Below are 56,040 nucleotides of genomic sequence, written 5' to 3'. Positions count from 1 at the left end.
GAAACGCGACGTCGCGTTTCGATAAGAACGTATCACACTGCTACGGTGACGCCCATGTCCGAAGAGAACGCCCACCGCCGTCCGCCCTCCACCGCCCGCCGCACCGGGGGACGGGTGCGGAGCCAGGACGCGCATGCCGCGGTGCTCACCGCCGCCGTCGCCCTCCTGGAGGAGGTCGGCTACCAGGGCGTCACGATCGAGGGCGTGGCCAGGCGCGCGAACGTCGCGAAGAGCACCATCTACCGCTGGTGGAAGTCCAAGCCCACCCTCGTCATGGACGCCTACCGGCAGACCGTCGAACAGCGCGTGCCCGTACCGGACACCGGCACCCTCGCCGAAGACCTCACGGTGTTCGTCGCCGACCTCTACCGGATCAGTGAACACCCCGTACGGATCGCGGCACTTCGCGGCCTGATGGCTGAGGCACAGCTCGATCCGGCCTTCGCGCAGCCCTTCGGCCAATGGGTGGAAAGCCGCCGCGCCGTCGTGCGCGGGCTGCTGGCGAAGGGCATCGGCCGCGGCGAACTGCCCGCCGGCACCGAGGCGGACTACGCGATCGACCAGGTCTTCGGACCGTTCTGGTACCGCCTGCTCGTCGGCCACGCTCCGCTCGATCCGGCCGACGCACCCGCCCATGTCGCCCGGCTCCTCCATGGATGGCACAGCACGAACTGAGGAGGACGCCGATGCGCGGCTCGACCGCGAGCCGTGGGCCGTGGGCCGTGGGCCGTGGGCCGTTCCTACCGTCAACAGTGGCGTTCCCGCCCGGTTGAAAGCCTCTTCCGGTCCGTCGTGTTCAGGGCCGTTGCGCGGCGGGAACGCACCTGCCTAGAGTCGCGGTCATGGTGATCGAGGCCGTGCTCTTCGACAGTTCCGGGACCCTGCTGAGAATCGAGTCGGCGGAACGGCGGCTCCGCGCCGTACTGGACGGACACGACATCAAGGCCGACGACGACACGATACGGATGCACGCACGGCGTCTGGACGCGAGCGGTGGCCTGCCGGGCGGAACGCGGCCGCAGTCGATCCCCGATCACCTGAAGGAAGTCTGGCCGCTCCGCGACGAGAACGCCGAGACGCACCGGGCGGCCTTCACCGGGCTGGCACGGGAGGCCGCGCTGCCGTGGCCGCAGCTCTACGACTCGCTGTACGAGCGGTCCTTCGTGCCGGATGCCTGGCAGCCCTACCCGGACGCGGCGGACGTGCTCGCCGGACTGCGCGAGCAGGGGGTGAAGACGGCCCTCGTCACGAATGTCGGCTTTGACTGGCGGCCCATCTACCGGGCGCACGGGCTGGACGACTTCCTCGACGCCTACGTCCAGTCGTACGAGCTCGGTGTCACGAAGCCCGATCCGCGCATCTTCCAGGCCGCCTGCGACGCGCTCGGCGTCGCGCCGGAGCGGGCCCTGATGGTCGGCGACGAACGGACGGCCGACGGTGGTGCGGAGGCCATCGGCTGCCGCTATCTCCCGGTGGACCCGCTCCCGGTCCACCAGCGTCCCGCCGCACTGCGTCCGGTGCTGGAGATGGTCGGCTGATCAGGAGCCCCGGTCGAGCTGCTCACGCAGCACCCCGACCGCCGTGGGGGCGTCCTGTCGATCGGTTGAGGTCGGCCGACGGCTCGCGTGCGAGGATGGGCAACCATGATCGATACTGGCTCGTTGCGCAACGAGGACCGTGCCGCCTGGGAAGTACTGGCGCGCGGCTACAAGGCTTTCTACCGCACCGAGGTGCCCGACGAGGGGTACGAGGAGACCTGGCGGCAGCTCCGAAGCGGCACGGAGTTCCACGGCATCGGCGCCTGGTCGGACGGGAAGCTGGTCGGCATCGCCCACTACCTGTTCCATGCGACGTTCTGGACGGGGAACAGCTGCTACCTCCAAGATCTCTTCGTCGACGAGGCGGCGCGAGGGCAGGGGGCGGCACGGACGCTGATCGAAGAAGTGGCCCGCGCCTCACGGGAAAGAGGGGCCTCCCGCCTGTACTGGACCACCCAGGAGAGCAACACCACCGCCCGAGCGCTGTATGACAAGGTCGCCGTCCACAAGGGGTTCCTGCGCTACGACTACCCCCTGTCCTGAGCAGCGTCCGATCCGTCTTCACGGCGGTGTGGGTGGCCTTTCCGTTTCGATCCGCCAGATCCGTACGGCTTCTCCGGTCAGTTCACCGCTCGGAGGTCGCTGACCAGGTGTTTGACGCCATAGCCCTGCGCCCCGCCGGGCCCGGGTGCACTGAGCGTCAATTTCTGCCGCGCGGAGCGTTCAGCCCGATCTTCGATTTCGGCCTAGGTTCGATGACGCCGGAGCAGCAGGAATCTTCGGCACCGGCGGGCGAAACGGGTCCGCTTCGCGCCGACGCCCCTTGATCGGCGGTGCGGCTGCAACAGGCAAACAGGCGGGCGGAGGAAGCAGGTGAACCCGTGGGGTCGAGTGTGACGGCGGGCGTGGTGTCGGCGGGAGGCTGGAGCTGGGCGGGCGCCGCGAGGGCGGCCGTTCCCCGTGCGAAGACGGTGTCCGGGCCCCGGCACGCCAACGGACGAGCCGGGACCCGTCTCATGCCGTGAACGGGGACGCGACCGCGCCTCGCCACAAGCTCCGGATCGGGTGAGTGCGGGCGGAGTCCAGGCGTCGTGCGCTCCGCGCGGCAGGAGCAACGCCCAACCGTGGCCCCGGCCTTGCGCCGGGGCCAGGGTGACAGCCGGTGCCCGTTCAGGCTATGAGCAGGCGAAGGCCGAGATCCGCCGCGTCGAGGTCGGCGAGGTCGCTGTTGCGCTCGGCCCACCGGCCGGAGTCGAGGTCGTCGCTGAGGCTTCGCACCGCCCGCTGCTCGGCCTTCGGCCCGACCCTCGTCCACACCGACATCGCACGGCGCACGTGATCCTCCAGATAGGCCCCCGGTCGGCGCCAGTACGCTTCGAACAGGCCGTCGGCGCAGTCCCACGGGACGGGTACCGGCTCCGCGCGGGCGCCGATCGCGTCGGCCATCTCGGCAAGCGAGGGAAATCCCGCGAGGACGTCGGCGAACTCGGGCAGGTAGTCGCGGGTGAGCCAGAACCGGTCCCGCCAGCCCGGCTCGTCGGTGTCGAAGGTGAGCACCACGACGCGTCGGGCCACGCGCCGCATCTCGCGCAGCCCCGCCACCGGGTCGCCCCAGTGGTGAACGGTGGAGACGGCCATCGCGACGTCGAACGACCGGTCGTCGAACGGCAGGCTCTCCGCGGCTGCGGCCACGCACGGCGCCGAGCCGACAGGCCGCTGCCCCCGCATGACCGCCGACGGCTCCACCGCGGTCACCTCGCGGTCGACCGGCTCGTAGGAGCCGGTGCCGGCCCCGACGTTCAGCACCGTCCGCGCGTCCCCCAGCGCGTCCCAGATCCGCGCGGCGATCCGGGGTTCGGTACGCCGCGTCGCGGTGTACGCGCCGCCGATCACCTCGTACAACCGCGCCCCGAGCATCTCCAGTTGCTCCTCCGGCGTCACCGTCAGTCCCTTGGCCCGTGCTTCGAGTTCCCTGTCGATGGCAGCCACCGTGGCATCGGCGCGATCACGCCGCTCCAGCCACAGGCCGCGCAGTCGGCGCAGGTGGGCGACCACGTCGGTCGACGGGTCGCCGACCAGTTCCGCGACTTCCCGCAGACCGAAGCCCAGCCGTCGGTAGGCCAGCACCTCCCGGAGCCGTTCCACGTCGTCCGCCGAGTAGGCCCGGTACCCGGCCGAGGTCCGCGCCGACGGACGCACGAGCCCGATCTCGTCATAGTGGTGCAGCGTGCGGACGCTCACGCCGGCCAGCTCGGCCACGCGTCCCACGGTCCAGTGATCTTCCACGGCACCGACTATGCGGCCTGACGCCACGTGAGGGTCAAGAGCGGCAGCCCCGGGTCACGGTGCCGCGGAGAGGCGCTACTCGTCCCGGGTGTCGCTCTGCCGTGACGCCATCTCGATACCGCGCACCCTGCGGAGCCAGCTGACGAACAACCGGAGCGCGATTCCACAGCCGGCGCACCAGCCCCATCCCTCAGTGGCAAGGGCGTGGAAACCGTCCTGGTGCTGGATGTACACGACCTGCGCGCCCACGCCCAGCGCGATGAAGCCGTTCGTGCGCGACTCGGCCGACAGCAGCCAGTCCACAGGCACCCACAGAGGAGAACCGACATCACTCAGCCGCATGCGAAGTGCCGCCCAAAGGAAGCCGAGGGCATAGCTCATCCTGCGGCGTGCCGAGAGGACGGTGCCGCCTTCGGGATCACCGGCGAGGACCGCTGACCACTCCTCTCGGAGGTGTGCCCGCCGAGTTCCGGCGACGAAGGAAGCGAAGTCCACGGTCCGGCGGGCGGCCCTGCCGCTCGGGGGAGCCGTCCTCCTGGAGGCCGGAGATCCCGCCTCCTCCACCTGTGATCCATGGCGCAGAGCGACGACCAGCAGGCCGATCGCGGAGGCCGCCACCGCGAGCACCGTTGCCCCGCCGAACAACCAGCCGGCGTTGAGCAGGGTCCGGGCGAAGGCGGGCTCGGGATCGATCGTCGTCAGCACGTAGCCCACGAGCAGGAAGATCGCTGCGGACGTGCCGAACAGCACCGGCAGCAGAACTGCCAGAACAGCCGCCCGTCCAGCACCAGGGGGCTCTTCGCGCCGTACCTCCGCGGTGTTCACGCGCCGCGCCCTTCGGTCGCCGCGTACCCGAAGAACCGGGGCTTCTTCTCCCTGGCCCGGTGGGCCGCGCCCCGGCCGACAGCCGTGAGTTCGTAGTAGTACCGTTTCGGCCGCCCAGGGTGCTCGCCCGTCTCCTCGTACCGGGTGACCCACCCCGCGGCGGCCAGCCGCTCAAGGATCGGATACACGGTCCCGGAGCCGAGATCGGCTTCCTCGCAGATCTTCAGCCCCCATGCGGGGTCGTCAGCAGTGGACGTCAGCAGCACCTTCATGACTTCAAGTGTCGTGCGCGTCAGTCGAATTGAGGCCATATCACGAGTGAAGCACCGCACCCACCATATGTCGAGTACGACATTCAAGGGGATCCGCCCGCCGGGGACGGGAGCGTCGACTCACGTCACGACGCGCCGCGGGCGGCGAAAAGTACAGCGATCGGATCGATAAGTGACATGACGTCAGAATCCGGCGTGCGTACGCTGGTTGGATCGCACGAGCATCCCTCTCGCGCCACGGAACCCAAGCGGCCTCAAGCATCCCCCGGGAGCCCCCAGTGAGAAGTGCAGGAATTCCGCTATGCGCTCTGCTCGTCACGGGAGCCGTCGGCCTCTCCCCGACCACCGCTTCGTCCACCCCGTCGGCGTCATCGGCCGCCCGGAGCGCGTTCGCACTGTCCAGCGCCGCGTTCGCCGACGGCGGTGTCATCCCCAAGGTCCACGAGTGCACCAGCGGCGGGGGGAACGACCCCGCCAAGCGGAACGAATCCACTCCCCTGAACTGGTCGGGCGCCCCGACCGCCGCCAAGAGCTACGCGATCGTCATGCGCGACCTCGACAACTCCAACCTCATCCACTGGGTCATCTACGACATCCCGGCGAGCACCGCCTCGCTCCCCCAGAACGTCGACCATCAGTACCGTCCCTCGACCCCGGCGGGAGCCAGACAGGTCTACTACCGCGGCAGCGCGAGCCTCTTCGGCTACCAGGGACCGTGCTCACCCTCGACGGTGAACACCTACGAGTTCGTCGTGCACGCGCTCAACCGGACGTCGCTGACCAGCCTCAGTTCCAGTTCATCGACCCAGACCGCCGCCAGGGCGATCGCCGCCGCGACGATCGGTTCGGCCAGGATCACCGGCGAGTCGTAGCGTCGCCGCGCCCGAACAGGTGAGGCTGAATCCTTTCCTCCCGATTTCGGGGGTACGAGCCCTCACGTGTTCGGGAAGGGTGTCAACGTGCTGCCACTGGCACCGCGTTGAAAGGTCGAGATGACAAGCAACATTCCACGACGCCGCCGAGGCGTGCTCCTCGTACTTGCCGGAGCCGTCGCCCTCATCCTCCCGTGCGCCACAGCATCAGCCGTGCCCGGCGCCCCATCCGTCGGCGCTCCGGCGGCGCTGCGGCCCCCGCCGCCGGACATCCCGCCGCCCGTCTGCGAGCCGCGCTCCCAGATCGCTCCTCAGCTCGCGTGGAGCTACGACAGGACGAGGTCGATCCTGCACATCCCCACGCGGAAGAGGCACTCGGTCCACTACTTCTTCCTCAACTGGTCCCCCACCGAATGGGGGGACATCCCGCGCGAGGTCAGCTGCGGTGTGATCGAGCAGCTCTGACCAGAACCGGGCGGTCCGTCAGGCCCGGTGGTTGAGGCGGCCACGGCCGCGACCAACGGCTCCCCGGGGCGGTACGGGCCCACGGGCTCCCGGGGAGCCGTCCGGCCGGGGGCCGCAGGCTGACGACATGGTCCTGTCGCGACTCCACGCGGAGCCTCAGCCGAAGATCGCGGCGGGTTCGCCGGTGAACCAGGTGTTGTCGATACGGAGGCGGCGGATGACCCAGCGGTCCTCCTCGCGAACCAGGTCCACGTCGTAGGGGTTCTTGAGCAGCGCGTACGTGGAGTGGTCCGCGGTGAGCAGGTGCTGGGCCTCCACCAGGGCGGTGAGCCGAGCGGTGTCGCCTTCGATCGCGATGCGCGGGTTGGTGACCTGGTGAGTGGTGTCCACCCGGCCCGCGAACAGGTCCAGGATGGTGGTGACGATGGTGTCGCGCCCGGACATCAGCGGCGGCTCGGCACCCCACTTGGCGGCCGCGGGACGGAAGTCCACCTCGGCGTCGGCGGCGAAGGCCGAGGCGAACAGGTCCTTGTCCTTGAGGTCCTGGCCCAGAGCGAAGCGGTAGAGCGCGTCGGTGATCTCGGCACGGTCCCTGAGTTCCGAGACGACCGCGGCGGTGTCGTGCGCGGGGGCGGTCAGGGCGCGATCGCGGGTGACGTACATGATGTTCTCCTGTGCGGGTCGGGCGGTTCTCCAACACCTCTGATCCTGCTGCGGACCGCACGGGGCATCAACGCGCGCTTGCGCAACGATCGTGGGACTTCGATTAACGATGAAGGGTGCGGGGATGCTGGAGCGACACGAACTGGAGGCGTTCCTCACGCTCGCCGACGAACTGCACTTCGGCCGCACCGCCGAGCGGTTGCGGGTGTCCACGGCCCGGATCAGCCAGACCATCGCCAAACTGGAACGCCGCCTGGGCGTACCGCTGTTCAACCGCACGAGCCGCCGGGTGGAGCTCACTCCGGTCGGGAGACAGCTGTGTGAGGAGATACGGCCCGCCTGGGACCTGATCGCTGACGCGGTCGCACGGGCCGTCGATGCCGGACGTGGCCTGACCGGGATGCTGCGGGTCGCCTTCAGCGGCCCCGCGGCGAGCCAGCTCCTGGTCGGGGCCACCCAGGAGTTCCGCGGCAGGCACCCCGACTGCGAGGTCCAGATGCGTGAGGCGCGCCTGCCGGACGTCGTGCCGTGGCTTCACAGCGGTGAAGTGGACCTCGCGCTGACCTGTCATCCGATGTCCGAGGAGGGCGTTGTCACGGGGCCGGTCCTGGTACGGGAGGCGCGCATGCTCGCCGTACCGGCGGGGCACCCTTTCGCCCGCCGTACGACCGTCTCCGCCGAAGACCTCACACGGGTACGCCTGCTGGCCCCCGAGTCGGTGCCGCAATCCCCGCACGACGGTCGTACTCAGCGCCGCGCCTCCCCAGGCGGAACGGTCGCGCCCGGCCCGTCGGCCATGACGTTCAACGAGATACTGACCCTCGTCGGTGCCGGAGAGGGCGTCTTCGTCGTCGGCGCCCACGCGAAGCGCTACCACGCCCGGCCCGACGTCGTCTACGTGCCCGTCGCGGACGCCGCGCCGATCGAATGGGGGCTGGTGTGGCTCGCCGACAGTGCCACCGCCCGCGTCCGCGCCTTCAGTGAGGCCGCACTCAGCGTGGTCCAGGGGCTCGTACCGTCCCCCTGATGGCACCCGATGACGCCCCGATGGTGGCGCGGCCCTGCGGTGGGCACGTGGAACGGCTCCGCGAGGACGACGGGAGCCTCACGACAGGCCCTGGTTTCGCGGAATCATCACGTGGCGAGCGCGGCCTGCTCCCCCAGGTGCGCGGCTGCCGTGCGCCAGGCGGTGGTGACGGCTACCCGGGCCCGTTCGGTCCCGGCGGCCCGGTCACCGGTGAGTGCCAGCGGCGCGCCCACGTGGACGTGCAGGCGCGGGCGGCGCAAGGGAGCGGTGCCCAGTCCCCCGATCTGCTTGAGGACACTGCCGGATGTGATCCGGCGTGCGCCTGCCTGCCCGACGGGTACGACGGGGGCCCCGCTGCGCTCGACGAGCCGGGCGAGGCCGCTGCGGAAGGGCCCGGGGGTGCGCTCCGCCACGTCCCGACGGCGCGGCAGGCCGCCCTCGGCGTAGATGAGGACCAGACGGCCCCGCTCCAGCGCCTCGGCGGCGGCGTGCAACGCGGCCGCGGCACGCCTCTCTCCGCGTACGACGGGAATGTGGCCCTCGCGGGCGAGCGCCCGGCCGAGCAACGGAACGCGCCACAGTCCCGCGGCCGCCATGACGACGGGCTCGACACCGAGACGGCGCAGCGCGGCGACGACGACGGCAGGGTCGGCGAGCGAGGTGTGGTTCGCCACGATCAGGCTGCCCGGGGCCAGCTCGGCATGCGGGTCGGTGGTCACCGCGAGGCGACCGAAGACAGGCACCACGGTGTCGGCGATACGGCTGAGCATGCGAGGTCTCCCGGTTTCGACGTGTAGATCTTCATCGTCGGTGTGTTCGCTTCCCGGGGGACGGGCGATCGTACTCATCTTCGACACTGGTCGGCTGAGTACGGTCGTCGGTGGGCGGGCCACCCGTGTGTACGGACACCGCGGTGACGTGGCCTTGAAGGTCCGCTGCCCGTTTCGGCACGACGCTTGCGCGAATGGAGTAGACAGGAACGTTCATCCACGTCCGTATTCCCCGGCAGTCGCGCGTGGCGAGCCCGAGCGGCAGGTGTGCAGGATGTATGTAGACGACATGAATGATCCGTGGAATGTGGAACTCCTTGAGCCCGCCGACATCGAATCTCCCGAGCGGGCCGACGAACCTTTCGGCACCCCTGCTCCGCCCCCGGGTGAGTTCGTGGCCGCTCGGAACGAGACGGCACCGCGTTCCGGTGCGGACGGTCCGATCGTCACCGTCCGCGAGGGCGGAGAGGGCGAAGGAGATCCGGATGCCTGCCCCGTCGCGCGCCGCTGAGCACGAGCGGTCACGCGCGGTGAAGCGGACGGGCCACGGTGCGGGCGCGTTCGGCGGCCTCGGCCGCGTGGCGTTGCCTGGGGAAGCGCGCGAGGCCCTGGAGGAGCTGGGTGAGGGCCTGCTCGACCTGGCTGGAACGCAGGTGGGGGTAGTGGTCGAGGAAGAGGTGCACGTGCGCGCAGGCCGCTTCCAGGTGCCCCAGCTCCAACAGTGCCTCGGCGAGCTGGGCCTGGGTGAGGGCGTAGGACTTGCGTTCGGCGGGGGTCCGGTGGTCCGCGGCGGCCTTCAGGGCGGCAAGCGCCTGGGCCGGTTCGCCCAGGACGTGGAGGGTCTGGGCGCGCTGGTAGTCGAGTGCCGCTCTGGGGTAGGCGCTGAAGGGTCCTGGCGGACTGGTGGCGGCTCCGTTGTGGCGTTCGGCCGCGGCGAGGTCCGCCAAGGCGGCGCGCGGCTGCCGGGTTCGCGCGTGGGTGAGGGCGCGCTGCGCGTAGAGGAACGCGTTGGTGGCCGGGTCGTTCACGGGCCGGGCGATGTCGACCGCGGTCTCGGCCAGGTGCAGGGCGTGCTGGGGGTGACCGAGGCGCAGGGCTTGGGTGCTCATGGCGCGCAGGGTGATGGCGTACAGGCGGCGGTCGGGCACCTGGTGCGCCAGGGCGAGGGCAGTGCGGAAGTAGCGCTGCGCCAGCCCGGGATGCCCGGCGTCGGCGGTCATGTCGGCGAGCAGATGGGTGAGTTGGGCGGTTCCGGTGACCGTCTGGCGGCGGGCTTCCGGTGAGGCGGGGGCCGCGATGAGGCGGCTGGCGTGATCGGCGAGATAGGCGGCGAGGGCGGTGCGTACGGGGGCTCCGCCGTGCTGCTGGGCGAGGGCCGCGAAGGTGTGGGTCATCGCTTGCAGTGCCGCCGCGTCGGCGGCTTCGGTGTGCCGCGGCGACCGTTCACGGGGCGGGGCCGCGGGCGACCAGGTCAGGGCGGGAACGGCGGCCAGGCCGTAGACGGAACGCTGCAGGAAGGCGCGCCGCTCGGGGTCGGCGTCGGCGCCGCACAGTGCGAGGAGATGACGCACCGGTTCTCCCTTGGCCCAGGGCGTGAGTGGTGGGGGTGTGCCGTCTTTCCGGGGTGGAGCGAGCCCGGTGTCCTCGGGAGTGACGAGGCGGGCGATGCGGTCGCTCAGCGCTTGGGCCGCCAGATCGGGCACGGGGGCCCGGGGCCGGGAGCCGGCCAGCCAGTGCGCCACGGTGGTGCGGTCGTAGCGTAATGCCACTCCCTGGACCGCGCCTAGGGCGTTGACGGCCCGAGCGAGGTCGGCGGGCCGCCAGCGGGCCTGGGAGAGGAGTACGGCCAACTGGTGGTTGGGGGCACGACGCGACATCACGTCCTCCCTGCTCACGGGACACGGCGCGTTTTCACGAGCGTACAAGCGTTCACGCATTCACGGGATGCCCTTCCCGGCCCTCTTCCCGGCGCGATCGCCAGGGTGCGAGATGGAGGTGAACTCCTCGTCGTGCACCGCGCGTTCCACTGGAGGGCTCCATGACGCTCACGCTGCCCGGCGCCTTGGGGACAGGTCCGGGCGCCGACCTGTTGGCCGAAGCCCGGTGTCTGGTGGAGCCGGGCCTGCGTGCCTGCGGAGAGCGGCTGCCCGCGCAGGCCCGCCGCTGGGCCGGATACCACCTGGGCCTGCTCGACGCCCATGGCCGTCCGGTCGCGGCCGCGACGGGCAAGGCGGTGCGTCCGGCGCTGGCGGTGTCCTGCGCGCGGGCGGTGGGCGGCACCGGGCGGGAGGCGGCGGGCGCCGCCGTGGCCGTGGAACTCGCGCACGCCTTCTCCCTGGTGCACGACGACATCATCGACCGGGACGAGGTGCGCAGGCACCGTCCCGCGGTGTGGAAGGCGTTCGGTGTTCCCGCGGCCGTTCTGACCGGGGACGTACTGCTGGCCCTGGCCCACCAGGTACTGGCCGATGCCCCCGGGCCCGCGAAGGGCCGGGCGTTGTCCCGGCTGAGCCGGTCGGTGATCGAACTGGTCGAAGGGGAGGCCCTCGACGTGTCCTTCGAGTCCCGCTCCGACGTCACCCAGGACGAGTACGCGGTGATGGCCACGGGCAAGACGGGCGCGCTGATGGGCTGCGCCTGTGCCCTGGGAGCGCTGGCCGCCGGCGCCGGGGAGGCGCGTGCCTCTCATCTGGCGTCCTTCGGGCGGCACTTGGGGGTGGCATTTCAGATCGCCGACGATCTGCTCGACATCTTCGGCACGCCGAGGAGCACGGGCAAGACTGCCGGAAGCGACCTCGTGACGCGCAAGAAGACGCTCCCGGTACTGGCGGCGCTGGCCTCCGCCTCTCCGGCTGCCAGGCGGCTCGCCGCGCTGTACGCGTCTCCTTCCCCACCGACCGAGGAACAGGTTCGGCAGGCCGCGGTGTGGGTGGCCGAGGCAGGGGGCCGCGAGGCCGCCCGGAAGGCTGCGGAGTTACAGCTGGATCTGGCGTTCGCCGCCCTGGACGACGCCGATCCGGCCCCGTCGGCCGTGCGGGAACTGACCGCACTCGCCCGGCTCCTCGTCGACCCGGCCTCCTGATGGGCGCCTCCGCCCGCACTGCGGCCGTCCGTGGTGGTCGGCACCCGCCGCCGTACAGGCGGCCGCGGCGGCCCGACCTGAGCCGGGCCCGCTTCCGCGCCGCGGGCGCACCCGCCGCCGGGCCGCACCGGATTCGGCCGGTGCCCACCCCACCGGCCGCTCAGCGGCTGGTGGCCGCCTCGTCGCCGCCTCCGCGGGCCGTACCCGCCACGGCCGCACGGGCGCGGACGCGCCCCCCAGGGAAGCGGTTCGCCCCGTTCCCGCACGAAGCCCTCCGCCCCCACAAGGAGCCCACATGAACATCGCCTCGCGGGTCCGGGCCCCCGGCGCCCTCCCCCTGCTCGGCCACACCGTTCCCCTGCTGCGGGACCCGATGGGGTTCTTGACCTCGCTGCCGCGCCACGGCGACCTCGTCGACATCAGGATCGGGCCGTTCCCGGCAACCGTGGTGTGCGACCCCCGGCTGGTCAAGGAGGCGTTCCTCGACGACCGGTCCTTCGACAAGGGCGGCCCCCTCTACGACCGCGGCCGTGAATCCCTCGGCAACGGGCTGGTCAGCTGCACGCACGACGACCACCGCCGCCAGCGCAAACTGACCCAGCCCGCCTTCCACGGCTCCCGGTTCGCGGGCTACGGAACCGTGATGACCGAGCAGATCGAGGAGGTCGTCGGCGCCTGGCGCGAGGACGAGATGGTCGACGTCTACCAGACGGCCCTGACCATTTCGGCACGCAGCCTGGTCAAGGCACTGTTCGCCCGCAAGCTGCCCGAACAGGTGCTGACCGGGATGATCGACGACTCCACCATGATCCTCGCCGGGATCTTCCTCCGGATGCTCACCCCGCACGGTCTGGACCGGCTGCCCACACCGCCCAAGCGCAGGTACGACCGGGCCATCGCCCGGCTGCGGGCAGCGGTGGACGAGATCATCGCCGAGTACCGGGCCGAGGGCGTCGACCACCACGACCTGCTGTCGCTGCTGCTGGCCTCCCGCGACGACCATCTGCCCCGCGCCCGGCAGTCGTTCTCCGACACCGAGATCTGCGACCAGGTGGTCACCTTCTTCATCGCCGGGATCCAGGGCACCGCCGTCACCCTGACCTGGGCGCTCTACCAGACGGCCGCTCATCCGGTGATCGAGAAGCGCCTCCAGGCGGAGGCCGACGAGGTGCTGGGCGGCCGGATCGCCACCTATGAGGACCTGGAGAAACTGCCCGTCGCGGAGCGGATCGTCACCGAAACCCTCCGGGTCTGCCCACCGGTGTGGATGCTCACCCGGACCACCACCGCAGACACCGTCCTCGGCAACCGCACGATCAAGAAGGGGACGGTGCTCGTCCTCAGCCAGTACCTCGTCCACCACCTGCCCGCCCTGTACCCGGACCCGCACCTCTTCGACCCCGACCGCTGGGACTCTCCCCGCGACCGGCGCCCGCCGGAGACCATCCCGTTCGGCCACGGCGCCCGCAAGTGCATCGGCTCGCTGTTCGGCACCAACGAGGCGGCCATGGCCCTCGCCACCATCGCCGGGCGCTGGAGCCTCCAGCAGTTGCCCGGTGTTCCGGTCAGGCTGACTCCCAGCGTGCTGCTCACCCCCAAAGGCATCCGGATGCGCCCCAAGGCCCGGCACTGCCCCTCACCCCGCCAGGAGACGTGATGGCCGCGACGCTTCCCCTCACGCCCGGCCGGGTCCGGGCCCCAGGTGCGCTGCCGCTGCTCGGGCACGCCGTGTCCATGCTCAAGGACCCGTTCAGTTTCCTCACCCGGCTGCCCGACCACGGCGACCTCGTCGAAATCCGCATGGGCCCCTTCCCGGCGACCGTGGTCACCAGTGCGCAACTCGCCCGCCAGGTGCTGCTCGACGACAAGACCTTCGACAAGGGAGGGCCGATCTACGACCGCGGCCGCGAAGTCCTCGGCAACGGAGTGGTGACCTGCCCGCACCAGGACCACCGCCGCCTGCGCCGTCTGGCCCAGCCGGCCTTCACCCCCGCGCGCCACGAGGCGTACGCGCGGGTGATGTGCGAGCAGATCGCCCGGGTGACCGGAGCGTGGACGCCCGGGAAGCCCGTCGACGTACTGGAAGACACGATGGACATCGCCACCCGCACCGCCGTGGCCGTCCTGTTCTCCGGCCACCTCTCCTCCCCCGCACTGGCCGAGACCCTCCACGACTTCGCCACCGTCATGGAAGGCATCTACTGGCGCTCGGTCACCCCGCCGCCCCTCGACAGGCTCCCCACCCCGGGCAAGCGCCGCTACGACCGCAGCCGCGCCCGGCTGCGCGCCACCATCGACGGCGTCATCCAGGACTACCGGCGCACGGGACGGGACCACCACGACCTGCTGTCGCTGCTGCTGGCCACCAGCGGCGAGACCCTCAGCGACCGCGAACTCAACGACGCCGCGGTGACCTTCTTCGTCGCGGCCACCGACACCACCGCCATCACCGTCTCCTGGGCCCTGCACCGCATCTCCCTGGACCCCGAGACCGAGCAAGCGCTCCACACCGAAGTCGACGCGGTCCTCGCCGGGCGGCCCGCCCGCCACGACGACCTGGAGAAGCTCGTCGTCACCGACCGGATCGTCACCGAGACCCTGCGCCTGTACCCGCCGGTGTGGATCCTCACCCGCAAGGTCACCCGCGACACCCTGCTCGGCGGGCACCCCCTCCGGGCGGGCACCAACCTGGTGGTCAGCCCCTACGTGATCCAGCACCGCGCCGACCTGTACCCGGACCCCGAACGCTTCGACCCCGCACGGTGGGAGGGCAAGCGCTCGGTACGGGTCCGCAAGCAGGTCCAGGACGAGATCATCCCGTTCGGGGCGGGGGCCCGCAAATGCATGGGCGACGTGTTCGCGATGACCGAGGCCACCCTGGCCCTGGCCACCATCGCGTCGCGCTGGCGCATGGAAGCCACCGACCCGGCCGCCGTCCACCCCGCGCTCAGCGCCCTGCTGGGCCCGCGCGGACTCATACTGCGCGCGTTGCCGCGCACCCAAGGACTGCCATGACCTCCACCTGCGACAACGGTTTCTACATGCCGTTCCCGGAAATCGGCCCGAGCAAGGCCCTGCCCGAGGCGACCACCGCCCTGTGGGAGTGGATCGACCGCATCGGCCTCTACCCGAGCGCCGAGTCCCGCGCCCACATGGAGCGCACCCGCCCGGACCTGCTGATGGCCCTCTACTACCCGGGCGCCGGCCCCGAGCACCTGGCCCTGGTCGCCCAGTACACCGCCTTCGCCTTCGCCGTCGACGACGGCATGGACGACGGGCCCACCGGACGCGACCCCCACCGCAGCGAGCGGGCCGTACGCGAACTGATCGCGGTCATCGACGGGAAGCCCCCCGCCGATCCCGTCACCCGCGCCCTGGCCGACCTGTGGCCCCGCATCAACGCCGGACGCTCGGCCAGCTGGCAGGCGTCCTTCCGCAAGAACGTCACCGAATGGTGGTGGTCCTACTACGCCGAGGCCGTCGAGAAGTCGTGTGCCCACCGGCCCCTCCTGTGCGAGTACCACGAGCACCGCCGCAAGACCTTCGCGCTCTACATGTACCTGGACATGTGCGAGATCGTCGCCGGCGTGGACCTGCCGGAGCGGGTACGCCGACTGCTGCCGGTGCTCAACCTGCGCAACACCGTCTCCGAGCACGGCTACTTCATCAACGACCTGATCTCGTGCCCCAAGGAGGCCGCGCTGGGCTACCGGCACAACGCCGTCGGCATCGCCGAGCACGAGTACGGCCTCCCCCACCGGCAGGCCGTCGAGAAGATCACCGCGCTGGCCGACCAGCGGGCCCTCCGCACCGAGCGGCTCCTGACCACCCTGCCCGCCCACCTCGACGCCGCGGGCGTCACCCCGGCGCTCCGCGACGAGACCCTGAACATCGCCGAGAGCTACCGCGACCAATTGCGCGGCAACTTCGACTACCACGTCCACGCACAGCGCCACCACGTACGCCGCTACGTCGTCGAACAGTCCAGCACCGAAGCCGCCGTCCGCATGGCCAGCCTGTTCGCCTGAGAAGGAGAATCCGATGCAGCCCGCCGACACCGTCCGCGCCTGGGTGGACGCCAACAACGCCTACGACTTCGAGTCCCTGCACGCCCTGTACGCGCCGGACGCCGAGGTGGTCTGCGACCAGTTCGGCATCCGCCTCAACACCGAACCCGCCCGACGCGAGATGATCGCCGGGTTCGACGCGGCCCTGCCCGGCGGGACCTTCACCCCCAGCCTCATCGTCGACGGCGGCACCCACGTCGTACTCGAAGCGACGTACGAAGCCACGGTCGCCATCGACGACATGCCCGGCCTGCCCGCCAAGAGCGAGCTGTTCCGGCTGCCGATCGCAGTCGTCTTCGAAGTCCGCGAGGATCTGATCCGCCGCGAACAGACGTACTGCGACTGGCCCGCGGCCGACTGACACCGCACGGCCCGCGCCCACGTGCCGCCGCCCGCTCCGGCCGACCGGAACCCCATTGGCCGGAGCGGGCGGAAGCACACCGACGGTCAGCCGACCCTCCGCCGCAGGGCGACTCCACCGTGCTGTACGAGTGAGCCGGTCCACGGGCCTGTCGCACGCGCGATCACGGCCGCGCCGAGGGCGGCCGTCGTGGCCGCTCACCGGCCGGGCGAACATCGACGAGGTCGAAGCCGCCCTCGTGGCACACGAGATGCTGGACCCGGTCCAGAGCGGAGTCCCGGACGAATCCGGCCCACCCTTGCGTGGTCGCGTGCCGGAGAAGCCACTCGACGACGTCCATCGTCACCCCGAAATCGTCCTCGTGGACGCACGTCCGGACGGTCAGGGCCCACGGTTCGCCGCCGTCCGGGTCGGGCCTGTCCACGGCACGGACCAGCAGGGAGACATCGGCCCCGCCGAACGAGTGACTCGCCGAGCCGCCGGCGAAGGCCTGCCAGGGACCGCCCCACGACTCCCAGTCGGCCGACTTCAGCTCTGTCGGCCTCTCCTCCTGCCCAAGAAGCCATCTCAGTTCCAGGAGCGCCGGTTCGGGCAAGTCCGGTGGCAGGTCCACCGCCAGGAACAGGTCGTAGTAGTCACTCACATCGGAAACCCTAGCCCCGGGCGCCGACAGCGCTCCGCGGACCTGGCGATATCCGCAGGGCCGGGAAGCCGTCCGCGAACGTGATCGGCCCAAGCGAGTTGACGGTGTGTCAGACAGCCCAGGCGCTGGTGTTCGAGTACGACTCGTAGGAATAGCGGGTGTTGCGGCTCCATTGTTCGCCGGTGACGCGTTCGTAGGCGTGGTCCGGCGTGTACAGCAGGCTCTCGGCCCAGACGAAGTCGGCGGCGAACGCCGCGAAGACCCCCGGGTCCTGGAGAGCGCCTTCGAACGTCTCGCGGCCGGCCGCGACGACCGCGCAGCGCATGTAGAGGAAGGCGTCGCCGGACAGGTCCTGTCCGAGTTCCCTGCGATCCAGACGGTGGAGCGCCCAAGACAGCTGCTCGGCGAAGCCGACGACCACGGACACCGGGCACTGCGCAAGGTGCTCGGTCAGCGCGGCCGCGTGCTGTTCCGAGTCGGGGTCCGGCTCCGTGGGCCTGCATTCCTCGATGACCCGCCAGAAAGTGTCTTCGTTCATGCCGCCGAGCATGGCGCAGGGGTCTGACACTCCGCCTTCCGGGCCACCTCCCACGAGAGAGAGCGGACTGCTCCCGTCGGCGCCACGGGTTCAGTGCCACGAGCGAGCGCGAGCTTCCGCAAGGGAGGCCGCCGAACCTGCGCATGATGCGCGAAGACACGAAGGCCCCGTGGAGATATGGGAGTTGACCTTCATTCCATCTCCACACATACTGACGTTCAGTGCAATGTCACATTGCAACTGCATGCTGAGTGCATCAGCGATGCCGCTGAACGACGTCTCTTAACAGGGAGAACAACCCTCATGTCCCGTATTGCCCTGCTCGCCACCGCGACCGTGGGTCTGGCTCTGCTCGGCGCGGTCCCCGCCACCGCCGCGCAAGCCTCCACCACGGACACCACCGTGACGTGCAGCCCGTTCGCCCTCCGGGCGGGCCTGTCCACCAAGGTGTGCGTCGAAGTCACCGGCGACAGCGTGGAGCTGTACGGCCAGATAGCCCTCGCGGGCCCGCCCAGCCCGGGGTACCCGATCCCGGTCAAGGACCTGACCACGACCCTCACCGGCAACGTCGTCGGCGGTGCCTCCCTCGGGCACCTGGTGAAGCCGGTCCGCTTCCAGGCCACGACCACCCAGGTCCGTGGCGTCGGCGGCACCGTCCCCTGCGGCTCGACCGTCCACGCCGAGTTCACCTCGGCCGAGTTCGGCTCCCCCTCCGGCCCGGTGACCCTGGACGTTCCCGTCACCTGCTGACGGACGTCCGGCACAACGCGCAGGCTCCGCGCCCCTCACCGGGCGCGGGGCCTGCCCGCGTCCGCGGGGACCTCATCCCCAACAGCACTGTGCCGAAGCCGTGTTCATCCTTCGCACCGGGCAGGACCGCTGTCCGATGCGACGGGCCGCGGTCAGGCGCGACCCTCACGGAGGAAGTCGCGGATGAGGGCGGCCCATTGCTCGGGCTCCTCGACGAAGGGGAGGTGTCCGGTCGCGATTTCGGCGAAGCGCGCCCCGGGGATGGCTCCGGCGAGCTGCCGGTGGTGGTGCGGGGTGACGAGCTGATCGAGCGTCGTGGAGACGACCAGGGTCGGTACGGAGATCGCGGCGAGGTCGGCCCGTACGTCTACGCGGTCGATCAGCAGGTCGAGGTGGTCCAGTGTGCCGGGCGGAATGGTGGCGGCCGCGGTCTTGACGGCGCTGACGAGGTCGTCTTCGGCAACGGCGTCCAGGGCCGGTGCGCTGAGCCCGATGAGGGACAGGTAACCGGCCAGACGCTCCAGGTCGTCCGCGCGGAGCAGGTCGCGCCACAGGCGGGCCGCCAGGAGGAACCGCGGGTTCGGGTACGCGAAGCCCGCGGTCAGCACCAGGGCGGTGATGCGACCGGGGTGGCGGGAGGCCGCCCGGACGGCGACCGGGCAGCCGAGGGAGTACCCGGCGACGGCGAAGGTGTCCAGCCCCTCTTCGACTGCCGCGGCGACCAGTTCGTCGGCCAGGACGTCGAGGTCGAGCGGGACGGTGGCGCGCGCGGTGCGGCCGGTGCCGGGGTAGTCCGGGCCGACGACGGTGTGCTCCGCGGCCAGCGTGTCCATGATGGGGCCGTAGTTGGCATCGATGCCGCCGCCGGCCCCGTGGGCGAGCAGCAGACCCGGACCGCTTCCGCGCACCGTGCGGCCGAGGCTGGAGGCGGGCAGAACAGGGGACATGTTTCTCCTTCGGGTTCGAGCGGGGGTCGCGGCAGTGGTTGGTCACTGCCGGTCGGCGTGGTGGCGGGTATCAGGGAACCGGCGGTCGGCAGAGGGCGGTGCAGGTCGGCCGACAACCGCGGCAGCAGCCCGACCACGACCCACTCGGCCGTGCCCACGACGAACACGCACGCGGTGAGCACCGCCAGGGCGGCGTACGGGAGCGGTGCGGGCGGAGAGGGGGTCCCGGTCGATGAGGACGCCGTGCCGGTGGTCATGACCGGGACGCTAAAGTCTCACATCGGTGTAAGAGTCAACGCGATGAGGTGCAGGTCACATGCGCATCGGTGAGATGGTCCGCCGTACCGGAGTGAACGAACGCCTGCTGCGCTACTACGAGGAACAGGGCCTGCTGGCGCCGACGAGGCTGCCGAGCGGCTACCGGGTCTACGGCGACGCGGACGTGCACACGGTCCGGCGCATCCGCACCCTGCTCGCCGCCGGTCTGCCGACGACCACCATCGCCCGGGTCCTGCCGTGCGTCCGGGACGACGGGCCGAACCTTGCGCCCGTGTGCTCCGACCTGGTGGCGGAACTGCGCGGCGAGCGGGACCGCATCGCTCGGTCGATCAAGGATCTGCAGGCTTCGCAGGGAATGCTCGATGCGGTCATCGCCGCTGGCCCGTCCGACGCCGACCCCGGTGATGGCGGCGCCCGGACTCCCGCATCCGGCGACTCGAACAGGTCGAGTACATGAAACATACGGCGTCCGGGAAGCGGAGCCGTCGAAGGGCGCGCGCCTGTGCTCGGCGGCGTGGATGAGCTCCGCCGGCCGGAACCGGCGCGGGCGCTGACCTGAAAGAGGACACCACCGGCGCGGCCGGTTCGGCAGGGGTGTCAGGCCGTGGCCGGGGCCGCTGTGGCCAGGCTCTGGATTTCGGCGGCGACGGCTTGCGGGTCGGCGGGGAGGGTGACGTGGGCGACCTCGTCCAGTCCCGGGTGGGCGCCGACCCGTACCGCGTGCTGTGCGTGGCGCAGCAGGTCGAGGTCGTTGATGTCGTTGCCGAAGGCGTTGTAGGCGTTGACGCCCAGGGCGGCGAGGGCTTCCCACTTGGTGGTGCGGCCCGGGGCGAAGTCGATGATCGCTTCGTCGAGGTGGTGGTTGACGCTCATGCCGAGCGCGCGGCCCGCTTCGGCGAGGGCCGTCATGTCGTCGGCGGTGACGACGAGGAACTTCACGACGGCCGGCAGTTCGTCGAGTCGCACGCGGCGGGCGAGGCCGCCCTGGTCGACCCGGCCGCGGATCGGGTGGTCGTGCGGTCCGGTGTACGCGTAGTCCCAGGGGCCGTCGGCAAGGTAGCCGGCGCGGTACCGCTCTGCCTGCGCGATCAGCGCGTGGAGTTCGTCTGGGGTGAAGGCGGCGCGCGCTGTCACCTGGCCGTCGACGGATACCAGGCTGCCGTTTCCGCCGATCAGCGTGGCGGTGGGGAAGGCTCCGTCGAGGACGGGCAGGAGGTCGCGTACGGGCCGGGCCGAGGCGAAGACCAGGTGGTGGCCCGCGTCTTCGCACGCCTTGAGGGCGGTGAGGATACGGTCGTCGATGACGCGTCCGTCGAAGCAGAGCGTCCCGTCGATGTCGAACACGCTGGTCACGGCAGGGGTGATGATCATCGTCCGATGCTATCGACACGGTCGGCATGCGGCCGGGGCGCGGTGCTGAGTGTGACCGGCGCCTGTTGGCCGGTTGTTGGCGTCGCCTGACACGATGCGCGCATGACGCAGGACATACAGGCCCACGGCGAGGCGCTCGTGGCCGCCGCTCGCGCCGGGGACGCCGAGGCCGCCCGTCGGCACACCGACTTCTTCGTGACGGGCAGGCTCGTGGACGAAGGCATCCCGTACTGGGAGCGGGCCGTACAGGCCGGTGACGCCTTCTCGCACTACACCCTTGCCGGGTACCGGAAGATCCGGGGCGATCGGCGCGCCGCGGACGCGCTCTACCGCGCCGTCGCCGACCGGCACGCCGAAAGCGCCCACGGGCTCGGCGTGCTGCTCCGCGAGGACGGGAACCCGGAGGCCGCCGAATGGTTCCGGCGGGGCTGGGAGGAAGGACGCGACCTCGACTGCAAGATCGAGCTCGGCAAGCTCCTCGCGGCAGAGGGGAAGCTCGACGAGGCGTCGGAGTTCCTGATGAGCGACATCGAACCGGGCGACATCGCGGTCTCCCGCTCGGCACAGCTCTTCGATTCGATCCGCGAGCGCTTCGACCGCGTCGCGGCGGACCTCGATGCCGCCGAGGAGTACGGGGACGAGGAGGAGGCCTCCGACGCGGTGCGCCCGCTCTACGACTTGAGGCAGCACTTCCGCGACTACCCGGGCCTGCTGTCCGAGGCGGCCGTCCACTACCGCAGGGCCTCCGCGCTCAGCGCCGTCGCCCGGGTGAACCACGCCGTGCTCCTGATGGAGGTCGACGGCGAGGCGTTCCAGGACGAGGTCCGCGGCCTGCTGCTCCAGTCGCACGAGGAGGGCTACGAAGGCGCCGCGTACGTACTCGGCGTCCTGCACGAGGAGCAGGGCGACCTCGGCGGGGCCGAGCACTGGTACGGCCTCGCGGCCGCCCGCGATCACGAGTCGGCCCAGTGGAACCTCGGAGTGCTGTGCAGACGGCAGCGGCGGTACGAGGAGGCCGCGCACTGGTTCCGGGAGGTCGGCGTGGAGGACCGCGACGTCGCCAGGCAGCTCACCCGGATCGCCAGGTTCCGCGCGGACGGCGTCGGCCCCGGCAAGGACCTGCGCAGGCTGCCCGGCTTGCGGGAACGGGCCGAAGCGGGCGACGTGCACGCCTCGTACGCGTACGGGAAGATCCTCGGCGACTGGGGCGGCGCGGCCGGCCGCCACCTGGTCCGCTGGTACGAACCCGCCGCGCTGGCCGGGTACCCGCCCGCGGCGTACGACCTCGCGGAGCTGTACGGCGCGCTGCACAGGCCCGTGTTGCGCGACCGGTGGCACCGGGTGGCCGCCGAGGCGGGGCACCAGGGCGCGTGCAACCGGATGGGCCAGCTGTCCGAACAGCACCGGGACTACCAGGAGGCCGAACGCTGGTACGTGCGCGCGGCTGACCTCTGGTCGCCATTGAGCGCCATGCTGGCGGGCAAGCTGAAGGCCCAGCGCGGCGCGTACGCCGAGGCGGAGCCGTACCTGCGCAAGGCATGGGTGCAGCGCGACGACAACGAGTACAGGGTGGAGGCCGCCGGGTACTACGGACTCGTCCTGCACCGGTTGGGCCGGTTCGCTGAGGCCGTGGAGCCGTTGCGGACCGCCGCCGCGCGCTGGCAGAACCAGGTGGTCTCCCGCTACAGCGGGGAAGACCCGGACGTGCTGTCCCGGACCGTCGACCCGCAGAAGGAGCTGGAGTTGGTCGAGGCGGCGCTGGCCGTGTGACGCGCCCGGTGCACCGGGAATCCGGGAACCGGGGATGACGGGTCCTCAGGGCTCGTGCCACGGGTCCGTCCCTGGCCCGGACGGACCCGCACGTGGCGCCGTCGCGGCCGGCCCGTCGCCGGGCGTGGCGTTCGGAGCGGCGGCGCGGCATCCCGTACGGGTCGGGGAAGAGGGCCGTGCTGGACGCCGCGCCGCACTGGAATCGGGTGACCAGGGCGCCGGGCCCCGCCACCGGCGTGCTCGGGCACGTCTGCCGCGCGCTGTTCGTCAGCCGGAACCCGCGTCCGGGCAGCGCCGTCGCCCCGCTCGGCGACGGTCCGTACCGCGAGTGCCGCGTCGAGCCGCTCCAACGCATCGCCGAGCAGCACGGATTCCAGACCGTGCCCCCGCCCGGTCCCGTCGGGCAGCAGCATGTCTATGAGCGCCAGCAGGCTCTGCACGACGAGGCCCGCCTCGTCCAGGTCGGCCTCCGCGCGCTGCAGGGCGTCCTCCAGCCGGGGCGCCGGGGCGGTCCGTACCCGCGCGACCAGCGCCGCGTCGTGCAGTCGGCGCGCCCGGTCGAGCGTCTGGGCGTAGGCCCGCGCGTCGCGCACCCGGTCGCGCAGCACGGACCGGAGCAGGCCCATGGGAATGGTCTTCGCGCCTGCCCGGTACTCGCTCCAGAGAGTTCGTCCACCGCCGTATCGGGCGGAGAGGTCCCGCACGGTCAGTGTCCCGGTCAGGTTCTGAACGAACTGTGCCAGCTCGTTCGCCGCGTCCGTCGTTCCTTTCAAGGCACCCTGCGGCCTGCCCGCTCTCGCCACTTCTACCCCCGAATGTCCACCGGCATCGTCGTCGTGCACGTCGTGCGGTTGGGCTGACCTGCGTATGCGTGGGCATTGCGTACGGACGATCCGGGGCCGTGGCCACAGCGTCTCCCGCCGGGCAGGACACAATCATTGGCCGTACGACGGGTACAAGCCGTGAATCAGGCATTCCCGAGCCGGTATCAGCCGTAGACCCGAGTCGCGGAAGCGCACCAGGGGCACGCCGACAAGCCGCGCACCTCGGCCCTCCGTCGCACCGGAAAAGGTCCGGCTCCCCACGAGTCCTCCGGAGCCACAGGAGTTGTCCGCTGTCCGCACGGTGGTTGACCAGCCGCTTCTCCGGTCGCTGATTGCGGACAACTCGTCCGGTCGCGACGGTGGGTTCGGCCGCCCCGGACCGGGACGCGGCCTCACCCCGGACCACTTGCCGTTCGGCGTCGTGCCGCCGCGTGCGGATCAGCGGCCGGACGCCGACCACGGAGGACCATCTTGGTGGACACCACCTACTGGAGCAGGCGGCGTGTCATGGGCGCCATCGCGGCCACCACGGCGATGGCCGCCACGTCCAGTCTCGTCCTCAACCCCCTGGGCGCGTGGGCGGCCGAGACGCCGCCGGAAGACGGCGACGACCCGCTGGGGCTGCCCGCCACCGAGCGCGCCGAGGTCGTCAGGGCCTGGCTGACGGGCGGCAGGGGCGTGCGCGCCGCCGCCGAAGCGGCGCTGGTCGGTTCCGACGCGGACGTGCGGTACTTCCTGACCGTACGCCTTCCCGCGGAGACGGCGGTGGACAACCGCGTCTCGATCGTCACCTCGCTCGCGGCGGGCGGCAAAGGCGTGCAGCGGGCGGCCACCGCCGCGCTGGGCAGCGGCGATCCTGCGGTCGCCGCCTACCTCGACGGCGGTTTCAAGACCGCCCTGCTCGAAGACTTGCGGGTGGCCACCAGCCGGGTCATGGCCACCGGAGGCAAGGCGGTGAACCGTGCGGGCGGGAACGCCCTGAGCACGGGCACCTTCGAGTCGCTGGAGACCTTCCTGACCGGAGGGCAGTACACCGCGGCCCTGGAGGACATGCGCGTCGAGGCCTCCACGCTGATGGTGCAGGCCGGACCCGAGGTGCGGAAGTACGCTTCGCGGGCCCTGTCGGGCACCGACGCGGACGTCGAGTGGTTCCTGGACACCGGCCAGCACATCGCCCGTGCCCGGGACCAGGAGGCCACTCAGGTCCAGGAACTCGTCGCGGTCGCCCGGCGCGAGGGCCAGCTGGCCGACTCGATGACGAAACAGGCCGAGGAGGCCGCCGACCGGGCCGTGGAGGCCGCGGCGAAGGCCAAGGAGGCGGCCGAGAACGCCGCGGCCGAGGCCAGGGCGGCACAGGACGACGTGGCGGCCGCGGGGAGGGCGGCCCGCAAGGCGGGCGACGCGGCGAAGGGGGCGGCCGATTCGGCACGGGTCGCCATCGGCGCGTCCGACACCGCCGTCCAGGCCTCCCGCCGCGCCGCGTACGCCGCGGCCGCCGCGAGCCAGGCGGCCGCCACCGCGGGGTCCGCCGCCACGCGGGCGTACCGCGCCGCCATCGCCGCCTCGAAGGACGCCAGCAAAACGGGTGAGGCCAAGGAAGCCGCTGTCGGCGCCCGCAAGGCCGCCGCCGACGCGCTGAACGCCGCCGTGGCCGCCGGGCACGCGGATGAGGCCTCGCGGAAGTCGACCGCGGCCGCGGAGAGCGCCGCGTCGGCGGCCCGCAACGCCTCGGCCGCCGCGCAGGCCTCGGCCGAGGCGGCCAAGGCCGCCGGCGCGGCCAAGGCGGACGCCGCACGGGCCCAGCGCGAGGCGGGCATCGCCCGGACGAACGCGGAGATCGCCACCAACGCCGCCGGTACGGCCAGGCTGCTGGCGAGTACGGCGGCGACCGCGGCGGGCGAGGCACGCACCGCCGCGAACAGCGCGGCCGCCCATGCGGAGAAGGCCGCGGACGCCGCCGACTGGGCCGTGGCCCACGCCGGACAGGCCGCCGACCACGCCGCCAAGTCCACCGAGTTCGCCAACGGGGCCACCAGGGCGGCGGACGCCGCCACCACCGCCGTCGCCAGGGCGGTGGCGGTCGAGAAGAGCGCGCGCGAGGCCGAGTGGCAGCGCCTGGACCAGGACATGAAGCAGGCGATCGAGGAGACGCGCCTGCTGACCCGGGTGGAACAGGAGGACGACGCCGAGTACGCCAAGCAGCGCACCCAGGCGGAGCAGGTCTCCCAGGCCACGAAGGACCTCATCGCCCAGGCCGAGACCGCGCTCGGGGCGGGTGACGCGGCGGGCGCCGCCGCGCTCGGCCGCAAGGCAGCGGTCGCCCTGCTGGCCTCCGACGGCACCTGGACCCGGGCCGCCGCGCAGTTCGCCCTGGCCGGCTCGGACTTCGACGTCCACGCCTGGATCGACACGGACCGGCAGCTCGCCCAGCGGCAGGACGACCGCGACACCAGCCTCTACATCGCCACGGTCAGCGCCCCCGACGTGGCCGCCGCGGCGAGCCGCGCGCTGGCGAGCGACGCCCCGGACGCGGCGGCCGAGTTCCTCAGCCGGGGAATCGTCGAGGCCGCCGCGATGGACAACCGCGTCGTGATCGCCCGCCTCTTGGCGGACAACCCGGGACGCGCGGTGAGGCAGGCCGCGAACGACGCGTTGGACGCGGGCACCGCGCAGGCCCTGCACCAGTTCGTCAACGGCCGGTTCGGAGAGGCACAGGAGCAGGACGACGCCGTGGCGATCACGGCGCTCCTGAACACCGCGGGCCCGTACACCAGGGCCCACGCCCAGGCGGCCCTGGAGGGACCGGCGTGGCTGCGCCGCAAGTTCCTCGCCTCGGTGCAGTACAGGACCGCCCAGCTCGACCACGATTCGGCCACCCACATCGCGGCCGTGCAAGGCGCGATCGCGGCCGCCGCGAAGATCGCCCACAAGGCGCAGGAGGACGCCGCCCGCGCCCAGGAGGCGGCGGCCGGGGCCCGCGACGCCGCGGCGGAAGCGGCGCAGTGGGCCGACAGGGCCCAGCAGTCGGCCGCGCAGGCCCTCACGTCCTCGCAGCAGGCCAACGCGTTCGCGGCCGACGCGGAGAAGTCGGCGCGGGACGCCCAGGCGGCGGCCGACCAGGCCGACCGGGCGGCCGCCACCGCACGTACCGCCGCCCGGTCGGCGACCTACTCGGCCAACCGCGCCGTGGACGCGGCGGGCGCCGCGAGGTCCGCCGCCAACCGGGCGCAGGCGTCCGCCAGTAGCGCCGCCGCGTCCGCCGCGCAGGCGGGCAAGGACAAGAAGGAGGCGGCAGACGCCGCGACCGCGGCCAAGGAGATCGCGGCGGCCAGGCACAAGGCGGAATCCGAGGCGGCGAGCCGGCAGGCGGCCGCGGTGGCCGTCACGAACAGGGAGTCGGGGAAGAACCCGGCCGACACCCCTGAGAACGACGGCGTCAAGGGCGACCTTCCCTGGTGGAAGCGGAGCGCACAGTGGCTCGCGGACTTCACGAGGATGGCGGGCACCTGCCTCAGGCTGGTTTCCGTGGGTGCCACGCTGGCCGCGTTCTCCGCGGCCGCGATCACTCCGCTGTTCCCGCCCGCCGGCATCCTCGTCCCGTTCCTCCAGTCGTTCGCCCTGAGCACGGGAGTCCTGGCCACGGCGTTCTCGGGGATGAGCGCCGTATTCGCCTCCATCGGCTACGGCATCGACAGCAGCCAGTTCAGATGTGCGGTGCTCACCACCATCTCGGGCATCTACGCACCCGTCGCCCTCCCCCGCGCCGCACAAGCGGCGAAGGAGGCGGGCAAGGCAGTGGTCTCCGGAGCCCAGAAGGTCACGCAGATGGGCAAGGCGGGACTGTCGGGGATCGGCAAGAAACTGTTCGGCCGCTGAGCGGGACCCCTTCGGGAGCCGGGCACCGGGCCGCGCGCGTCCCGCCCCGGCTCTTCTTCAGCGACACCTCACAACCTCAGACGAGGAACGCGATGAACTTACCCAGAGCAATGGTCCGTACGCTGATCACGACCGTCGGCGCGGCAGCACTCGCCGCGCTGGCCTTCACGGGCGGTTCCGCGCACGGCAACGGCGACACCGCCGTGACGACCGCGGCAGGCGAAGGCCCGGGTTACGCCGTCGAGGACTTCGGCTACCCGAACGCCGACAAGATCCTCGCCGAGCAGCACATCACCCTCAAGCGCGGCGACGGACACATCCTCCTCGCCGACTGCTCGACCGGCACCGACCTGATGGAGATCTGGTCCCGTGCCAACAGCAAGATCTGCTTCCGCGTCACCGGCAACAGCGGGTACCTCACGCTGGAGATACCTTCGGTCTTCGCGGTCAAGGGCAACGCCTACAGCTCCGAGGTCGACATGGCCGTCGGAACCGAGGAGAAGACCTTCACGGTGAACAAGAACTCCTGGACTCCGGTCGGCGAGAGCGCCGACCCGCAGGGGCGCGAGTTCGTGCTCATGGAGATCAGGGCCACCAAGTGACAACCGCTCGGCCCGCACGCGGGCCGGTGACGCCCGTGGAACACCGACCGGCAGCTCTCCACTCGTGCCGTTCCGTCGAAGGAAGCGACATGCCCGCATCGAGAAGAAGCCCCCTGTCCTCCCGCAGGCCCCGCGCGGCGCGCGTCGCGGGTCTCCTGGCCATGGCCGTGACGTCCCTCGCGGTGGTCCCCGTCGCACCCGCCACCGCGGTCGCGGGCCCCGAAGCGGCCACCGCCACCCACCCCTACGCCGTGAAACTCCACCTCGGTGAAGAGGCCGACGCGCGGGCGTGCACGGGCACGCTCGTCGACCGCTACTGGGTCCTGACCGCCGCCAGCTGCTTCGCCGCCGTCCCCGGCACCCCCGTGCCCGCAGGTGCGCCGGCCCTGAACACCACCGCCACCCTCAGCGACGGCCGCACCATCAAGATCACCGAGATAGCCCCGCGCACCGACCGCGACGCCGCCCTGGTGCGCCTGGCCACACCCGTCGTCGACCTCAGGACGGCGGACCTCGCCGGCACGGTCCCGTCCGTCGGCACGGACCTCACGGCCGTCGGCCACGGCCGCACGAAGACCGAGTGGGTGCCCGACAAGCTCCACACCGGCACCTTCACCGTCGACTCCACCGACGCCACCACCCTGACCCTCACGGGCAAGGGCACGGACGCGATCTGCAAGGGCGACACCGGCGGGCCCCTCCTCAACGGCTCCGGCCGGATCGTCGGCATCAACTCCCGCTCGTGGCAGGGTGGTTGTCTGGGCATTGCGCCCACGGAGACCCGCACCGGGGCGATTTCGGTCCGGACCGACGACTTGGCCGCGTGGCTTGAACAGATCCGCTTCACCACCGCCTCCATCCAGAACGCGCACAGCGGCTACTGCCTCTTCGTCAGCTGGCGCACGCCCGACAACAACGCCCCGGCCCAGCAGGCCGAGTGCGCCCCTCAGTACGCCGACCAGGTGTGGAAGCTGGAGCCCGTCACCGGCGGCCATCTGATCCGCAACACCTTCAACAACCGCTGCCTCGTCGTCTCGTGGCGCACGCCCGAGGCCGGTGCGCCGGTGTACCAGTTCGACTGCCATCCGGAGTACGCGGACCAGGTGTGGAAGCTGGAACCGGTCCCCGGCGGCGGATACCAGATCCGCAACTCGGTCTCCGACAAGTGCATGTACGTCTCGTGGCGCACCCCGGGCTGGGGAGCCCCCGCCGTCCAGGTCGAGTGCGACGCGCGGTACGCCGACCAGGTCTGGACGATCTGACCCGGCACCGCCCGAGGGCGGGCACCCCCGCGGGACGGGAGTGCCCGCCTTGAGCGTGAAGCCTTGCTTCTCGTACGCGGGGCAGCCCATGATCACCGTCATGACCACCGCTCTGATCCTCATCGACCTGATGCCGCGCATCATCGACCTCCCCCTCGCCCCGCACTCCGGTGCCGAAGTACTGGCGCGCGGCCGCGAGTTGGCCGAGTCGTTCCGGACACGGGAACGGCCCGTGGTGATGGTGCGGGTGGAACGCCCGAACGTCGCCGAGCAGCCGCCGGGCAGCGGCTTCGCCGACGGCCTGGTGGACGGTGGCGACCTCGTGGTCGTCAAGCGCACCATCGGCGCCTTCCACGGCACCGACCTGGACGAGCGGTTGCGCGGCCTGGGCGTGGACACCCTGGTGATGGCCGGGCTGGTCACCACGATGGGCGTCGAGTCCACCGCGCGGGCCGCGTCCGACCACGGCTACCGGCTGGAGTTCGTGGCCGACGCGATGTCCGGTCTGGCCGCGGACGAGCACGACTTCGCGGTGGAACGCGTCTTCCCGCGCTTCGGCGAGGTGAGGAACACCGCCTACTACAGGTGACGCGGGCCCGGCCCCCGGCGCAGCAGTGCAAGGGCCGGGCGTGTCCGGGCTGCCTGATCAGCAGTCGCAGCAGTCACAGCAGTCGCCCTTGCTGCCGCCACCGCCTCCGCCTCCGCTCCCACCGCCTCGGCCACCACCACCGCCGCCACCGTTCCACCCGCTCCCTCCACTGCCACCACTGCCGCTGCCACCGCCGCCGTTCCAGCCGCCGCCGCTGCCACCGTGGTCGGAGCCCGAACCGCCCGACGAGGAGACCGGGTCCGACGGCATCTCCGGATCGAAGTCGTTGTCGCACGTGCAGCAGCGACCGCACCTGCGGCAGTTCCGGCACGGGTTGTCCACGTACCGCTCGCAGCCAGGGCACCGCACCGGCTGCCCCTGCGCGTACGGATTGTGGGCCCGGAACGTCCGCTCGATCGCCCGGTCCAACTCGTCCTCCAGCAGCACCCGGACGAGCCTGTCGTCGGTGAACTCCACCTCGCGCAGGGCGAGCCGCACGCCGTGCGCAGCGTCCTCGCAGAGCCGTCGCGCCTCGGCAAGCGTGGTACCGGTGGCGATCAGGGGGTTGTACGCCCCGGCCGCGCGGTCCTTCTCCAGGTCGTCCACCGCGTCGACGAGGTGCGCGACCCGCCCGAAGAGCCGCCCGACCTCGGCCAGCGGCTCGGCGTTCTCCGGCCGTCCGGCCAGCACCGCGGTGTGCGCGCACGCCGCGGCGCTCGCGGTCTCCGTCGGCTCGGTCGCGACGAGCGGGGAACCGCCCAGCACGGTCAGGGCCTCGACCGCGGTCTGCCGCTCCGCCGCTTCCGTGAGCACGGCCGTGTCGAACCCGAGACCGGACCCGACCCGCGCGCCGGCCCGGTCCCAGCCGTTCGCGACTCTGCGCGCCACCGCCGCCACGGGGGCGCGGCGCATCAGTCCGTCACCGTCCGCCGCGTGGTCCTGGACCTTCGCCGACGCCAGGGACAGCGAGACCGCCGCGGCAAGTCTGGCCCCGTCCCCCAGGGCTACCGTCTGCGGACGCATTCGCCGCAGCGGGCACGGTCCGGCGGTCCGCCGCCCCGGTTCACCGCCGCGCGCCTGCGCCTCGACCAGGACGGAGAGGATGAGTCCGTCGTACGTCGTCGCGGCCCGCGCCGCCTGCCCCCGTACGTCGCGCAGCGTGAGACAGAGCCCGCACAGGTGCGCGCGCCAGGCGTCCCGCAACTCCCCTTCGAGCCGATGACGGCACGGCCGAATGATCCCGAACATCAGTGCAACTCCCCCGCGAGATTCGAACGAGGAGAATCATGCCGTGGCTCGTCCCCTCGAAGCCACTCCGACCTGTTCGGTTCCCCCGCGAGCGGACTACCAGCGGGGTCAGCGGGCGGCGCCCGGGGCGCGTCGGAAGCGGGTACGGGTGAAGCGCCCGTCTTCGAAATCGAGGCGGACGCAGTCCAGGTGGCCGAACGGTGTGCCCCGCGACGCGTGGTCCGCGTCGGGCAGACAGCCCACCAGGGCCGGTTCGACGGATCCGCCGTGCGTCACGACGAGAGCGCCGCCTCCTTCCGGAACGGCCCGTGCCGCATCGGTCCAGATCTTCCGGTGCACCGCCGCCGTATCGTCTCCCGCCCGCTGGGTATCAACAGCGGAGAGGCTGTTGGCGGTGGCATGCGGGGAGGGCATCGTGGCGACTGCGATCATCGCGGTGCTGGGCACTCTGCTCGGTGCCGTGACGGCGGGCGCGATGCAGCACCTCATCACGCTCTCGGCCCGCCGCGACCGTGACCGGCAGGCCCTCTCCGCCGCCGTCGCCGACCTGCTCGGCGCCGCGACCGATCACCGCCGCCACCAGTACCTGAAGTACGCCGTCCGCAGGCCGGGCGAGCCTGCTGAGACCTTCGACATGAGGGCGGCGCGGTGGGAGGCGAAGTCGACGATGGACAAGGCCATGACGGCCTTGGTGCTGGCCACCGACGATCCGGGGCTCCTCCGCCTGGCAGCCGATCTGGTGGCCGCTTCGTGCGAGGTGGGCGAGCCCGCGTACGACGATCGTCCCGCCATCGCCGACGCGTCGGACCGGACGCACCAGGCGCACACCGCCTTCGAGACGGCCGCCGCCCGGCACCTGCGGCGCTCCTTGCGCTGACCGGCCGGACCACGGCCCTGCCGCACGTCATGTCGCCTCGCCGCACGCGCGCTGCCGCGCGAGGTGTCTCCCTTTTCCAGATCTGCGTCTGACCCCTCCGCCACGAAAGATTGCGGAACCATTTCCGTCAGATTCAACCACGCCTAGACTTAATGCGATCAATTCCGCCACTCCAGGGAAGTAGGCGGAAGAACATGTTAGTTGACTTTGCCGCCGCGGTATTCTTCCCGCCACGGAACCCTCGAAATGCGCATCGCACACCGACCTGCGCATGTGACTACGGGGACGCAGGGGGCGAGAAATGTTAGCCAGACGTTTCCTCTTCAGTGGAATATCCGGCTTCTTGGTCCTTTCCGTGGCAACCGGTTGCGGTGGTCCGCAGAAATCCGATTCGAGCGCCTCGGGCAGTGATGACGTTCCCCTCCCCTCGCGATCGGTGGCAACCAGCCCCGTAGAGACGGATCCCACGGAGCCGGAATCCCCGGCGATCGAGCCACCGGAGCCGGAACCTGAGCCGGAGCCGGAACCTGAGCCGTCGGAGGCATGGCCACCGGCTCCCCCGCAGGTGGTGGGAGAGTGGTGCGGCGGCAGTGACGCGGCACCCGAAGGGCACTGGACCTACGTCTTCTCCCGCGACGGGCAGTTCGCCAGGCACAACGCGCGGCGCGGAGGAAATGTCGGCCATGCGCTCTTCAGCGCCTCACAGATGGCGCTCTACGTCGACGGTCGACAGCTGATCGCTTATCCCTGGTCGACGACCAAGGACCCGGTTCTGGGAGACCTGCTCTTCATCGACGGGTTCAGCTACCTGCGGGGAAGTTGCTCCTGACCCCGCCCCGAATTCCTTTCGGCATCGGTCCTCACGCGAAAGCAGGCTGAGATGGCCCTGGGACCTCCCGTGCGGTCACGGGCACGAACAGCGAAATCGCTCGTGCTCCCGGCCGTGTTGCTGCTCGCGTTCGCGACTTCCTGCTCGCCCGACACGCAGTCGCAGCACCATGAAGACGACACGCGAACCACCGACACCCCCACCCCGACCGCATCAGATCCCTGCGCGTCCGCCCCGCAGCCCCAACCCCAACTCCAGTCCGACAACAGGACATCGCCCGCCGCCTATCACCCCTCATCGGCGTCGGCCCCGAAGCGGAATCCCCTCCCGGATTCTCTCGTCGGGATCTGGGAGAGCGCACAGCCGCGTTCCAACACCACGCTCGTGTACCGGTTCACCGCGGACGGCAGGTACAAGTACGTCGGCCTGCTCTCGTACTGCATGGGACCGGGAAGGATGTACGAACTCACCCAGACGATTCAGGGCACCGTGCAGGCCGGAGGGAACCGGATCACGCTGCGTCCCACCACCGATACGATCACCAGAAAGAACCCGGAGAATCCCCAGCGCGACTACCAGAACCGTCCCGGGCCCCGGACGGTACAGAGCTTCGACTGGCAGTCCGGGGAACGGACCCTGACGCTCGTCGACACCAAAGGCCTCCGGTTCGTCTTCCGACGGGTGTCGGCATGACGAGCCCTGCGCCCGATCCCCCGGTGCCCCCTTCGCCCCCGGATCCCCCAGATCCGCCAGTTCCCCCGGGTCCCCCAGCTCCCCCAGATCCGCCGGACCCCCCGCCCCCGCCCCGCCCGCGCTTCAGTGTCCGCACACGCATCCAGATCGGGCTCATCGGCGCTGTCGTCCTGGCGACGCTCCTGGCGACCTGGCTGTTCAAGAACGCCGGTGACGCCTACCAGGACGCGGTCGCCCAGGAGATCAAGCTCCAGGCCGCCCTGCAGGAGGACGTCCGGTACGTCTATGCCGACGAGGCCCAGCCGGCTTTCCGGGTGGCGGCCGCTTCGGCGCGCGCCGAAGCCCTCGAAGGACTCAAGGGCAAGGGCCGTCTCGCCGCGTCCGAGCACTACCTGGCCGAGCAGACGGAGTTCGCCCTGCGCAGCGCAGCGCGCCCCGGCAGCGTCGTCGGCAGCAACCGGTACCTGACGGGCAAGCAGGGATACGACCTTCCCCGCCGTCTCGCCGATCAGCAGGCACTCCACCCTGGCCTCTACCGCCTCGACCCCGACGCCACCGTGCGGGAGGGCGACAGGTGGAACGGCTGGGGTCGGGGGACCGCGGCCGCGGCCGGCGCCGCGGTGCTCGCGGCCGTCGTGGCCGCCAGCGTCCTGAGGCCCGTACCCTGGCGCCGCCCGCCCCCCGTCCCTCCTGCCCGGCCCATCCTCAGGGGCGTCGACCCCATCCCGCAGCCCGCCACCGCGCTACCTGCCCGCCGACGCGCCGTGCAGGTCCATCTGCTCACCGCCGCCCTGTTGTTCCTGCTGCCGCTCGGGCAACTGGTCGCCACGGTGAGCGAGCAGAGGTCCCAGGCGGAGGCGGCGCGGCATGCGGTCCGGCTCACGGCCGGCATCGCGGTCAGCGGCCAACGAGAGGCCTTCCTCGCCGAAGCGCTCGCCGCCGCCCACGTCGCCGAAATCGAGGCCCTCGCCCGTGAGGCCGCGGTCCTCTACCTCGAAGACTCCGCAGCGACCAGGCACGAACGGTCCGTCGCGACGGCCGAGACGCTGCTGGCAGGGCGGCTGCGTCAGACGGCCGAGTTCATGGGACGGGCACCCGGAGTCGTTGACGGCGTGACCCGCGGAACGGTCACCGCCATCGGGGCGAGGCCCGAGGACTGGCCCGCCATGCGCCGGGAGCAGGGCCGGCAGAAGGAACTCGCGGACGCTGCCGGGAGTCGCGCACTGTATCTGGCGGCCGCCACGGCCCTCGCCGTCGTGGCGGAGGTGCTTGCCGCTGCCTTCCTCGAAGCCAGGAGGCTGTCGTGGATGAAGTGGCCGGTGGGATTCGCGGCCCTGTCCCTCGCGATCACAGCCGTGACCCTCGTCCGGTGAGGGGGCACATCGGTGTGCGGCACGGTGACGGCACACCGGTGTGCGGCACGGCGACGCGACCCGGCTCCCGGCCACGCCAGAGGGCACGTGTCACAACTCGATCGCCCGATAGGCCAAGGCCCGGTCGACCACCTCGTCAGCGGAGAGCCCTCGGCCCGGTGACCAGAAGATCAGGTCGCTCACGCGGCCGGACGGACACGACAGCGCCCTGTCGAGCCTGTCCAGCCACGCGCCCACCTCGTCCTCGGATTCATAGTCCACGTCCATGATCCGCTGCACGAGCGCGACCGCTTCAGTCCGGCTCATCTCCACGGCACCCATCACCCCGTCCCCGCGCGCCAGCCTAGACGAGCGGCGCGACCGGCCGGACAGGTCCTGGCCGTAACCGCACACCGGCCGAGAACCGCCCGGGAGCGGGAGACGGCGGTCAGGAAATGGAGCGGTGGAGGCTGGTGGAGACCTCGTAGGAGCCCGGGTCGCCGTCCGACCGGCGGACACCGACTCCGCCCCTGACCGCGGTGCGCCCGCCGGAGCACCGGCTCGGTGTCCTGGCCGCCGAAACGGCCCCGTCCCGCATGGCCGATCCCGCTCAACGCCCCGTCCACCGGGTGCGGTTGTGGCCCGCCCTCGTCGTCCGCTCGTCCTGCGGCGGAGCCGGACGAGCCCGCCCGCCGCAGGACGGCGCCGGTGCCCCGACGCGGTGGCGGGGCGCCGGGGCAGCGCCTAGGGATCCTGCGGACTGCCGTTGGCGGCGAGGCGGGCGCTCATGTCGGCATGGGCGGGCCTGGCCTGCTGGTTGGCCCGGTCGTGTTCGAGCCGCAGGTACTCGTAGAGCGCTCGCACGCACAGGTCGCGGCTGGCGTACGAGACGTCCGGGGCCAGCTCCAGGTCGCTGGTGACCTCCATGAGTTCGCCCGCGGCCGTGGTGTACACGGGGTGCCAGTGGAACGTGATCGCCGGATTGAGCTTCTGGAGCAGGCGGAGCTGCGGGATCTCCTGCACGACGAGGACGCTCTCGGGGTCGTACGCGCGCAGGAAGATGTGCACGGGCCCGGTGGCCCGGCTCACGAACGCCTTGGAGACGACGCTCCACATGGGGAGCTTCAGGGACCAGTCCGGTGAGATCTCCAGCTTGTCGAGGATGTGGCCGAACGGGGTCGACTCCAGCGGTGTGTGCCCCTTGGCGCGCGCGTAGTCGCTGACGGCGGCGCCGCCCGACCACAGGGCCAACGTGGGCGTGTCGATCCCAAGGCCGTCGCCGACCAGCTTCACCAGGTCCTGGAACCAGGTGTTCGACGCCATGTGGTCGCGCTGCTCCTGGACTCCGGACAGCTTCGCGGCCTCGGTGTTCAACTGCCCCTGGTCGGCGAGGCCGCCGAGCACGAGCTGCCAGGCGACCTCCGTGAGGTCGTCCGGGAAGCCCGCCCGGAACATCTCCTCGCGGAACGTGCCCCACTCGCCGTGCGCGGTCGGCGCGAGGGCGTGCCGGCGCTCCTCGCTCAGGGGCGCGGCATCGCCCTCCGGTGCCGGTTGCCGCTGCACCCAGCGGGTCGTGGCCGCGTTCCCCGCGGTCCCCTGCAGAAAGGCCAACCCGCTGTCCGTCACCCGTCGCCGCGGTGCCGTCGCCGGTGTCGACGGCACCGGGGCCGTCTTCTTGTCACGCACGCTCTCCAGCCCTTCTGGTGGATCCCCCCGTGCGGAACAGAAACTACTCGGTGCGGGCCGGTGCGGACGACATGTCAGCGGGCCCTGGCAGCATCACGGCCATGACCGACATCGATCACCTCGTGCAGCGCGTCGCCGACCGGGCCGCGGCGGACAACGACGGCCTCCCCCGGCCTGTCGACGACGCCCGGATCCAGGAGGCCGAGCGGCGCCTGGGCATCGCCCTGCACCCCCTGCTCGCACGCCTGTACCGCGAGGTCGCCGACGGCGGCTTCGGCCCCGACTACCGACTGCTGCCGCTGCTGGGCCCGGGTCCGAGCGTCGTCGGCGAGTACCTGACCCGGCGCGAGGCGTCGGCCGGAGCGGAGCACCCGGAGTGGCCCGCGGGTGTCGTACCGATCCTGACCTGGGGCTGCGCCATGTACGCGGGCGTCGATTGCCTCAGTGCGGACGGTCAGGTCCTGCTCTTCGAGCCGAACCCGTACAGCGGCGGCTCCTGGGAGCGGTGCTGGTTTCTCGACTCCGCCAGCCTCGCGGCGTGGCTGGAGACGTGGCTCGCGGGGACGGGCTGGTTCGAGGAAGACGCCGCCGACAGGGACGACCTCGTCGAGCCCCGGCCGTGGGAGCAGGCCGCGAACCGGCTGTCGTCCGGCGCCTAGCGGGCCGGACCGGGGTGCCGTACCCGGACCGCCTCATGCGCCAACCGTGCCGTACAGGCCACTCGGCTTGATTTAATCGTACGGATATTCGAATATCGAGATGTGCGTGCAAGACCGGTGGCGAGTGAGCGAGCGGGTGGCGGTGCCGGTGACCCGGCCGCCTCCCCGCTCTGCGCCCTGCTGCCCGGCGGCCGGATCCGCCCCGGAACCGCGGTGAGCACCGGCGGCGACATGCCCCTGCTGCTGGCGCTCGCCGCCGAAGCCTCCGCCGGCACCGCCGGCTGGGCCGCGGTCGGGCTGCCGCACCTGGGCGCACTGGCCGCCGAGAGCGCCGGCCTGGACCTGCGCGGCGGCCTGCGCGTCGACCGCCCCGGCCGCCACGTGGTCCAGGTCCTGGCCACCCTGATCGAGGCGGCCCCGGTGGTGCTGGCCGGGCCCTTGGACCGGGTATCGGACCGCGCCGCGCGCCGCCTGACCGCCGCCCTGCGGCGCAGCGGATCGATCCTGCTGTCCAGCGGACCGCTCCCGGGCGCGGAGATCCGCATGCGAGTGGTGTCGGCCTCCTGGGAAGGGGTCGGCGAGGGCCACGGGCTGCTGCACGGCCGACGAGTACGGATAGCGGCGACGGGCCGCGGCGCGGCAGCCGCCCCGAGGTACGCCGAGATGTGGCTGCCCGGTCCCAGCGGCGCCGCCGCGCCGGTACGGGACGCGGTCGACGCGGCCCCGGACGGTGTTCCCGCTCCGACGGGGCTCCGGCCCGAGCTGCGCGCGGCGGGGTGAGCGGCGATGGGACGCGTCCTGGTCGCCTGGGTTCCCGACTTCCCCGTCATCGCCGTCGTCGCCGACGGGGTGCCGCCCGACGAGCCGGTGGCGGTCGTGCACCGCGACGCGGTGGTGGCGTGCTCCCCCGCCGCCCGGCGGGCGGGGGTGCGGCGCCGGACTCGGGTGCGCGTGGCCCTGTCCCGCTGTCCGGTGCTGCGGCTGATCGAGCGGGACCTCGCCGTGGAGATGCGGGTGTTCGAGCCCGTCGTACGCCACATCGAGGCCACCGTGCTGCCGAGCCTCGAAGTGATCCGCCCCGGGCTGGTCGCCGTGCCCGCACGCGGCCCCGCCCGCTACTGGGGCGGCGAGCAGGAGCTGGCGGACCGGCTGGTGGCCGCGGTGGCCGAGCTGGGGCACCCGGCCCGTGCGGGCGTCGCCGACACCGTGTTCGCCGCCGCGCTCGCGGCCCGTACCGGACAGCTCGTGGCGCCCGGCACCGACGCCGCCTGGCTGGCCCCCTACCCGGTGGGCGTGCTCGGCGTGCCCCGGCTGACGGAACCGCTGCACCGGCTCGGCATCCGTACCGTCGGCCGGTTCGCGGCCCTGCCCGAGGCGAAGGTCCTCGCCCGGTTCGGCGCCGCGGGACAGGCCGCCCACCACACGGCCCGCGGCCTTCGGTCCCGCCCGCTCGCCGTACGTGCCACGGCCGACGAGCACGTCGTCTCCCGCGTGTTCGAACCCGCCGAGACCCGTGTGGAACCGGCCGCCTTCGCGGCCAAGGCACTCGCCGACCGGCTGCACGAGCGGCTGGACGCGGCCGGGGCGGTGTGCGCCCGGGTCGAGGCCTCGCTCGAACTGTCGGACGGCCGGACCCTGTCGCGGGTCTTCCGGCACGAGGGGCGCCTGTCGGCCCCGGCGCTCGCCGAGCGGGTCCGTGGTGTCCTGCGGGCCTGGCAGGAGAGCGGCGCGCCGGAGCGGGGCGGGGAGCACGGGATGGTCCGCCTGACGCTGCGGCCCGAGCGGCTCGGTGCGGCGACCGGCCGCCAAGAGGCGCTGTTCGGCGAGCGGCACACTCCGGAAGGACTCGAACGTGCCGCTGCCCGGGTACAGGCGCTGCTCGGCCACCGGGCGGTGGTGCGGATGGAGCCGGGCGGCGGCCGCGGCCCGGCCGAGCGGATACGGCTCGTTCCCTTCGGCGACCTCGACACCGGTCGCCGCGCGGGTGGCGGACCGTGGCCCGGACGGCTGCCCGCTCCGCACCCCGCCAGCACCTTCGGCTCCCGGCGGCCTGCCCGGCTGACCTCCGCCGACGGATCGCCGGTGGCCCTGTCCGCGCGGATGGCTCTGTCCGCGCCCCCGGCCGCCGTCGCCGTCGAGGGTCACGGACGGCTGGCGGTCGCCGGATGGGCCGGGCCCTGGCCCGTGCTCGAACAGTGGTGGGAGCCGGGGCGGGCGCGGCGGATCGCCCGGCTCCAGATCACCGCCACGGACGCCAGCGCCTGGCTGCTGGTCGTCGAGCACGGCCGCTGGTGGGCGGAGGCCCACTATGGGTGAGGCGAAGGTCCTGCGGCTCCCCGTCCCCGGTCCAGGGGCGGAAGAGGGCGGCGGCGCGGACGGCGAAGAGGGCTGGGCCGAACTCCACGTCCACTCGGCCTTCTCCTTCCTCCAGGGCGCTTCGGACCCGGCCGAACTGGTCGCGGAGGCCGTCCGGCTGGGCGTCTCCGTACTGGCCGTCACCGACCGGGACGGGCTGTACGCCGCCCGCCGCCTGGCCGAGGCGGCGAAACCGGCGGGCATCGGCACCGTGTACGGCGCGGAACTCAGCCTGGAACAGCACCAGTTGGGCACGCCCGTCGTGCTCGCCCGCGATCTGGAGGGCTTCCGCCGCCTCTCGGCGGCGATCAGCGCGGCCCAGCTCGCCGGCACCAAGAACGCCCCCGACTACGACCCGGCCGCGCTGGCGCGGGCCGCGGGCGGCGGGCACTGGGCGGTCCTGCCCGGCTGCGCCCGGCCCGAACAGGAGCGCGGGGACGTGACCGCCGTCGCCCGGCGGCTGGGCCGCCTGACCGAGGTGTTCGGCACCTCCAGCGTGTACGGCGAGCTGGTCGACCACCACCTGCCCGAGGACGGCGTCGCCAACGACGCCATGTACGTGGCCGCCCGCAGGACCGGCTGCCCGGTGGTCGCCACCGGCGCCGTGCACTACGCCGCCCCGCGCCGGGCCCGCCTGGCCCAGACGCTCGCCGCCCTGCGCCGCCGCGAGGACCTCGCCGGCGCCGCGGGCCATCTGATGCCCGCGCCGACCGCGCACCTGCGCAGCCGTACCGAGATGGAGCAGGCCCTGGCGCGCTACCCCGGCGCGCTGGAGACCACCCTCGAACTCGGCCGCGCCTCGGTGGTCGACCTCGACGACCTGCGCCCCGAGCTGCCGGGCTTCCCGACCCCGGACGGGTTCACCGAGGACTCCTGGCTGCGCCACCTGGCCGCCCGCGCCTGCGCGGAGCGCTACGGCGACCGCGGCCGGCCCGGAGCGGCCGCGGCGTGGCAACAGCTCGACCGCGAGCTCACGGTGATCGGCCGCCTGGACATGGCCGGCTACTTCCTCATCGTGCACGACATCGTCAGGTTCGCCGCCGACCGCGGCATCTGGTGCCAGGGCCGAGGGTCCGCCGCGAGCTCGGTGGTCTGCTACGTCCTGGGCATCACCGCGGTCGACGCCCTCAAGCACGGCGGGCTGCTCTTCGAACGGTTCCTGTCCCTGGAGAAGGCGGGCCCGCCGGACATCGACATCGACATCGAGAGCGGGCGGCGCGAAGAGGTCATCCAGTACCTCTACCAGCGCTACGGCCGTACGCACGCCGCCCAGGTCGCCAACGTGGTCACCATGCGGCCGCGGCTCGCCGTCACCGAGGCCGCCCGCGCGCTCGGCTACCCCCGGGCACGGATCCGCGAGATGACCCGCCACATCCGCCACGCCCCGCCAGGACCCGACGCGGACCTCCCCGCCGACGTCCGCGAACTCGCCTCCCAGCTCCACCGGTTGCCCCGCCACCTGGGCGTGCACTCCGGCGGCATGGTCCTCACCCGCCGGCCCGTCGGCGAGATCATGCCCACCGAGTGGGCCAGCACGCCGGGCCGCTCCGTCCTCCAGGGCGACAAGGACGACGTCGCCGCGGCCGGCCTCGTCAAGATCGACCTGCTCGGGCTCGGCATGCTCTCCGCCCTGCACACCGCCTGCGACCTGATCGCCGAACACCACGGCGTCCGCCTCGACATGGCGTCCGTCCCGGCCGACGACCCGGACGTCTACCGCATGATCGCCCGGGGCGACACCATCGGCGTGTTCCAGGTCGAGTCACGCGCGCAGATCTCCACCCTCCCCCAGCTCAGGCCCACGACCTTCGCCGACCTCGCCGTCGCCGCCTCCATCATCAGGCCGGGACCGATCCAGGCCGGTTCCAAGCACCCCCTGCTGCGCCGCCGCCGCGGGGAAGAGCCGGTCACCTACCCGCACCCGCTCGCCGAACGCGCCCTGAAGGCGACCCTGGGCGTGGCTCTGTGGCAGGAGCAGGCCATGGCGCTGGCGATCGACTGCGCGGGCTTCTCCCCCGGGGAGGCCGACCGGCTGCGCAAGGCGATGGCCGCCAAACACGCCCCGCGTGAGGTCGCCGAACTGCGCGGCCGGCTCCTGGACGGCATGGCCCGCAACGGCATCGGGCCCGCGGCCGCCGAAGAGATCACCGGCATGATCGAGGCGTTCTCCGACTACGGGTTCCCGCAGTCCCACGCCCAGTCGATGGCCGGGATCATCTACACCAGCGCCTGGCTCAAGTACCACTACCCGGCCGCCCTGACCGCCGGAATCATGGCCCACCTGCCCATGGGCTTCTACGACGCCCAGACCCTGATCCAGGACGCCGCCCGCCACGGCGTCGCCGTGCGCGGCGTCGACGTCCACGCCTCCCGCGCCCACGCCACGCTCGAACCCGGTCCCGCCCCCGGCGCACACCCCGCGATCCGGCGCGGGCTGACCAGCGTGAAGGGGCTGGGCGACGAAGCCGCCCGCGCCGTCGTCGCCGCCCGCGCCGAACGGCCCTTCACCGACCTGGAGGACGTCGCCCGCCGCACCCGGCTGCCCGCCCGCCTCCTGGAACGGCTCGCCGCGGCCGGTGCGTTCGACGCGTTCGGCGACCACCGGCGCGCCGCGCTGTGGACGGCCGGGGCCTTCCCCCGGGCCCACCAGCCCACCCTGCCGGGGCTCGGCGCCCCGGCGCCCGCCCCCGACCTGCCCGGGATGAGCCCCGCGGAGACCACCGCCGCGGAGCTGACCGCCACCGGGGCCAGCACCACCGCCCACCCCGTCCAGCACCTCCGCGGCCTCCTCGCACGCCGCGGCGCCCTCAGCGCGGCACACGTGCGCGGCCTGCCCGGCCTGACCCGCGTCCGGCTGGGCGGCCTCGCCAAATACCTCCAGCGCCCGCCGACCGCCAACGGCATGTGCTTCGGGGTCCTCGAAGACGAGACCGGCATGGTCAACCTCGTGTTCACACCACCGGTGTGGGAAGACTGCCACCGCGTGCTGACCGAGGCCCCCGCCGTCCTGCTGGACGGGCGCACCGAACGGTCGCAGGGCTCCTTCAACGTCGTCGTCCACCGGGTCGAGCCGGTCACCGGTCCCGCCTGGCGCCCTCCCCTTCGCGCGCGGTCCGTGCTGGACTGTCCCGACACAGTCCGTGCACGACAAGGAGGTGGTCGCGGTGCCTCTTGAGGGCGAGTACGAGCCGAGTCCGGCGCAGTGGATACGCGAGCAGGTCGAGCTGTACGAGAGTTCGGGCGGCACCCGGGGCACCACGCTCTGGGACACGGGCCTGCCGGTCGTCATCGTGACGATGCGCGGCGCGAAGAGCGGCAGGATCCGCAAGGTTCCGCTGATGCGCGTGGAGCACGGGGGGCGGTACGCGGCGGTGGCCTCGAAGGGCGGCTTCCCGCACCATCCGGTCTGGTACTTCAACCTCAAGGCCGAGCCCCACGTGGAGCTCCAGGACGGCCCCGGCCGCCGGGAGATGACGGCCCGCGAGGTCACCGGGGAGGAGCGGGCCCGGTGGTGGCGGCGTGCGGTCGCCGCGTATCCGGCGTACGCCGAGTACCAGGAGAAGACCGACCGGGTGATCCCCGTCTTCGTACTCGAACCCGTGCGTCCCGACGGGCCCGCGCGGGCGTCCTAGCCGGCGCCGGGGAGGAGCGGTTTTTCGATACGCGCACGACATGCGCCGCCCCGTAGTCTTCACCCGTGCGCGGCCCGGCACCGGACGATGGGGGATGACCGTGAACAGGCGGCCCGGCATGAGCGTTCGTCTCAAACTCACCCTCAGCTATGCCGGGTTCCTCATGCTCGCGGGGGTGCTGCTGCTCGTCGCCGTGGGTGTGTTCCTCTTCCAGCAGGGATGGCTGCAGACCAACGAATCGGGGGCGGTGAGGGTCACTCCCGGCACCCTCTTCGTGCGCGGTTTCGCCCCCACGGCGGCCGCGGTCATGGGGTTCCTCCTGCTGTTCGGCCTCCTCGGGGGCTGGGTGCTCGCCGGGCGCATGCTCGCCCCCTTGGACCGCGTCACGCACGCCACCCGCACCGCCGCGGCCGGATCGCTCTCCCACCGGATCCGGCTGCCGGGCCGGGGCGACGAGTTCCGCGAACTCGCCGACGCCTTCGACACGATGCTCGCGCGGCTCGAAGCGCACGTCGCGCAGCAGCGGAGGTTCGCCGCCAATGCCTCGCACGAACTGCGCACCCCGCTGGCGATCTCGAAGGCCCTGCTCGACGTGGCGCACGCGGACCCCGGCCACGACACCGGCGAACTCGTCGACCGGCTGCGCACCGTCAACACCCGGGCGATCGACCTCACCGAGGCGCTGCTCCTCCTCAGCCGCGCCGACCAGCGGTCCTTCACCCGAGAACCCGTCGACCTGTCCCTCGTCGCCGAGGAAGCGGCCGAAACGCTCTACCCGCTGGCGGAGAAGCACGGCGTCGCCCTCAGGACCACCGGCGACATCGTCTCCACGAGCGGTTCGCCCGCGCTGCTGCTGCAACTCGCCACGAACCTCGTGCACAATGCGATCGTCCACAACGTGCCGGAGCGGGGCACCGTCCGGATCCACACCGGCGCACGCCCCGGGGCCGTGACGCTCACCGTCGAGAACACCGGCGAGCTGCTCGCGCCCCGACTCGTCGCGACCCTCACCGAGCCCTTCCAACGCGGCACCGAGCGCATCCACACCGACCAGGCCGGCGTCGGCCTGGGGCTGGCCATCGTCAGGACCATCACCGAGGCGCACGGCGGAACCCTCACGCTCGCCCCGCGCTCCGCCGGCGGTCTCCGCGTCACCGCGGAATTCCCCGCGGCACCGGGAGGGTAGCGGCGCGGCCGACCCGGCCCCCGCTCTCCTTTTACTCACCGAGTCACAGTTCAAAGCCTGTTATTACTCAAACCTTGGCAAGAATCCGCCCTGTCGCCCACGGGTAATAGGATGGCAAAGTTGACGTCACCGGGGTGCTTCTCGCGGCGTCCCGGTTTTCTCCTGACCTGAATTTCCGTGGTGCCGCTCTTCACTGACCCGACCCGACCACACCGCGCCGACACCGCACGCCGGTCCGGCGCAGTAGGCAGGCCAGCATGAAGTCACCGCTCGTCTCCGCGCAGCGGCGGACACGGCCCGGTCCGTACGCATCCGCGTCCGCGTCCTCGCGCACGGCGCGGGCCGCCGCCGCGGGCAGCACACCAAGACCCTCGGCGTGCACCGGGCCGGGCCGCGACGGCCCGCCGCCCCGTTCACGCAGGTCGTCCGGGCGCACCGGTCCCGACTGAGCGTCCGGTACCCCTTTCGCTCCCCGCTGTCGAAGCGGCAGGCGCGGCCCCGCCCTGCCCAAAAGCGCTCCCGTCTCCCCAACGGGCCCCTCGCACCTCCCCGTTCCTTCACGCCGGCAAAGGAACCCCTCGCCCATGCCTTCACCTCCCTCCTCGCTGCGCACCGCCTTCGGCGACCTGCGCGGCCCCGGCGTCCTGCGCCAGGACGTCCTCGCCTCGCTCGTCGTCTTCCTCGTGGCCCTGCCGCTGTGCGTCGGGGTGGCCGTGGCGTCCGGCGTCCCGGCCGAACTCGGTCTGGTCACCGGCATCGTCGGCGGCCTGGTCGTGGGCTGCCTGCCCGGCAGTACGCTGCAGGTCAGCGGCCCCGCGGCCGGGCTGACCGTGCTCGTCTTCGAAGCGGTGCACGCGTTCGGCCTCGGGATGCTCGGCGCGATCGTGCTGCTCACGGGCGTGCTGCAGATCGCGCTCGGCCTGCTGCGCTGCGGACGCTGGTTCCGCGCGATCTCGCTCTCCGTCGTCCAGGGCATGCTGGCCGGCATCGGGCTCGTGCTGGTCTTCGGGCAGCTGTACACGATGGCCGGTCTCCCGCAGCCCCGCTCGGGTCTCGACAAGATCCTCAACACACCGGGGCTGCTCGTCGACGCGCTGCGCAACAGCGGTGCGCTGACGTCCGCCGTCGTCGGCCTCGGCACCGTCGCCGTGCTCGTGCTCTGGCCCCGGCTGCCCGCGCGGGCGCGGCTGGTGCCCGCGCCGCTGGCCGCGGTCGCGCTCGCCACCGGCGCCGTCGCCGCGTTCCGACTGGACGTGGCGAACGTGACGGTGCGGGGACTGTGGGACACGCTCCAGGTCCCGGGGCTGGACGACATGGCGGCGCTGGGCGGGATGGCCGTCATCGGAACGGTGATCGCCTTCACGCTCATCGCCTCCGCCGAAACCCTCTTCAGCGCGGCCGCCGTGGACCGGATGCACAGCGGTCCCCGCACCCACTACGACAAGGAGCTGGTGGCCCAGGGCGTCGGCAACAGCGTGTGCGGGGTGCTCGGCGCGCTGCCCATGACGGCGGTGATCGTGCGCAGTTCGGCGAACGTCCAGGCGGGCGCGCGCACGGCGCTCTCGCGGATCCTGCACGGCGCCTGGCTGCTGCTGTTCACGGCGCTGCTGCCCGCGGCGCTCGGCGTCATCCCCCTCGCCGCCCTGGCGGGCGTCCTGGTGCACGCGGGCTGCAAGCTCATTCCGGTCGGGGAGATCCGCCGGCTCGTGCGCCTGGACCGCGGCGAGGCGGTGGTCCTGGGGGTCACCGCCGTGGCGATCGTGGTGACGAACCTGTTCGAGGGCGTCCTGCTGGGCCTGGCGCTCGCGGTGGCCAAGTCGGCCTGGGACACCTCGCACCTCCAGGTCGACGTGCGCGAACCGGCCGACGGGCGGGTGGTGGTGTCGCTGGCGGGCAACGCCACCTTCCTGCGGCTGCCGCGCATCCTGGAGACGCTGGAGGCCCTGCCGAAGGACCGTCCGATCGAGCTGGACCTCACCGGCGTGCGCCACCTCGACCACGCGTGCCGGTCCACGCTGGCGAACTGGGCGGAACGGCACAACGACGCCGGGACCGAGCCCGTGCTCCTGGTTCCCGGGCCGGGCGGGGGCATGGGCCTCGCGGACCCGGCCCCGGGCGTCGCGGAGCCGGTCCCGGGCGTCATGGCGCGGTCGGGCGCGCGGTCGCCGGGTCCGGTGCTCACGGGTGCCGATCCGGTCACCGGGGGCGGGGAATCCGGGCACGTCGGTCCCGCGGGACGACCCGTCGGAGGGCGTGACTGACCCCAGGAACCCGTACTCCGGAATTCGACTCCGCAGCTGAAGGGCCCGTCGAACAAAAGGCCGCGACGGGTCTCTTCGCCCTGCCCACATTCGAACAAACAGTACGAGTAGCCATTTCGCGCCATTCGACTTGACCATCCATTGACATTCAATTGACCATGTATTTACCTTCGTTTCGCGGCTCGACGAAGATCGATTTCGTTGCCCGGTCCGCATTTCCCCGGTATTCGAGGAGGTCCGTCATGGACAAGCTCATCAAGCAGATGACCCAGGACAGCAACTGGTCGAAGTGGGTGGCCGCCAACTCGGCGCAGGGCGCCAAGGACGGCTGCATCAGCGCCACCCCGAAGGCCGGCTGCATCAGCGTCACCGGCAAGAGCGGCTGTATCTCCTGACCCATGCCAGCCCGCGACGGGGCCGTCGCTTCGGCGACGGCCCCGTCCCGCCACCCCACGGAGAGCCCATGAGCCCGCTGCCCAGCCCGCACGTCGTCGACCGGGTCCGGGACATCCCGATCTACCGCGCGTCCGTCGCCCGGGGGGACTTCCCGATCCTGGAGAAGCCCGAGATCGCCCGCGGCTTCCCGGACAACTGGATGACGCCGGGCCTCGCCGCCGCGCTGGAGGCGGGCGAGGCGGAGTATGTGCTGTCGACCGGCACCAACCACGCCAGGATGCAGCTCATCCGGCCGCCGTACTTCCTGCTCCGCTCCTACTACCGGCTGTGGAGCGAACACCCCGACCTGCACGCCACCTGGGACGCGGGGGCCAAGCGCATCTCCCTGACCACCGTGCTCGCCACCGAGCACGTCGCCCGCGTCAACGCCAGGAAGCCGGGCGCCACTCCGGGGGAGCGCTGGCTCGACGACCGCACGCTCTACCTCAACCGCACCCTCGACCCGGCCGACTGGGACCGGGCCGAGGTCCGCCGCATGCTCGCCGACGTCCGGAGCGTCAGCGACGCCCACCCCACCGGCACCTACCACCTGGACTGCTCGGGGTACCACCTCGCCCACCTGGTGCAGAAGGTGGAAGCCTGGGGACTGTGGGACGAGTTCCCGCGTCCGGGCAGCATCGTCCACGCCTACGAGTACACCCCGCTGAACGTACGGGCCCTGCTGCACCGGCACTTCGACTGCCCGGTCGTGGACCTCTTCGGCAGCACCGAACTGGGCTACCTCTACTCCAGCGACCCCCGCACCGGCCGCTACCGCCCCCACCTGGACGACATGAGCGTCGAGCTCATCCCCGTCGCCCCCGGCAGCGGCATCCACAGCCTCATCGTCACCAGCCTGCGCAACCCCTTCATGCCGCTCGTGCGCTACCGCTCCGGGGACTGCGTGCGCACCTTCGACGGCTCCGCCGACCCCGAGCGCATCGCGGCCTTCTGCGGCCGCGAGAAGGAACTCCTCGGCGCGCCCAGCGGGCCCGTCGCGCAGGCCGACCTCGACGCCCACGTCAGCGACGTGTCCGACCAGGTCTTCCTCTACCAGCTGCGCCCGTCAGAGTCGTCCGGGGACACCGCCCTGCACTACTCCACCTTCGACGGCGCCCCGCTCGACACGGCCCGGGTCAAGCGCCTCGAAGGGCTCGTCGGCGACCTCACCGGCCGCCCCTGCTCCCTGGAGCACCGCACCCACCTGCCGATCGGCCGATCCGGCAAGTACGCCTGGCTGGACCGCACTTCCTGACCCCCGGCGCACTCACCGCGCGCCGCGGCACACCCCCGCCGCCCGCCGCACCCCGCCCCCCTCGTACCCGAACAGGACTCCGCCCCGTGACCACGTCAGCAGCCCCCTCCCCCACCGCCGAAGACCTCCTGGGGAGCGCGCTCCACGAGGAAGTCGTCGGCCACTTCACCGCGAAGACGGAACACGAACGCCCCTACGTCGAGCACCAGGTGCGCGAGTGCCTGCGCTACCTGTACCTGGTCTCCCGCCACCCCGACCGACTCGGCGGACTCTTCCTGCCCGTGGAGCAGGACATCGACGAGATCTGGCACTTCCTGATCCTGCAGACCCGCGAATACCGAGAGCTGTGCGAACAGCGCCTGCCCGGCGGGCACTTCATCCACCACCGCAGCATCGCCTACACCGAGTACCAGGACGGCGACCGGGCCAACGCGGGACGCCGGACCGCGGCGGAAGAGGCCCTGCGCTGGATCCCGCTGTACACCGCCGCGTTCGGCCCGTTCGACGAGCACGCCCTCCCGCACTGGACCATCGTCCGCTTCCTCCACCAGGAGATGGGCATGGGCCTGGCCGAGATCTCCGCCCTGGCACCCTCCGAAGGGTCCACCGCGTGACCTCGGCGCCCCGCGCCCCGCAGCACGCCGGACCCGAGGTGCAGCGCCGCGTGCTGACCGTGCTCGTCCTCTCGCAGGCCCTGGGCGGCGCCGGGATGGCGGCGGGCATCACCGTCGGCGCGCTGCTCGCCCAGGACCTGCTCGGCTCCACCGGGCTCGCCGGACTGCCGGTGGCCCTGTTCACGGCGGGCGCCGCGCTCGGCGCCCTGCTCGTCGGCCGGGTCTCCGAGCGGTGGGGACGCCGCCCCGGGCTCGCCCTCGGGCACGCGACCGCCGCGCTGGGCAGCGTCGGCGTGATCGTCGCCGCCTGGGCCCGTACCGTACCCCTGCTCCTGCTGGCCCTCTTCGTGTACGGCGCCGGTTCCGTCACCGGACTCCTCGCCAGGTACGCCGGAACCGACCTCGCGCCGCCCGAGAAGCGCGGTCGCGCCACCGGCACCGTACTGCTCGCCACCACGCTCGGCGCGGTGGCCGGACCCGCCCTGGTGGGCCCCACCGGAACCCTCGCCGTCTCCCTCGGCCTGCCCCGGCTCACCGGCCCCTTCCTGCTCGCGGCCGTCGCCTACGCGGCCGCCGCCTCGGTGGTGGCCCTGTGGCTGCGCCCCGATCCGCTGCTGCTCGCCCGCGCGCTGCGGCGGGACGCCCCGCGACCGGAGAAGGACGGACAGCGCGTCCGCCGCGTCGCACCCGGGGTCGTCACCGGGGCCGCCGTGATGATCAGCGGGCAGCTCGTGATGATCGCCGTCATGACGATGACCCCGGTGCACCTCACCGACCACGGGCACAGCACGCAGACGGCGGGGATCGTGATCGGCCTGCACGTGGGCGCCATGTTCCTGCCCTCGACCCTGACCGGTCTGGCGGTGGACCGGATCGGGAGCCTGCCGGTGGCCGCTTCCTCCGGAGGCGTACTGCTCGCGGCCGGCCTCATCGCCGCGCTCGCGCCGCCCACCGGCACCGTGGGAACCGTCCTGCTGGCCGCCGCGCTGGTGCTGCTCGGCGTCGGCTGGAACCTGGCGCTCGTCAGCGGCACCGCGCTGGTCGCGGAGGCCGCGCCCGCCGAGGCGCGCGCCTCCACGCAGGGGCTGGTCGACGTGGGAATGTCGCTCGCCGGGGCCACGGGCGGCATGGTCTCCGGGCTGGTCGTGGCAGGGGGGAGCTACCCGCTGCTGGCGGTCTGCGGCGGCGTGCTCGCACTCGCCGTGATCCCCCTGACCGCCCGCGCCGCCCGCCCGCGGCACACCGCCCCGCGCCCGACGTCGGGTTGAGGCCCCGCCGCCGCGTCGGCACACCCTCACCAGACACACCCGCACCAGACCCACCCGGCTCCAGGCCCCTCCTTCCCCGGTGACCCCTCAGGAGAGCAGCATGCCCAGCGTCCCCCCGGCCCCGCCCACCGCCCCGCAGCTCGACGCCCTCGTGGTCGGGGCGGGCTTCTCCGGCCTGTACCAGCTGTACCGGCTGCGCGAACTCGGCCTGTCGGTACGGGTGGTGGAGGCGTGCGACGACATCGGCGGCACGTGGTACCGCAACCGCTACCCCGGCGCGCGCTGCGACATCGAGAGCACGTCGTACTCCTACTCCTTCTCGCCCGAGCTGGACCAGGAGTGGGAGTGGAGCGAGCGGTACGCGACGCAGCCCGAGCTGCTGCGCTACCTCCAGCACGTCGCGGACCGCTTCGGGCTGCGCGAGCACATCACGCTGGGCAGCCGCGTGACGCGTGCCGCGTACGACGAGGCGGGTCACTTCTGGCGGGTCACCACCGACTCCGGCGAGGTGCTCACCGCCCGGTTCGTCGTCCTGGCCACCGGCTGCATGTCGGCCGTCAAGGACCCGGACGTACCCGGCGCCGCCGCCTTCACGGGCCGGTCCCTGCACACCGCCGACTGGCCGCACGAGGGCGTCGACCTCACCGGTCGGCGCGTCGCGGTGATCGGCACCGGCTGCTCGGGCGTCCAGGCGATCCCGCTCATCGCCGGGCAGGCCGCCTCCCTGACCGTCTTCCAACGCACCGCGGTGTACGCGCTGCCCGCCCACAACCGTCCGCTGTCCGTCGAGGAGAACGCCGAACTGAAGGCGCGCTACCCGCAGTTCCGGATCGCCCAGCGGCAGTCCAGGGGCGGCACGCTCTTCGAGCCGCCCACCGGTTCCGCCCTGGCGGCCGACGAGGCGGAGCGGGCCGTCGCGTACGAGAAGGGCTGGGAGTCGGGCCTGCTCAGCGGTCTGCTGCGGACGTACAACGACCTCCTCGTCGACGCGGACGCCAACGAGACCGTCGCCGAGTTCGTCCGCTCCAAGATCCGTTCGATCGTCACCGACCCCGAAACGGCCCGGACGCTGTCCCCGCGCGGCATCCCCTACGGCACCAAACGCCCCTGCCTGGACACCGGTTACTACGACACGTACAACGAACCGCACGTCAGCGTCGTGGACCTCGTCGAGACGCCGATCGTGGAGATCACGGCCGACGGCATCAGGACCTCGGAGCGGGAGCACTCCGTCGACGTGATCGTGTACGCCACCGGTTTCGACGCCCTGACCGGCTCGCAGACCGCCATCGACATCGTGGGCAAGGGCGGCACGACGCTCCGGGAGAAGTGGGCGGACGGTCCCCGCAACCACCTGGGCCTCCTGTCGTCCGGTTTCCCCAACCTCTTCACCGTGGTCGGCCCGTTGAGCCCGTCCGTGCTCAGCAACGCGGTGGTGGCCATCGAGCAGCACGTGGAGTGGATCACCGACTGCGTCGCGCACCTGCGCGAGCGGGGCCTGACCGAGATCGACGCGACCGAGGAGGCCGAGGAGGAGTGGTGCGCCCACGTCGCCGACCTCGCCGACCTCACGCTCTACCCGGCCGTCGCCTCCTGGTACACGGGGGCGAACGTGCCGGGCAAGCCCCGGGTGTTCCTGGCCTACACCGGAGGCCTGGACCGCTACCGGGCGCAGTGCGACGCGACCGCGCGGGACGGGTACCGCGGTTTCGCGCTGGCCGCGCCCGAGGGCGCCTGACGGCGCCGCCGCCGTGGGCGCGGCCCGCGCCGACGAAGTCCAGCCGCTCGTCGAACGGTCCCCGCCCTGTCGGCATCGCCCGTTTGCCGGTCGGTCCGAGCGCGCCGCACACACTTCAATTGATCATGATGGAGGCGACCTACGACCGACGGACCGAGAAGGGCACGAGGCCATGGATCTTCGAGAGACGCGCATCCGCTTCCGATTCGACATGCTGGACGCCGACGGCAGCGGCACGCTGGAGCAGGGCGACTTCGAGGCGCTCGCCGAACGGGTGATCGACTCGTCCGGGGTGGCGGCGGAGTCTCCCCGGGCCGCGTCGGTGCGGTCGGCGTACCTGACGTACTGGCGGGGCCTGTACGAACACGCCGACGGCAACGGCGACGGAGTCGTGGACTTCGACGAGTACGCGGCCGTGGTGCACGACCGCGAGGCCTTCGACCGGTACGTGCGCCCGTACGCCGAAGCACTGGTCGCGGCGGCCGACCGGGACGGGGACGGGTGGGTGGAGCGGGAGCACTACGTGGCCGTCATGGTGGCCACCGGGTTCTCCACCGCGGGCGCGGAGGACACCTTCGCCGCGCTCGACGCCACGGGCGACGGGCGGGTCCCGGCAAAGCGGTGGGTGGACGCCATCGCGGGCTACTACACCGGCAGCGGACAGCAGGTCACCGATCGGCTGATCGGCCCGGCGTGATCGCGTGGGCGGCGACGTCCGCCGCGGCACGCCTGGTTCCCAGGTTCCAGCAGGTCCCCAGGCTCCAGCAGGTCGCGCGGCGCCTGTGAGCCGACTCCTCCTTGCGAGGAGGGGGCCCGCTGCCGCGACGACATGACCGGCGCCCGGACGCACTGCGCGCTCGCCGTCGAGCCGAGGACGCGCCCCGCTGGTCGGCCGGGCCCCGTGCGGCAGGGCGACTCGACCGCACGACGGCCGCGTCGGCACCGGGCCCGCGCCGGACGCGCGACCAGCACCGACGCGGCCGTACCGGCCGTCGTCAGGAAGTTGCCGACGGAAGCGGGATCAGCGGCGCACCTTGACCGCGCTCGTGTCCTGCGCGGGGGCCGTGCGCGCGTCGCCGGGGAAGACCGCGGAGAACTTCGTGTTCTTGGTGATCTTGTAGGTGACGGCGATCCGCCCCTTCGAGTCCACCTTGGAGGTGCGCAGCAGCTTCTTCGCGCCGCCCGCGGGCTGCGCGTAGAGGGAGACCGTGCGCTCCTTCCACGTCTTGCCCAACTGCGCGACGAGCGTCGCGTTCTTCCCGTACGCGAAGGTCTTGCCGTCCCCGTCCAGGGTCAGCGTCGTCTTGTTGCGCGGGACGTCCACGGAGACGGACGCGGTCACGGCGGTGTGCGTGGCATCGCCCGCGTACCGCAGGGTGTAGGTGACCTTCCCGCCGACGGGCGGCGTGTCCTGAACGGTGAACGCGCCGTCGTAGTCGGGGGTCACCGTGCGGGTGCCGAGCGACTTGCCCTTCGGCGAGGCGGCGTCGGTCCTGGTGATCTGGACGGGCACGGACCAGGGCAGCGCGAGCGCGGAGCCGATCGTGCCGCGCAGGGTCAGCTTCTTGTCGAGCGGCGCCTTCGCGGGGGCGGTGACACCGAGCCTGCTCGCCGACTTGGTGGGCTCGTCGATCACGCGCACTCGGCCCAGGTGGTCGTCGCCGAGGCCGGAGACGAGGGCGAACAGCTTGCTGCCGTCGGGGGCCCAGGCCAGCCCTCGCGGTGCGAGGTCCTTCAGCTCTCCGAAGCCGTCGATCCGGATCGGGGCGCTCTCGCCGAGACGGAACACGTAGACGTCGCTGTCGTCGCTGTGGTCGACGCCCACGGCGACAGCTCCGCCCGGTGCGGTCTCGACCGCGTTCGTCCGCCCCTTGATGCCGGAGAAGTCGCGGCTCGCCTTGGAGCCGTCGTTGCGGAAGAGGTTGGAGGTGAACAGCGTGGGCAGGCTGTCGTAGTTGCCGCCCGCGAGCATCACCTCGGTGCCGTCAGCGGTGACGGCGATGTCCTCGACCGCCAGCGGCACGCGGGCGTCCTCGCGGTGGACCCGCTTGTGCGCGGTGCCGGAGGCCACCTCGTAGACGGCGATTTCGGTGGGCACCCGGTATTCGAACTGGCTCCCCGCGACCACGGTGTCCGCGTCGCCCTTGCCCGGGGCGACGGACAGCTGGGGCGCGGTCTTCCAGCGCACCCCGCCCGCCTGGTCCAGCACGACGACCGGCGCGGCCCCCGAGAGGTCGAGCGAGCCGAGGTTGCCGCCCGTGGCGGTCGTTCCGTAGCTGAACCAGATCTTGCCGCCCGCGACGACCAGGTCCAGCGGGGCGGTGCCCGCGCCGGTCGAGTAGCGTGCGGTCTCCTTCAGCGTGGCCGTGTCGATGGCCACGATGGTGTCGGCGGAGGACAGCGTCGCGTAGAGCGTCTTCGAGTCCTTGCTCAGCGCGAGCCCGCTCACGTCGGCCGTTCCGTGGACGCGTCCCACCCACCGGCCCGCGTAGTCGCTGACGGTGATGTTCCCCGACGTCGCGTCGTTGACGAAGACGCGGCGGTGGACCCCGTCCACCACGATCTCCGGGGGCACCGAAACGGCGTTCGCGCGGGGGGCGGCGGTGCCGTCCCAGGCGGAGGCCGGGCCCGCGGTCCCGGCCACGGAGACTCCGCCGAGCAGGGCGACGAGCGTCGCACCCGTGGCCGTACGACGGAAGCGGGCATGGCGAAGACGGTCATGACGAACACGCATGGTGTTGTTCCCCCAGGTCAAGCAATGTGCGGCCGGCCGTTCCCCAACGGCCGATCTTGGTCTCCGACGAGATTACGCGATCCGGACACATGGTCCGTTCGCCCGGTTCCGCCCCTCTTGCGACCGGGGCGTGTTCCGTCGGGCGGTGCGCGGTCCGGTGCGGCGGTGCTCGTCACACCGCCGCACCGGACCGTCGCGGACGGGCTCCGGCTCAGCCCTCGGACGAACGGCGTCGACGCGCGGCCACGAGCAGGCCCGTGCCCGCGGCGAGCGCGACCGCCGTGCCGCCCGCGGCCCACGGCAGCGCGGAACCGGCGCCGGTGGAGGCGAGGGGCGTGCCGCCCGAGGTGGCTGCCGGGTCGCTCCCGGACTCGGTGGTCCGCGTCCCGCCGTTCTTGCCGGTGGCAGTACCGGTGCCCTCGCCGGCTTCCTTGGAGGCGTCGGGCTCGGGCTTGTCCCCGTCCTTCTCGCCCCCGCCCTTCTTGTCCTCGCCCTTCTCGCCCTTGTCCTTCCCGCCCTTGTCCTTGTCCTTCGCGGCCTTGTCCTTCGCGGCCGCGTCGGCCTCGTCCTTCTTCCTGGCCTCGTACTGGCCCTTGTCCAGGAACTCCTGAACGTCCTCGGGAGTGCCTTCGAGCGCCTTCCGGCCGGCCGCCTTCACCGCGGGGCCACCGACGGAAACGATCTGGGCGGCCAGCACCCGGTTGTCGGTGATCCGGGCCTCGTGCTGCCCCTTGTCCAGGAACTCCTGGATGTCCTCGGGAGTGCCCTTGAGCGCCTTCTTGCCGGCCTCCCGCACTCCCGGGCCACCAGCATCGATGATCTTGCTGACGAGGACCTGGTTGTCGATGTTGCGCGCCGTGAACTGGCCGACCTCCAGGAACTCCTTGATGGCCTCCGGGGTCCCCGTCTCCAGCGCCTTGCGCCCGGCCGCCTTGACCGAAGGCCCGCCGACACTGGTGATCTGCGCGACCCGCACCCTGTCGTCCTGGAGACGCGCCTCGTACTGGCCCACTTCCAGGAACTCCCGCACGGCGGCCGGACCCGCGTCGAGCGCCTTGCTCGCGGCCTCCTTGAACCCCGGACCCGCGTCCTTGGACGCCATCAGCCGAAGGAGTTCCAGCCGGTCGTCCTCCGCCTGCTGCGCGGGCGTCTTCGAACCGGCGTCGGGCGCCGTGACGGCGGTCTGCCTGGCGTCGGCGGCATGCGCCGGGGAAGCGAACAACACCGCCGGAGCGATGGCCGCGGACGCGACCACCGTCGATATACGCGTGAACTTCATGTGGTTCTTTTACTCCCCCAGAAAAATCAAAAATTACCCTCCGCATGATAGGCCGTGATTCCCCGTGACCCGGTCGGGCCTCCTACCACTGCGGCGCACGCGCGATCCCGAGGGACGGCGTCACGAATGTTCGGCGGGCTTTTCGGGGCGTCGCGTCACGGTCATGAGCCACCGCGTTCCGCCCACGCAGCACATCGCCCCGGTCGCGGCGCCGATGATCAGGCCGAGCCAGTCGTACGCGCCGTTCCGCAAAAGGGCGC

The 56,040-nt window shown here is 72.1% G+C and carries 54 protein-coding genes (1 of these 54 cut by a window edge); 37 read left to right on the top strand and 17 right to left on the bottom strand.

All coding sequences use genetic code 11. The features are described 5' to 3' along the window. The first annotated feature begins 54 nt into the window (after positions 1–54). The 3 genes from ACIBNE_RS05610 (at position 55) to ACIBNE_RS05600 (ending at position 2,081) form a co-directional block, all read left to right on the top strand. Entirely contained in the window at positions 55–675 is a 621-nt protein-coding gene (locus tag ACIBNE_RS05610) for a TetR/AcrR family transcriptional regulator (protein WP_399269828.1), read from the top strand. A 167-nt stretch (positions 676–842) separates the two neighbouring features. Next, positions 843–1,538 (top strand): HAD family hydrolase, encoded by a 696-nt coding sequence (locus tag ACIBNE_RS05605; protein ID WP_399269826.1) that lies wholly within the window; start codon positions 843–845, stop codon positions 1,536–1,538. Between the two features lie 105 nt (positions 1,539–1,643). Further along, positions 1,644–2,081: a GNAT family N-acetyltransferase gene (locus tag ACIBNE_RS05600; protein WP_399269824.1), complete on the top strand. Its 438-nt coding sequence runs from the start codon at positions 1,644–1,646 to the stop codon at positions 2,079–2,081. Positions 2,082–2,708: 627 nt separating this feature from the next. Here the strand turns inward: ACIBNE_RS05600 and ACIBNE_RS05595 are convergent. From ACIBNE_RS05595 to ACIBNE_RS05585, 3 genes are all read right to left on the bottom strand, one after another. Continuing rightward, entirely contained in the window at positions 2,709–3,806 is a 1,098-nt protein-coding gene (locus tag ACIBNE_RS05595) for a MerR family transcriptional regulator (protein WP_399270092.1), read from the bottom strand. 93 nt (positions 3,807–3,899) lie between these two features. Continuing rightward, positions 3,900–4,649: a hypothetical protein gene (locus ACIBNE_RS05590; RefSeq protein ID WP_399269821.1), complete on the bottom strand. Its 750-nt coding sequence runs from the start codon at positions 4,647–4,649 to the stop codon at positions 3,900–3,902. Next, complete coding sequence (locus tag ACIBNE_RS05585) at positions 4,646–4,921, bottom strand: PadR family transcriptional regulator (RefSeq protein ID WP_399269819.1); 276 nt, start codon at positions 4,919–4,921, stop codon at positions 4,646–4,648. The genes ACIBNE_RS05590 and ACIBNE_RS05585 overlap by 4 nt, the downstream gene beginning before the upstream one ends. A gap of 278 nt (positions 4,922–5,199) precedes the next feature. On the opposite strand from ACIBNE_RS05585, the gene ACIBNE_RS05580 reads away from it, so the two are divergent. Both ACIBNE_RS05580 and ACIBNE_RS05575 read left to right on the top strand, forming a co-directional pair. Further along, a complete protein-coding gene (locus tag ACIBNE_RS05580) occupies positions 5,200–5,793 on the top strand; it encodes a YbhB/YbcL family Raf kinase inhibitor-like protein (protein ID WP_399269817.1) in 594 nt (197 codons plus the stop codon). Positions 5,794–6,006: 213 nt separating this feature from the next. Continuing rightward, positions 6,007–6,258: a hypothetical protein gene (locus ACIBNE_RS05575; protein WP_399269815.1), complete on the top strand. Its 252-nt coding sequence runs from the start codon at positions 6,007–6,009 to the stop codon at positions 6,256–6,258. A 156-nt stretch (positions 6,259–6,414) separates the two neighbouring features. Here the strand turns inward: ACIBNE_RS05575 and ACIBNE_RS05570 are convergent, their stop codons facing one another. Beyond that, positions 6,415–6,921 carry a nuclear transport factor 2 family protein gene (locus tag ACIBNE_RS05570; RefSeq protein WP_399269813.1) on the bottom strand — a complete coding sequence of 169 codons (507 nt, stop codon included), beginning with the start codon at positions 6,919–6,921 and terminating at the stop codon, positions 6,415–6,417. Positions 6,922–7,045: 124 nt separating this feature from the next. Here ACIBNE_RS05570 and ACIBNE_RS05565 point away from each other — a divergent pair, with 124 nt between their 5' ends. Then, entirely contained in the window at positions 7,046–7,948 is a 903-nt protein-coding gene (locus tag ACIBNE_RS05565) for a LysR family transcriptional regulator (protein ID WP_399269810.1), read from the top strand. 107 nt (positions 7,949–8,055) lie between these two features. On the opposite strand, the gene ACIBNE_RS05560 is transcribed toward ACIBNE_RS05565, so the two are convergent. Next, complete coding sequence (locus tag ACIBNE_RS05560) at positions 8,056–8,718, bottom strand: lysophospholipid acyltransferase family protein (protein ID WP_399269808.1); 663 nt, start codon at positions 8,716–8,718, stop codon at positions 8,056–8,058. Between the two features lie 274 nt (positions 8,719–8,992). On the opposite strand from ACIBNE_RS05560, the gene ACIBNE_RS05555 reads away from it, so the two are divergent. Beyond that, positions 8,993–9,229, top strand: a complete 237-nt coding sequence (locus tag ACIBNE_RS05555) for a hypothetical protein (protein ID WP_399269806.1) — start codon at positions 8,993–8,995, stop codon at positions 9,227–9,229. Positions 9,230–9,239: 10 nt separating this feature from the next. Here ACIBNE_RS05555 and ACIBNE_RS05550 read toward each other — a convergent pair whose 3' ends face one another. Further along, positions 9,240–10,595: a tetratricopeptide repeat protein gene (locus tag ACIBNE_RS05550; protein ID WP_399269804.1), complete on the bottom strand. Its 1,356-nt coding sequence runs from the start codon at positions 10,593–10,595 to the stop codon at positions 9,240–9,242. 161 nt (positions 10,596–10,756) lie between these two features. Between ACIBNE_RS05550 and ACIBNE_RS05545 the strand changes: the two genes are divergently transcribed. The 5 genes from ACIBNE_RS05545 (at position 10,757) to ACIBNE_RS05525 (ending at position 16,228) form a co-directional block, all read left to right on the top strand. Then, positions 10,757–11,800: a polyprenyl synthetase family protein gene (locus ACIBNE_RS05545; RefSeq protein ID WP_399269802.1), complete on the top strand. Its 1,044-nt coding sequence runs from the start codon at positions 10,757–10,759 to the stop codon at positions 11,798–11,800. A 295-nt stretch (positions 11,801–12,095) separates the two neighbouring features. Further along, entirely contained in the window at positions 12,096–13,457 is a 1,362-nt protein-coding gene (locus ACIBNE_RS05540; protein WP_399269800.1) for a cytochrome P450, read from the top strand. After that, a complete protein-coding gene (locus ACIBNE_RS05535; protein ID WP_399269798.1) occupies positions 13,457–14,815 on the top strand; it encodes a cytochrome P450 in 1,359 nt (452 codons plus the stop codon). Before ACIBNE_RS05540 ends, ACIBNE_RS05535 begins: the two co-directional genes overlap by 1 nt. Next, positions 14,812–15,828 (top strand): terpene cyclase, encoded by a 1,017-nt coding sequence (locus ACIBNE_RS05530; RefSeq protein WP_399269796.1) that lies wholly within the window; start codon positions 14,812–14,814, stop codon positions 15,826–15,828. The genes ACIBNE_RS05535 and ACIBNE_RS05530 overlap by 4 nt, the downstream gene beginning before the upstream one ends. A 13-nt stretch (positions 15,829–15,841) precedes the next feature. Continuing rightward, positions 15,842–16,228 (top strand): nuclear transport factor 2 family protein, encoded by a 387-nt coding sequence (locus tag ACIBNE_RS05525; RefSeq protein WP_399269794.1) that lies wholly within the window; start codon positions 15,842–15,844, stop codon positions 16,226–16,228. A gap of 163 nt (positions 16,229–16,391) precedes the next feature. Here ACIBNE_RS05525 and ACIBNE_RS05520 read toward each other — a convergent pair whose 3' ends face one another. Next, entirely contained in the window at positions 16,392–16,871 is a 480-nt protein-coding gene (locus ACIBNE_RS05520) for a hypothetical protein (protein WP_399269792.1), read from the bottom strand. Between the two features lie 109 nt (positions 16,872–16,980). Then, the gene (locus ACIBNE_RS05515) at positions 16,981–17,409 is read right to left on the bottom strand and encodes a DUF4240 domain-containing protein (RefSeq protein ID WP_399269790.1); all 429 of its coding nucleotides are present in this window, start codon (positions 17,407–17,409) and stop codon (positions 16,981–16,983) included. A gap of 303 nt (positions 17,410–17,712) precedes the next feature. On the opposite strand from ACIBNE_RS05515, the gene ACIBNE_RS05510 reads away from it, so the two are divergent. Further along, complete coding sequence (locus tag ACIBNE_RS05510) at positions 17,713–18,159, top strand: hypothetical protein (RefSeq protein WP_399269788.1); 447 nt, start codon at positions 17,713–17,715, stop codon at positions 18,157–18,159. Positions 18,160–18,311: 152 nt separating this feature from the next. On the opposite strand, the gene ACIBNE_RS05505 is transcribed toward ACIBNE_RS05510, so the two are convergent. After that, positions 18,312–19,106, bottom strand: coding sequence for an alpha/beta fold hydrolase (locus tag ACIBNE_RS05505; protein ID WP_399269786.1), 795 nt, complete (start codon positions 19,104–19,106; stop codon positions 18,312–18,314). A gap of 316 nt (positions 19,107–19,422) precedes the next feature. Between ACIBNE_RS05505 and ACIBNE_RS05500 the strand changes: the two genes are divergently transcribed. Beyond that, a complete protein-coding gene (locus tag ACIBNE_RS05500; protein ID WP_399269784.1) occupies positions 19,423–19,842 on the top strand; it encodes a MerR family transcriptional regulator in 420 nt (139 codons plus the stop codon). 140 nt (positions 19,843–19,982) lie between these two features. Here the strand turns inward: ACIBNE_RS05500 and ACIBNE_RS05495 are convergent, their stop codons facing one another. Beyond that, a complete protein-coding gene (locus ACIBNE_RS05495) occupies positions 19,983–20,756 on the bottom strand; it encodes an HAD hydrolase family protein (RefSeq protein ID WP_399269782.1) in 774 nt (257 codons plus the stop codon). Between the two features lie 102 nt (positions 20,757–20,858). Here ACIBNE_RS05495 and ACIBNE_RS05490 point away from each other — a divergent pair, with 102 nt between their 5' ends. The 6 genes from ACIBNE_RS05490 (at position 20,859) to ACIBNE_RS05465 (ending at position 29,679) form a co-directional block, all read left to right on the top strand. After that, positions 20,859–22,526 carry a sel1 repeat family protein gene (locus tag ACIBNE_RS05490; RefSeq protein WP_399269780.1) on the top strand — a complete coding sequence of 556 codons (1,668 nt, stop codon included), beginning with the start codon at positions 20,859–20,861 and terminating at the stop codon, positions 22,524–22,526. A gap of 176 nt (positions 22,527–22,702) precedes the next feature. Beyond that, complete coding sequence (locus tag ACIBNE_RS05485) at positions 22,703–23,386, top strand: hypothetical protein (protein WP_399269778.1); 684 nt, start codon at positions 22,703–22,705, stop codon at positions 23,384–23,386. 438 nt (positions 23,387–23,824) lie between these two features. Further along, positions 23,825–27,226: an ALF repeat-containing protein gene (locus ACIBNE_RS05480; RefSeq protein WP_399270090.1), complete on the top strand. Its 3,402-nt coding sequence runs from the start codon at positions 23,825–23,827 to the stop codon at positions 27,224–27,226. Between the two features lie 92 nt (positions 27,227–27,318). After that, positions 27,319–27,828 (top strand): hypothetical protein, encoded by a 510-nt coding sequence (locus tag ACIBNE_RS05475; protein WP_399269776.1) that lies wholly within the window; start codon positions 27,319–27,321, stop codon positions 27,826–27,828. An 89-nt stretch (positions 27,829–27,917) separates the two neighbouring features. After that, positions 27,918–29,090 carry a trypsin-like serine protease gene (locus ACIBNE_RS05470; RefSeq protein WP_399269774.1) on the top strand — a complete coding sequence of 391 codons (1,173 nt, stop codon included), beginning with the start codon at positions 27,918–27,920 and terminating at the stop codon, positions 29,088–29,090. Between the two features lie 88 nt (positions 29,091–29,178). Continuing rightward, entirely contained in the window at positions 29,179–29,679 is a 501-nt protein-coding gene (locus ACIBNE_RS05465) for an isochorismatase family protein (protein WP_399270088.1), read from the top strand. A 57-nt stretch (positions 29,680–29,736) separates the two neighbouring features. Here ACIBNE_RS05465 and ACIBNE_RS05460 read toward each other — a convergent pair whose 3' ends face one another. Together ACIBNE_RS05460 and ACIBNE_RS05455 are read right to left on the bottom strand one after the other, a co-directional pair. After that, positions 29,737–30,927, bottom strand: a complete 1,191-nt coding sequence (locus ACIBNE_RS05460) for a DUF5685 family protein (RefSeq protein ID WP_399269772.1) — start codon at positions 30,925–30,927, stop codon at positions 29,737–29,739. A 108-nt stretch (positions 30,928–31,035) separates the two neighbouring features. Next, positions 31,036–31,203, bottom strand: a complete 168-nt coding sequence (locus ACIBNE_RS05455; RefSeq protein ID WP_399269770.1) for a hypothetical protein — start codon at positions 31,201–31,203, stop codon at positions 31,036–31,038. A 139-nt stretch (positions 31,204–31,342) separates the two neighbouring features. Here ACIBNE_RS05455 and ACIBNE_RS05450 point away from each other — a divergent pair, with 139 nt between their 5' ends. From ACIBNE_RS05450 to ACIBNE_RS05435, 4 genes are all read left to right on the top strand, one after another. After that, on the top strand, positions 31,343–31,804 hold the full coding sequence (locus ACIBNE_RS05450) for a hypothetical protein (RefSeq protein WP_399269768.1): 462 nt from the start codon (positions 31,343–31,345) through the stop codon (positions 31,802–31,804). A 436-nt stretch (positions 31,805–32,240) separates the two neighbouring features. Next, positions 32,241–32,633: a hypothetical protein gene (locus tag ACIBNE_RS05445; RefSeq protein WP_399269766.1), complete on the top strand. Its 393-nt coding sequence runs from the start codon at positions 32,241–32,243 to the stop codon at positions 32,631–32,633. Positions 32,634–33,017: 384 nt separating this feature from the next. Beyond that, positions 33,018–33,326 carry a hypothetical protein gene (locus tag ACIBNE_RS05440; RefSeq protein WP_399269764.1) on the top strand — a complete coding sequence of 103 codons (309 nt, stop codon included), beginning with the start codon at positions 33,018–33,020 and terminating at the stop codon, positions 33,324–33,326. Then, positions 33,323–34,699, top strand: a complete 1,377-nt coding sequence (locus ACIBNE_RS05435; RefSeq protein ID WP_399269762.1) for a hypothetical protein — start codon at positions 33,323–33,325, stop codon at positions 34,697–34,699. The genes ACIBNE_RS05440 and ACIBNE_RS05435 overlap by 4 nt, the downstream gene beginning before the upstream one ends. Before the next feature lie 90 nt (positions 34,700–34,789). Here the strand turns inward: ACIBNE_RS05435 and ACIBNE_RS05430 are convergent, their stop codons facing one another. Together ACIBNE_RS05430 and ACIBNE_RS05425 are read right to left on the bottom strand one after the other, a co-directional pair. After that, entirely contained in the window at positions 34,790–35,020 is a 231-nt protein-coding gene (locus ACIBNE_RS05430; RefSeq protein ID WP_399269760.1) for an e9imm peptide, read from the bottom strand. Positions 35,021–35,422: 402 nt separating this feature from the next. Next, positions 35,423–36,289, bottom strand: coding sequence for a hypothetical protein (locus tag ACIBNE_RS05425; protein ID WP_399269758.1), 867 nt, complete (start codon positions 36,287–36,289; stop codon positions 35,423–35,425). A 176-nt stretch (positions 36,290–36,465) separates the two neighbouring features. On the opposite strand from ACIBNE_RS05425, the gene ACIBNE_RS05420 reads away from it, so the two are divergent. The 13 genes from ACIBNE_RS05420 (at position 36,466) to ACIBNE_RS05360 (ending at position 52,464) form a co-directional block, all read left to right on the top strand. Continuing rightward, positions 36,466–37,023, top strand: a complete 558-nt coding sequence (locus ACIBNE_RS05420; RefSeq protein WP_399269756.1) for an SMI1/KNR4 family protein — start codon at positions 36,466–36,468, stop codon at positions 37,021–37,023. A gap of 117 nt (positions 37,024–37,140) precedes the next feature. Continuing rightward, positions 37,141–37,803 carry a hypothetical protein gene (locus ACIBNE_RS05415; RefSeq protein WP_399269754.1) on the top strand — a complete coding sequence of 221 codons (663 nt, stop codon included), beginning with the start codon at positions 37,141–37,143 and terminating at the stop codon, positions 37,801–37,803. Positions 37,804–37,809: 6 nt separating this feature from the next. Continuing rightward, positions 37,810–39,339 (top strand): DNA polymerase Y family protein, encoded by a 1,530-nt coding sequence (locus ACIBNE_RS05410; RefSeq protein WP_399269752.1) that lies wholly within the window; start codon positions 37,810–37,812, stop codon positions 39,337–39,339. Continuing rightward, a complete protein-coding gene (locus ACIBNE_RS05405; RefSeq protein WP_399269750.1) occupies positions 39,332–42,553 on the top strand; it encodes an error-prone DNA polymerase in 3,222 nt (1,073 codons plus the stop codon). Before ACIBNE_RS05410 ends, ACIBNE_RS05405 begins: the two co-directional genes overlap by 8 nt. Continuing rightward, positions 42,543–43,010 carry a nitroreductase family deazaflavin-dependent oxidoreductase gene (locus tag ACIBNE_RS05400; RefSeq protein WP_399269748.1) on the top strand — a complete coding sequence of 156 codons (468 nt, stop codon included), beginning with the start codon at positions 42,543–42,545 and terminating at the stop codon, positions 43,008–43,010. Before ACIBNE_RS05405 ends, ACIBNE_RS05400 begins: the two co-directional genes overlap by 11 nt. A gap of 118 nt (positions 43,011–43,128) precedes the next feature. Next, positions 43,129–44,196: a sensor histidine kinase gene (locus ACIBNE_RS05395; protein WP_399269746.1), complete on the top strand. Its 1,068-nt coding sequence runs from the start codon at positions 43,129–43,131 to the stop codon at positions 44,194–44,196. Between the two features lie 584 nt (positions 44,197–44,780). Beyond that, positions 44,781–46,457, top strand: coding sequence for a SulP family inorganic anion transporter (locus tag ACIBNE_RS05390; RefSeq protein WP_399269744.1), 1,677 nt, complete (start codon positions 44,781–44,783; stop codon positions 46,455–46,457). 242 nt (positions 46,458–46,699) lie between these two features. Then, entirely contained in the window at positions 46,700–46,852 is a 153-nt protein-coding gene (locus ACIBNE_RS05385) for a hypothetical protein (RefSeq protein ID WP_399269742.1), read from the top strand. A 68-nt stretch (positions 46,853–46,920) separates the two neighbouring features. Then, on the top strand, positions 46,921–48,147 hold the full coding sequence (locus ACIBNE_RS05380; protein ID WP_399269740.1) for a hypothetical protein: 1,227 nt from the start codon (positions 46,921–46,923) through the stop codon (positions 48,145–48,147). A gap of 86 nt (positions 48,148–48,233) precedes the next feature. After that, a complete protein-coding gene (locus tag ACIBNE_RS05375; protein ID WP_399269738.1) occupies positions 48,234–48,761 on the top strand; it encodes a hypothetical protein in 528 nt (175 codons plus the stop codon). After that, entirely contained in the window at positions 48,758–50,029 is a 1,272-nt protein-coding gene (locus ACIBNE_RS05370) for an MFS transporter (protein ID WP_399269736.1), read from the top strand. The genes ACIBNE_RS05375 and ACIBNE_RS05370 overlap by 4 nt, the downstream gene beginning before the upstream one ends. Positions 50,030–50,129: 100 nt before the next feature. Then, positions 50,130–51,767: a flavin-containing monooxygenase gene (locus tag ACIBNE_RS05365; protein WP_399269734.1), complete on the top strand. Its 1,638-nt coding sequence runs from the start codon at positions 50,130–50,132 to the stop codon at positions 51,765–51,767. Positions 51,768–51,939: 172 nt separating this feature from the next. Then, positions 51,940–52,464, top strand: a complete 525-nt coding sequence (locus tag ACIBNE_RS05360) for an EF-hand domain-containing protein (protein WP_399269732.1) — start codon at positions 51,940–51,942, stop codon at positions 52,462–52,464. 324 nt (positions 52,465–52,788) lie between these two features. Here ACIBNE_RS05360 and ACIBNE_RS05355 read toward each other — a convergent pair whose 3' ends face one another. The 3 genes from ACIBNE_RS05355 to ACIBNE_RS05345 all read right to left on the bottom strand — a co-directional run. Continuing rightward, positions 52,789–54,501 (bottom strand): YncE family protein, encoded by a 1,713-nt coding sequence (locus ACIBNE_RS05355; RefSeq protein ID WP_399269730.1) that lies wholly within the window; start codon positions 54,499–54,501, stop codon positions 52,789–52,791. Positions 54,502–54,712: 211 nt separating this feature from the next. Then, complete coding sequence (locus ACIBNE_RS05350; protein WP_399269728.1) at positions 54,713–55,780, bottom strand: hypothetical protein; 1,068 nt, start codon at positions 55,778–55,780, stop codon at positions 54,713–54,715. Between the two features lie 120 nt (positions 55,781–55,900). After that, a protein-coding gene (locus tag ACIBNE_RS05345) for a hypothetical protein (protein ID WP_399269726.1) crosses the window boundary here: on the bottom strand, positions 55,901–56,040 show its 3' portion. It continues 235 nt past the right edge of the window; 140 of the gene's 375 nt are visible here — the last part of the coding sequence; its start codon lies off the right edge, out of view; the stop codon is at positions 55,901–55,903.

Source organism: Streptomyces sp. NPDC050504 (assembly GCF_044458065.1).
Classification (GTDB): domain Bacteria; phylum Actinomycetota; class Actinomycetes; order Streptomycetales; family Streptomycetaceae; genus Streptomyces.
The sequence above is the reverse complement of the archived record's forward strand: the minus strand, read 5'-3'. Positions and strand labels throughout refer to the sequence as shown.

Bases quoted from the DNA above. Each gene is read 5' to 3' on its own strand.
- ACIBNE_RS05610 (WP_399269828.1), top strand. From the start codon at position 55: ATGTCCGAAGAGAACGCCCACCGCCGTCCGCCCTCCACCGCCCGCCGC.
- ACIBNE_RS05605 (WP_399269826.1), top strand. From the start codon at position 843: ATGGTGATCGAGGCCGTGCTCTTCGACAGTTCCGGGACCCTGCTGAGA.
- ACIBNE_RS05600 (WP_399269824.1), top strand. From the start codon at position 1,644: ATGATCGATACTGGCTCGTTGCGCAACGAGGACCGTGCCGCCTGGGAA.
- ACIBNE_RS05585 (WP_399269819.1), bottom strand. From the start codon at position 4,921: ATGAAGGTGCTGCTGACGTCCACTGCTGACGACCCCGCATGGGGGCTG.
- ACIBNE_RS05570 (WP_399269813.1), bottom strand. From the start codon at position 6,921: ATGTACGTCACCCGCGATCGCGCCCTGACCGCCCCCGCGCACGACACC.
- ACIBNE_RS05565 (WP_399269810.1), top strand. From the start codon at position 7,046: ATGCTGGAGCGACACGAACTGGAGGCGTTCCTCACGCTCGCCGACGAA.
- ACIBNE_RS05560 (WP_399269808.1), bottom strand. From the start codon at position 8,718: ATGCTCAGCCGTATCGCCGACACCGTGGTGCCTGTCTTCGGTCGCCTC.
- ACIBNE_RS05555 (WP_399269806.1), top strand. From the start codon at position 8,993: ATGTATGTAGACGACATGAATGATCCGTGGAATGTGGAACTCCTTGAG.
- ACIBNE_RS05550 (WP_399269804.1), bottom strand. From the start codon at position 10,595: ATGTCGCGTCGTGCCCCCAACCACCAGTTGGCCGTACTCCTCTCCCAG.
- ACIBNE_RS05545 (WP_399269802.1), top strand. From the start codon at position 10,757: ATGACGCTCACGCTGCCCGGCGCCTTGGGGACAGGTCCGGGCGCCGAC.
- ACIBNE_RS05540 (WP_399269800.1), top strand. From the start codon at position 12,096: ATGAACATCGCCTCGCGGGTCCGGGCCCCCGGCGCCCTCCCCCTGCTC.
- ACIBNE_RS05535 (WP_399269798.1), top strand. From the start codon at position 13,457: ATGGCCGCGACGCTTCCCCTCACGCCCGGCCGGGTCCGGGCCCCAGGT.
- ACIBNE_RS05530 (WP_399269796.1), top strand. From the start codon at position 14,812: ATGACCTCCACCTGCGACAACGGTTTCTACATGCCGTTCCCGGAAATC.
- ACIBNE_RS05525 (WP_399269794.1), top strand. From the start codon at position 15,842: ATGCAGCCCGCCGACACCGTCCGCGCCTGGGTGGACGCCAACAACGCC.
- ACIBNE_RS05515 (WP_399269790.1), bottom strand. From the start codon at position 17,409: ATGAACGAAGACACTTTCTGGCGGGTCATCGAGGAATGCAGGCCCACG.
- ACIBNE_RS05510 (WP_399269788.1), top strand. From the start codon at position 17,713: ATGTCCCGTATTGCCCTGCTCGCCACCGCGACCGTGGGTCTGGCTCTG.
- ACIBNE_RS05505 (WP_399269786.1), bottom strand. From the start codon at position 19,106: ATGTCCCCTGTTCTGCCCGCCTCCAGCCTCGGCCGCACGGTGCGCGGA.
- ACIBNE_RS05500 (WP_399269784.1), top strand. From the start codon at position 19,423: ATGCGCATCGGTGAGATGGTCCGCCGTACCGGAGTGAACGAACGCCTG.
- ACIBNE_RS05495 (WP_399269782.1), bottom strand. From the start codon at position 20,756: ATGATCATCACCCCTGCCGTGACCAGCGTGTTCGACATCGACGGGACG.
- ACIBNE_RS05490 (WP_399269780.1), top strand. From the start codon at position 20,859: ATGACGCAGGACATACAGGCCCACGGCGAGGCGCTCGTGGCCGCCGCT.
- ACIBNE_RS05475 (WP_399269776.1), top strand. From the start codon at position 27,319: ATGAACTTACCCAGAGCAATGGTCCGTACGCTGATCACGACCGTCGGC.
- ACIBNE_RS05470 (WP_399269774.1), top strand. From the start codon at position 27,918: ATGCCCGCATCGAGAAGAAGCCCCCTGTCCTCCCGCAGGCCCCGCGCG.
- ACIBNE_RS05465 (WP_399270088.1), top strand. From the start codon at position 29,179: ATGATCACCGTCATGACCACCGCTCTGATCCTCATCGACCTGATGCCG.
- ACIBNE_RS05460 (WP_399269772.1), bottom strand. From the start codon at position 30,927: ATGTTCGGGATCATTCGGCCGTGCCGTCATCGGCTCGAAGGGGAGTTG.
- ACIBNE_RS05435 (WP_399269762.1), top strand. From the start codon at position 33,323: ATGACGAGCCCTGCGCCCGATCCCCCGGTGCCCCCTTCGCCCCCGGAT.
- ACIBNE_RS05430 (WP_399269760.1), bottom strand. From the start codon at position 35,020: ATGGGTGCCGTGGAGATGAGCCGGACTGAAGCGGTCGCGCTCGTGCAG.
- ACIBNE_RS05420 (WP_399269756.1), top strand. From the start codon at position 36,466: ATGACCGACATCGATCACCTCGTGCAGCGCGTCGCCGACCGGGCCGCG.
- ACIBNE_RS05410 (WP_399269752.1), top strand. From the start codon at position 37,810: ATGGGACGCGTCCTGGTCGCCTGGGTTCCCGACTTCCCCGTCATCGCC.
- ACIBNE_RS05405 (WP_399269750.1), top strand. From the start codon at position 39,332: ATGGGTGAGGCGAAGGTCCTGCGGCTCCCCGTCCCCGGTCCAGGGGCG.
- ACIBNE_RS05395 (WP_399269746.1), top strand. From the start codon at position 43,129: ATGAGCGTTCGTCTCAAACTCACCCTCAGCTATGCCGGGTTCCTCATG.
- ACIBNE_RS05390 (WP_399269744.1), top strand. From the start codon at position 44,781: ATGCCTTCACCTCCCTCCTCGCTGCGCACCGCCTTCGGCGACCTGCGC.
- ACIBNE_RS05385 (WP_399269742.1), top strand. From the start codon at position 46,700: ATGGACAAGCTCATCAAGCAGATGACCCAGGACAGCAACTGGTCGAAG.
- ACIBNE_RS05380 (WP_399269740.1), top strand. From the start codon at position 46,921: ATGAGCCCGCTGCCCAGCCCGCACGTCGTCGACCGGGTCCGGGACATC.
- ACIBNE_RS05365 (WP_399269734.1), top strand. From the start codon at position 50,130: ATGCCCAGCGTCCCCCCGGCCCCGCCCACCGCCCCGCAGCTCGACGCC.
- ACIBNE_RS05360 (WP_399269732.1), top strand. From the start codon at position 51,940: ATGGATCTTCGAGAGACGCGCATCCGCTTCCGATTCGACATGCTGGAC.
- ACIBNE_RS05355 (WP_399269730.1), bottom strand. From the start codon at position 54,501: ATGCGTGTTCGTCATGACCGTCTTCGCCATGCCCGCTTCCGTCGTACG.
- ACIBNE_RS05350 (WP_399269728.1), bottom strand. From the start codon at position 55,780: ATGAAGTTCACGCGTATATCGACGGTGGTCGCGTCCGCGGCCATCGCT.